This is a genomic window from Pseudomonas sp. AF03-9 (genome assembly GCF_020515815.1).
In the GTDB taxonomy this organism is placed as follows: Bacteria; Pseudomonadota; Gammaproteobacteria; order Pseudomonadales; family Pseudomonadaceae; genus Aquipseudomonas.
Genome location: NZ_JAHPJF010000031.1, coordinates 1 through 53,700, shown reverse-complemented (window position 1 = coordinate 53,700; position 53,700 = coordinate 1). Strand labels below are relative to the sequence as shown.

Genomic DNA, 53,700 nt, shown 5'->3' with positions numbered 1-53,700 from the left:
GGGTGAATCAGTCAACTCATGTATTCACTGACTCACCGCACTCGCGAGCAAGCTCGCTCCCACATAAGCCCGGTCGGCATAGCATCAGCGCCAAGCGCTACGTCGCATCCGCATGACTGACCATGCCTTTGATCACCACCGCAGCCGTGGCCAGCGCAGCCGGAATCACCAGTGCCGTCAGCACTTGCTCGAAATTCCAGCCCAGCCCCAGCAACGTCGCGCCCATCCACGCGCCGAGGATCGCGCCGAAGCGACCGATGCCGAGCATCCACGACACGCCCGTGGCACGGCCCTGGGTCGGGTAGAAACGTGCGGCCAGCGATGGCATCGCCGATTGCGCACCGTTGACGCACATCCCGGCGATCAACACCAAGGTTGCCAGCAGCGTGATGTTGCCCAGGCTCTGGCCGACCGCGTAGGCAAACACCCCGGCCAACAGATAGAAAGTGCCGATGACCTTGTGCGGATTGAACCGGTCCATCGCCCACCCCACACCGACCGCACTGAGCACGCCACCAAACTGGAACAGTGCACCGATAAACGCGGCCTGTTCCATGCTGGCGCCGCTGTCGCGCATCAGGGTCGGCAACCAACTGGTCAGCAGGTACACGATCACCAGGCCCATGAAGTAGGTCAGCCACAACAGCAAGGTGCCGGCGCTGTAGGTGCCGGAGAAGATCACCGCGAAGACGTTGCGCGCCTTGACGGTTTTTTGCTCGGGCACGCTGAACGCAGTGGCTTGGGCGACGATATTCGGTTCGATGGGCGCCAGGGTCTTGCGCACCTTGTCGGTGCCACGATTGCGCACCACCAGGTAACGCGCCGACTCCGGCAGCCAGAGCATCAGCACCACCACCAGGATCAAGGGCAGAATGCCGCCGATCATCAACAGGGCATGCCAGCCGAACGCCGGGATCAGCTTGGCCGAGATAAACCCGCCACCGGCCATGCCCAGGTTGAAACCGCAGAACATGCTGGTCACCAGCAGCGACTTGTGGCGCTCGGGGGTGTATTCGGAGAGCAGCGTGGTGGCATTCGGCATGCCCGCCCCCAGGCCGAGCCCGGTGAGAAAGCGCAGCACCAGCAACTGGTCGACGTTACTGCTGTAGGCCGACGCCAGGCTGAACGCACCAAACACCAGCACCGCGCCGACCAACACCACTTTGCGCCCGAAGCGGTCGGCCAGCGGGCCCGAGCCGAGGGCGCCGAAGACCATGCCGATCAACGCGGCGCTCATCACCGGGCCGAGGCTGGCGCGGTCGATGCCCCAGTCCTGGGACAAGGCCGGCGCGATAAAGCCCATGGCCGCCGTGTCGAGGCCATCGAGGAAGACAATCAGGAAACACAGGATCACCACACGCCACTGGTAGCGTGACAGCGGCTGGGCGTTGATGAAGGACTGGACGTCCAGGGTAGTACCGACAGAAGGCTGATTCATTATTGTTATTTCCACACCGATGGGCGGGCTGACAACCTTTGGTCGTCATTATTATTGGGGCGCGCCCTAGAGCGCTGCCGCACATTAATAAGCCAGGGGAAACATCGTCAATTGACCGAGCCGGGATCTGTGCGGTCACCGAACACCTTAGGTAAACAGCTGCGCGCTCAGTTCGCGACTGGCGCTGAGCATACTCGGCAGGAAACGCTGCTCCAGCTCGTTGCGGCTGACGCGTCCGGCGTGGGTGCTGACGTTGAGCGCGGCCAACACCTGGCCAGACGCGTCATACACCGGCACGGCGATGGAACGCAGGCCCTGCTCCAGTTCCTGATCGACGATGCACCAGCCTTGCTGACGTACTTGTTGCAGGCAGTCGAGCAAGGCCGTCGGCGTGGTCAGGGTGCGGCTGGTCTTGGTTTGCAGGTCGGCGTGGTCGAGGTAGTCCTGTAAAGAGGCGTCGTCCAGTGCGGCAAGGAGGATGCGGCCCATCGAGGTGCAATACGCCGGCAGGCGCCCGCCTACCGACAGGTCGACCGAGATCAGGCGCTGGGTCGTGGCGGAGCGGGCGATGTAGAGGATGTCATCACCCTCGAGGGTGGCCATGTTGCAGGCTTCGTGGAGTTGCTCGCTCATGCGGTCCAGATAAGGCTGCGCCGACACTGCCAGCGGCGTGGACGATAAGTACGCATGGCCGAGGGTCAGCACTTTGGGCAGCAGCGAATAGGTGCGCCCATCGGTGGTGGCGTAGCCGAGCTTGATCAGCGTGTAGAGGCAACGGCGCACGGCGGCACGGGGGATTTCGGTGCGGTGGCTGATTTGCGCAATGGTCAGGTGCCGCTTGCGCTCCTGGAACGCCTGCACCACGGCCAGGCCACGGGCCAGGGAGGTCATGAAATCCGGATCGCCGGTAAACGCCTGAATCCGCTTGGCCGGTGAAGCCACGATCGGTGGCGCCACTGATGCGAAAGAGTTGCGCAGTTGATCGTTCATCTCAGGGATCCTTTTTCTTGTTTTCAACCACAAAAGGTTTGGCCTCTATTACAAGCCGCGCGGGTCGCCAGACACAATGTCCGCCCCGCAACGCTGGGCGATTATCGAACACATATCCGATTATCGCAATTCACCCCGCCCGGATCATAAAGCTGGGTGGCGCCTCGCAACAGCATGAAGAGGAGATATTTCTTGACGCCAGATTTTCAGCAATTACGCACGCGTTCAAGTAACAGAACGCTCACACAAAGTTGTCGATTTTTAACTTTATGGTGATAGTGTTATTCAAATGCGCCGCTATACTGCAAGCTGTGCAGAGGTCAGCCCGGTTTGATAATCGGGACCAGAGCTCGCCAGGCGGCACACTCAGTGTGTGACGTCGGTCACAAGTACCGGTTTATTGAATGGACTCCAGGCACGACTTTCAAACTTGAAGGGTTCAACTTGGAATTGCCTGAGCACGACTGTCCAATACACCCCTGTACGGCAATTAAACTCAACTCACTTCAATCAGGTATTCAATAAAGTGACAAAAGATGAACTGCGCGCGGAACTTGAGCGCCAGGAACAACGTTACAAGGACGTTTACGGCGGGGAAGTCACCACCTACGCCGCCCAGCCAGAACCTGAACGCAAACCTTGGCGTAAACGCGCCAGCCTGCTTGACCAGGCCTTTGCCCAGGAAATCCAAAAGATTGAACAGGAACTCAAAGCCGAAGAGCCATAAGCACTTCGGCCCGAGCGCCAGGATTTGCCACCTCGGCTGGCTTATTGCCAGCTGAGGGCAGCCACTGCTCTAACAAGCGACCTACAGTCGCAGACGAAATTTCATACAAATGTTTCAGGCATGCCATTTTCATGGCAATTCCCTGCCCTGCAAGCCTTGTGCTTTATAAATCAAAGACTTGTCAAAGCCCCGAAAACCCTGGGATAGGCGCCTTTCCCCCAGGCTTTTTCAATGAAGATTGTTACCGATGAGCAGCTAATGCATCGATTACTGAGGTTTTCTGGCATAATCGCGCCCCCTTACGACCGGGTCAGAAAACCTTCATGATCGATTTATTCAGCGGACTGGATGCTTGGGTTCTAGTGAGCCTGTTGCTCGCCCTGGCCTTTGTCCTCGCCTTCGAGTTCATCAATGGCTTTCATGACACCGCAAACGCGGTGGCCACAGTCATCTATACCAAAGCCATGCCGCCACACCTGGCCGTGTTCTTCTCCGGGGTGTTCAACTTCCTCGGCGTTTTGCTCGGTGGTGTCGGTGTCGCCTACGCCATCGTGCACTTGCTGCCGGTGGAGTTGCTGATCAATGTGAACACCGGCCACGGCTTGGCCATGGTCTTCTCCTTGTTGGCGGCGGCGATCACCTGGAACCTGGGCACTTGGTACTTCGGTATCCCGGCGTCCAGCTCCCACACCCTGATCGGCTCGATCCTCGGTGTCGGCCTGGCCAACGCCCTGATCAACGACATCCCGTTGGCCGATGGCGTGAACTGGCAGAAAGCGATCGATATCGGCGCCTCCCTGGTGTTCTCGCCGATGGCCGGCTTCCTGGTCGCAGCCCTGGTGCTGATCGGCCTGAAGTGGTGGCGCCCGCTGTCGAAGATGCACAAGACGCCGGACCAGCGCCGCAAGCTCGACGACAAAAAGCACCCGCCCTTCTGGAACCGCCTGGTCCTGGTGATCTCCGCCATGGCCGTGAGCTTCGTGCACGGTTCCAACGATGGCCAGAAAGGTATCGGCCTGATCATGCTGGTACTCATCGGTATCGTGCCGGCGCAGTTCGTACTCGACCTGGGCAGCACCACCTACCAGATCGAACGCACCCGCGACGCCACGGTGCATTTGAGCCAGTTCTACCAGCGCAACAGTGCCACCCTTGGCGAGTTCCTGGCCCTGGGCAAAAGCGTGAAGGATGACCTGCCGGGCAAGTTCCAGTGCAACCCGCAGCAGACCGAACCCACTATCAGTGCGCTGATGGAGACATTGAAAGGTGTGTCCGACTACCACTCGTTGACCGCTGATCACCGTATCGAAGTACGTCGCTACCTGCTCTGCCTGGACGATACCGCGAAGAAAGTCGGCAAGCTGCCGGGCCTGGAAGCCCGTGAGAAGGCCGACCTGGACAAGCTGCGCAAAGACCTGACCGCCACCACCGAGTACGCACCGTTCTGGGTGATCCTCGCGGTTGCACTGGCCCTGGGCCTGGGCACCATGGTGGGCTGGAAGCGTGTGGTACTGACCATCGGTGAGAAAATCGGCAAGCAGGGCATGACCTATGCCCAGGGCATGTCGGCACAGATCACCACGGCGAGCATGATTGGCCTGGCCAACATCTTCAGCCTGCCGGTGTCGACCACCCACGTGCTGTCGTCGGGCGTCGCCGGCACCATGGTCGCCAATAAGAGCGGCCTGCAAGGCGGTACGGTCAAGACCATCCTGATGGCGTGGGTATTGACCCTGCCGGCAACCGTGGGCCTGTCGGCCGGGCTGTTCTGGCTGGCGTCCAAGGCGCTGGGCAACTGATAGTCTGCTTGCAATAAAAAAGGTGCGATCCGCGAGGGTCGCACCTTTTTTTATGCCTGTAGCCAAGCTCAATAAAAATGTCTTGTTGATTAAATTACAGGCAAAAAAAAGGGCGACCGAAGTCGCCCAAAATGCCTTGCGTGCTCATGTAACCTGGAAAGCCCTATGGTTTTTTACGCTTGTTCGCGTCTTTCCAGATAAAAATTCCAAACCCTACAAAAAACAACACCATGAGGCTGACGGTCAGCACTCCGGCAAATACCACATTGTCGATAAACATGACCGGCCTCCTGCACTTGCCCTGTTGCGATAGGGCTAAGTTAATCGAGAAGGTGGATTGGAAAATTGACGGGGATCAATGTCGCCCACGACGGGGCGTAAAGAAGGGCAATAACTGACCTGCATCAACAGATGCAGGTTGTTTCAACGCTTTTTCGGTTTGTTCTTTGGTTTTTTCTTAACTTTGCCCAACGGCATCGCTTGCTCGAATGCCTGGCGCACTTCATTCAGGCGTTTGTCATTGAGGTCATGCACACGCTTGGCACGTTCGGCATTCAGGTCAATCAGCTTGTCGTCATCACTCATGGCTTGGCTTACGTCGTGGCGGAAATACCTCAATAATGCGGCCTGCCCCACCCGACGGCAAATCAGCGGGCGACAAAAGGCAGGTCATCGCCCAAAATCGGCACTTCCCATTAGTACTGGAGCGCACGCGAGTGGCACTGCACAAGGACCTTCCGCCGTTGCTGGCCCTGCGCGCCTTCGAAGCCGTGGCGCGGCACTTGAGCTTTATCAAGGCGGCGCAAGAGCTGTCGGTGACCCAGAGTGCGTTGAGCCATCAAGTACAGAAACTTGAACAGCATCTGGGCAAACCGCTGTTTATCCGACGCACCCGTGCGATCGATCTGACTGCCGACGGCCAACGCTACTACGATGAAATCCGCCCTGCCCTCGACGCAATTGCCACCGCCACCCGCACCCAGCGGGCAACACCCAGTGCCACGGTGTTGCGCATCGGCCTGCTCGCCTCCTTCGCTACCCTGTGGCTGGCGCCGCGCCTGGCCGGGTTTCTCAACCGTTACCCGCATATCCAGGTCGAGCTGCTACCAGCCATCCAACTGGCCGACGTCGCCGGTGCCGAAGTCGACCTGGCGATCCGCTACGGCAAGGGCGATTGGCCCGACGTGCAGGCCACCCGACTGATGGCGGAAGTGATCTCCCCCGTATGCAGCCCGGCATTCAAGGCCCGTCATGACGGCCCGTTGCTGATGGCTACATCGCACAAACCCTTCGAATGGACGGATTGGTCTGCGCATTACCAGGTCGACCTCAGCCGTCACCCCCGCGTGATGCTGCACGACTACAACATCGTGGTCGAAGCCGCCGTAGCCGGCCAAGGCATCGCCATGGGCCGCCATCGCCTTATCGAGCGTCGGCTCCAAGACGGCAGCCTGGTGCAAGCCTTCGACTGGCCGCCCTACCACAGTGACATCGGCTACTGGCTGATCGCCCCCCAAGGCCGCCTCAGCGCAGCGGCCGAGTGTTTCAGCCAGTGGTTGAAGGAAGCCTGCAGCGACGCGTGAGTTATTTTGATACGTCGTGTGAGATCTATCCGTTTGTCGCCAATCCGACCGAGCAACATGATCAGTCCTCCCTAACCCTTGAGGATGGATCATGAGCGACTCCCTGCGCCAACGCGTACACACCCTCGGCCTCACGCTGCCAACGCCCAGCCTGCCGGCGGCCAACTACATCAGCCATGTCATCAGCGGCAACCAGCTGTTGATCTCCGGGCAAATTCCCCTGATCGATGGCCAACCTGCCTATGTCGGCCGCCTCGGGGAATCCCTCAGCGATGAAGAAGGCGCCCACGCCGCAGAACTGGCGGCGTTGAGCCTGCTCGCGCAATTGGGCGATGCACTGGAGGATGACCTGTCACAGCTGGTTCGTACGCTGCGCCTGGGCGTTTACATCGCCAGCAGCGGCGACTTCCAGCGCCAGAGCCTGGTCGCCAACGGCGCGTCGAACCTGTTGGTCAACGCCCTCGGTGAAAAAGGCCGCCATGTGCGCACCGCCGTGGGTGTCTCCAGCCTGCCCGCCGGTGTGGCGGTGGAGATTGACGCCATTTTCGAGCTACGCCCGTGAGCCCGCTCAACATCCAGGCGCTGCGCGACGCCACCCCCGGCTGCCAGTCCGGCATCGCGCACTTCAATCACGCAGGGGCATCGCTACCGAGCCAGGCCACCCTCGATGCCATCATCGAACAACTGCACCGCGAGGCTCGCGACGGGCCGATGGAGGCTGGCGAGTACGGCGCGCAACTGCTGGATAACGCCCGTCACGCCGCCGGGCAATTGCTCAATGCGCCCACCGCATCCATCGCCTTCGCCGGCAGCGGCTCGGCCGCCTGGAACATGGCGTTCCAGGCGCTGGCCCCATGGCAGACGGGCGACCGTATCCTGGTGGGGCGTCATGAATGGGGCGGCAACCTGGCGAGCATGCAACTGGCAGTGCAAGCCGGTGCCCGCATAGAAGTCATCCCCTGCGACGCAACCGGCGCGGTCTGTCCGCGGGCGCTGGAAGCAATGATCGATGCCAAGGTCAGGCTGATCGACCTCACCTGGCTGCCCGCCAACGGCGGCCTGATCAACCCCGCCCAGGCCATCGGCGAAGTGGCCAGAAGGCACGGTATCCCTTACTTCATCGATGCCGGCCAAGCCGTCGGCCAAGTGCCGGTGGATGTGCAGGCGCTGCACTGCGACGTGCTCAAGTCGGCCGGGCGCAAACACCTGCGCGGGCCACGCGGCACGGCACTGTTGTATGTGCGACCAGACTTTCTCAAGCAACTGAACCCGGCCCAGCGCGATGTATTTTCTGCACCGTGGACAACCGAAGGGTTCGACTTGCGCAACGACGCCCGCCGCTTTGAAACCAGCGAAGCGTCCTACGCCTTATTGGCGGGATTGGGCAATGCGTTGCAGGAAATCAATCAGTTGGGGATTGCGCGGGTATGGGAAACGGTCTCACAGGTCAGCGAGCGAATCCGCGAAGGGCTGCGTCAGATTCCAGGAATTACCCTGCACGACCTGGGCACCTGCCAATCCGGGCTGATCGCCTTCAACCTCGCCGGCTGGGACGCCTTCGAACTCAAGCGGCAATTGGGCCTCAAGCGCATCAATATCGGCGCCAATGACGTGGCGTACACCCCGCTGGACATGCAGGCGCGCGGCCTGGCCAGCATTGCGCGGGTTTCCGTCAGCCCGCTCAATAACACACACGACGTCGAACGGTTGCTGGTAGCCCTGGAGCAATTGCGCGGCTAAACCTCGACGTCCACCCACAAACCCTGGCGCGGCGCGTCTTCGATCAGCGGCACCACCGGCACGGTGTTGTCGGCGTTGAGCAGGTCGCCCGGAATGGCCAGGTGCTGCTCCGGGTCTTCATCGGCTTCGCGGCGGCGTTTTTGCTGCTCTTGCTGGCGGCGTTGTTCTTCGCGCAGCAGAAAGGTCGACTGCTCGGCATCGCCCTTCTTCAGGTCGATGGTGCTTTCGTTGGAGCCCGCCTGAACTGGCACCACGGGCGGAATATCCGGTTTCTGGCGTACCGGATCGAGTTGTGACGTGACCGGCACAACGCTGACGGGCAGCATGGGTGGCAGCATAAGGTTTGTTCTCCTGATCAACAGGCTGTCGGCGCGCCTGCGGGCGACTTGAGCCTACACTCGCCAAGCTGTGACCCAGTCGACACTCCCAAGTGCCCGCCACCCGTCGATCCGACTTCCGGGCAGCCACTCAAACGGAGTAGTTTTTGTCAGGAGTTCTTTGGCTGAGGGCCGTGTTCCGTTAAGATAGTCGGCTTTTTCACGGCGGGAGTCAGGCAGCATGGCGCAGCAGTATCAACCGGGGCAACGCTGGATTAGTGACAGCGAAGCAGAGCTGGGGTTAGGCACCGTTCTGGCACAGGACGGCCGCTTGTTGACCGTGCTCTATCCGGCCACTGGCGACACCCGCCAGTATGCGCTACGGAATGCGCCCCTCACTCGCGTGCGGTTCTCGCCGGGTGACACCATCACCCATTTCGAAGGCTGGAAAATGACCGTGCAGGAAGTCGACGACGTCGACGGCTTGCTGGTGTACCACGGCCTCAATGGGCAGAACGAGCAGGTCACCCTGCCGGAAACCCAACTCTCCAATTTCATCCAGTTCCGCCTGGCCAGCGACCGTCTGTTCGCCGGGCAGATCGACCCGCTGGCCTGGTTCTCGCTGCGCTACCACACCCTGGAACACACCAGCCGCCAATTGCAGTCTTCGCTGTGGGGCCTGGGTGGCGTGCGTGCGCAACCGATTGCCCACCAATTGCATATCGCCCGTGAAGTCGCCGACCGTATCGCGCCGCGGGTATTGCTGGCCGACGAAGTAGGCCTGGGCAAGACCATCGAAGCCGGCCTGGTGATCCATCGCCAACTGCTGTCGGGCCGCGCCAACCGCGTGCTGATCCTGGTCCCGGAAAACCTGCAACACCAATGGCTGGTGGAAATGCGCCGCCGCTTCAACCTGCAGGTTGCGCTGTTTGACGAAGAACGCTTCATTGAAAGCGATGCCGCCAACCCATTCGAAGACACCCAGCTTGCCCTGGTGGCACTGGAATGGCTGGTGGACGACGAGAAGGCCCAGGACGCGCTGTTCGCCGCCGGCTGGGACCTGCTGGTGGTCGACGAAGCTCACCACCTGGTCTGGCACGAAGAAAAGGCCAGCGCCGAATACGCCCTGGTCGAGCAACTGGCCGAAGTGATTCCTGGCGTGCTGCTGCTGACCGCCACCCCGGAACAATTGGGCCAGGACAGCCACTTCGCCCGCCTGCGCCTGCTGGACCCGAACCGCTTCCACGACCTGGCCGCCTTCCGCGCCGAGAGCGAGAACTATCGCCCGGTGGCCGAAGCCGTGCAGGAACTGATGGACAAGGGCCGCCTGTCGCCAGCCGCCCACAAGACCATCCAGGGTTTCCTCGGTGACGAAGGCGAAGCCCTGCTCACCGCCGTCAACGATGGTGACACCGAAGCCAGCGCACGCCTGGTGCGCGAGTTGCTCGACCGCCACGGCACCGGCCGCGTGCTGTTCCGCAACACCCGCGCCGCCGTGCAGGGTTTCCCGGAGCGCAAGCTGCACGCCTACCCGCTGGCGAACCCGGACGAATACCTCGAATTGCCGCTGGGCGAGCACGCCGAGTTGTACCCGGAAGTCAGCTTCCAGGCGCAACCGGACATTGAGGAAGAAAACCGCTGGTGGCGCTTCGACCCACGGGTCGAATGGCTGATCGACCAGCTGAAAATGCTCAAGCGCACCAAGGTCCTGGTGATCTGCGCCCACGCCGAAACCGCCATGGACCTGGAAGACGCCCTGCGCGTGCGCTCCGGCATTCCGGCCACGGTATTCCACGAGGGCATGAACATCCTCGAGCGTGACCGCGCCGCCGCCTACTTCGCCGATGAAGAGTTCGGCGCCCAGGTGCTGATCTGCTCCGAGATCGGCAGCGAAGGCCGCAACTTCCAGTTCTCCCACCACTTGGTGCTGTTCGACCTGCCGTCTCACCCGGACCTGCTGGAACAGCGGATCGGCCGTCTGGACCGGATCGGCCAGAAACACGTGATCGAACTGCACGTGCCATACCTGGAGACCAGCCCGCAAGAGCGCCTGTTCCAGTGGTACAACGAGGCGCTGAATGCATTCCTCAACACCTGCCCGACCGGCAACGCCTTGCAGCATCAGTTCGGCCCACGCCTGCTGCCGCTGCTGGAAGCAGCCGACGACGGCGAGTGGCAAGCCCTGATCGACGAAGCCCGCACCGAGCGCGAGCACCTGGAGCAAGAGCTGCACACCGGTCGCGACCGCTTGCTGGAACTCAACTCCGGCGGTGCCGGGGAAGGCGACGCGCTGGTCGAGGACATCCTGGAGCAAGACGATCAGTTCGCCCTGCCGATCTACATGGAAACCCTGTTCGATGCGTTCGGCATCGACAGCGAAGACCATTCGGAAAACGCCCTGATCCTGAAGCCGAGCGAAAAAATGCTCGACGCCAGCTTCCCCCTCGGCGACGACGAAGGCGTGACCATCACCTACGACCGCAACCAGGCACTGTCACGTGAAGACATGCAGTTCATCACCTGGGAACACCCGATGGTGCAGGGCGGCATGGACTTGGTGCTGTCCGGTTCGATGGGCAACACCGCCGTGGCCCTGATCAAGAACAAGGCGCTGAAACCGGGCACCGTGTTGCTGGAACTGCTCTACGTCAGCGAAGTGGTCGCACCGCGCGCCCTGCAACTGGGCCGCTACCTGCCGCCGGCCGCCTTGCGCTGCTTGCTGGATGCCAATGGCAATGACCTGTCGAGCCGTGTGTCGTTCGTGACGCTCAACGACCAGTTGGAAAGCGTGCCACGGGCCAGCGCCAACAAGTTTATCCAGGCCCAGCGCGACCAGCTGACGCCACGGATCAACGCCGGCGAAGAGAAGATCACCCCGCAGCACGCCGAGCGTGTGGCCGAGGCCAAGCGTCGCCTGGCAGCGGACACCGACGAAGAACTGGCACGCCTGACCGCGTTGCAAGCGGTCAACCCAACCGTGCGTGACAGTGAATTGGTGGCGTTGCGCAACCAGCGCGAGCAAGGTTTGGCGATGCTGGACAAAGCCGCGCTGCGGTTGGAAGCGATTCGAGTCCTGGTCGCAGGCTAGTAATAAAGAAGGCCCGCGCAATGCGGGCCTTCTTTATATGCCTTGAGGGCCTCATCGCGGGCAAACCCGCTCCCACAGTTGACCGAGTTCCAATGTTGGAATGCAGCCAAATGTGGGAGCTGGCTTGCCTGCGATGAAGTCACCGCGGTCTCAAGCTGTAACCGCCGAAGCCGGCACCTCAATAACCCCCAGCCCCTCCTTCATCTTCTTGGCATCACGCACAAAACACCGCGACGCCTGGAACAGAAACAGCATGGTCAGCAACAGCGCCACCGGGATCAGATACATGGCGTCATGCAACCCCACTGCCTTGTACGCCTCGGTCATCTGCTCCGCCCCCGCCGCATACATCGCCGAATGGGCGAAATGATCGGACAAGCCCCCCACCACGATCGGCCCCATGCCGCCGCCCAGCAAGTACAACCCGGCAAAAAACAGCGCCATCGCCGTGGCCCGCAGACGCGGCTCGACCACGTCTTGAATCGCCGTGTACACGCAGGTGTAGAAGTTATAGGCAAACAGCCAGCCCACACTGAACAACGCCACGAACACCCCGATCTCGATACGCCCGGCGTGCAACGCCCAGGCCGTGGTGACGGTGGAAATGATCAGGCTGAACGCCGCGAACAGCAGGCGGCCGTTGGCAACCCGCTGATGAATCTTGTCGGCCACCCAACCGCCCAGGGTCAGGCCCACCAAGCCGGTCAGGCCGACGATCACGCCCGTGGCGACCGCTGCATCCTGCAATGGCATCAGGAAGTAGCGCTGTAGCATCGGCACCAGGAACGAGTTGCAGGCATAGGTAGCGAAGTTGAAACACAGCCCGGCCAGCACCAGCCAAAGGAACGTCGGCACCGCCAGCACGCGACGGATCGGGCGGTCGACGCGCGCCTGGGAGACTTGCACGGTTTCAGCGGCGCCGCGCTTGGGCTCCTTGATATAGAACATGAACACCGCAAGGATCATCCCCGGCACGGCGGCGATAAAGAACGGCGCGCGCCAGCTGTCGAACGCCTTGACCATCCAACCGATAGTGAAGAAGGCCAACAACAGGCCCAGGGGCAAGCCGAGCATGAAAATGCCCATCGCCCGGGCACGGCGATGGGCAGGAAACAGGTCGCCGATCAGCGAGTTGGCCGCCGGGGCGTAGCTGGCTTCGCCGATACCGATGCCCATGCGCACCAGCAAAAAGCTCCAGAAACTGCCGACCAGGCCATTGACCGCCGTCAGCCCACTCCAGGCGAACAGGCCCCAGCCCATCAATTTGCTGCGCGAACCGGTATCGGCCAGGCGCCCGAGGGGCAGGCCGGCGATGGCATAGACGATGGTGAAGGCGGTACCGATGATGCCGAGCTGGAAGTCGCTCAGGTGCCATTCCATGCGGATCGGCTCGATGATGATCGCGGGAATGGTGCGATCGAAGAAGTTGAACAAATTGGCGAGGAACAGCAGGAACAGAATGCGCCAGGCATTCGCCGCTTGGGTCGAGTTCTGCATGGGTCCGTCTCTTTTATTGTTATGAGAGCTGCGATGCCCGATGCATCCTGCCCGGTCCCTGCAACATAGTGGGGCTGGCAGCGCTTGTCTGTAATGATTCGTAAAGCTGATAGGGCATGATTTCCCCCGGTTTCATGGGACTTTCCCTACGAAAATATATATCTGCTCCCCTCTTCCCAACGGCCATGGCGCAGATAGAATGGCAAGCCTTCCTGTAGTCCCCCTCTTACTTTCTTATCGATGACGCCCATGTCCGAAGCCAGTCCGTGCCTGAGTTGCGGTGCCTGCTGTTCACACTTTCGCGTGTCTTTTTTCTGGGGTGAGTGCGCCTCGTCCGGAGGGACGGTACCCGACGATCTGGTGGTACAGATCAACCCGACCCGCGTGGCGATGATCGGCACCGACCAGAAACCCGTACGCTGCTGCAGCCTTGAAGGTGAAGTGGGCAAGGGCACCAGTTGCTCGATCTACACGCAACGCTCGAGTACCTGCCGCGAATTTGAAGCGTCCTGGCACGAGGGCGTGCACAACGCCGATTGCGATGCAGCCCGCGCCGCCTTCGGCCTGCCGCCCCTGGAATCGCCCTTCGAGCTGGATCTGCCCATCAGCGCTTAGCATCAAACGCTATGGCCGGCATGCCAAAATCATTCAGAGCAAAGTGCCATTATTCATGGCGAATCCTGCGAGGCTTCTATACTCGACTGCATAGGTCATCGCCGTAGGCAGTGACGAGACTCTATGATGGGGCACGCTATGGAATGGCTTGGTCTGAATTTTTTTACCGAGCTTCCAGCGAACGGGCATTTATTACTCAATTGCAGTCATAACCCCTTCCTGGTGCTACTGGCCTACCTGGTCGCCTGTGCGGCCGGTTTCGGTACGCTCGATATGGCCGAGCGCGTCGGCCACGTCGAAGACCCTACTGCACGTCGCCGCTGGCGCTGGCTCGGTGCCGGTTGCCTGGCCGGTGGTATCTGGTCCACACACTTCATCAGCATGCTGGCCTTCCAGGCGCCCATCGCGATTCACCACGAATTGTTCATGACCTTCATTTCGCTGCTGATCGCCATGATCGCCTCGCTGTTCGCCATGCAAACCCTCAGTCATCCCCGGCTGCGCTTGCACCAGTATCTGCTGGCGTCGGTATGGATGGGCCTGGGCATCGCCCTGATGCACTACGTCGGCATATCCGCCATGCGCTCCCAGGCCCAGGCGTACTTCGAGTCAGCACTGTTCATGGCCTCGATTGGCATCGCCATCGGTGCCAGCCTTGCGGCGCTGCTGCTGTCGAGCTACCTGCGCAACGGCGCCGGGGTGTTTCACCAACTGCTCAAATACGCGGCCAGCCTGGTGCTGGGCGCCGGCATCCTCAGCATGCACTTCACCGGCATGGCGGCCATGCGCCTGATCGTGCCCACCGGCGCAGACCTCTCACTGCCGCTGAACAACAACCCCATCCAACTCGGCCTGTCGGTCGCCGTCATCACCTTGCTGGTGATCGGCAGCAGCGTCAGCGCGGCGCTGGCGGACAAGAAGCTGCAACACAAGGAGCGCGACCTGCGCCGAGTCAACGCCCTGCTCAGCGAGTTGGACCAGGCCCGTGCCTCGCTGCAGCAAGTAGCGCATTTTGACGCCCTGACCAGCCTGCTCAACCGGCGCGGATTCAACCAGATCTTTGCGGAAAAAGTCGCTGAAAAAACCGCATCAAACGGCATGTTGGCGGTTATTTTCCTTGATATCGACCATTTCAAGCGCATCAACGACAGCCTCGGCCACGACGCCGGCGACCAATTGCTCAGCGTCCTCGCCGGGCATATCAAAGGGTCGGTGCGCAGCCATGAAGACGTGGTTGCGCGGTTTGGCGGCGACGAGTTCTGCATCCTGATCAACATCCACCACCGTGACGAAGCGCGGCACATGGCCCAGCGCATCATGCAGAAGATGAAAGACCCGATAGAGTTGGCCGGGCGGCGCATGGTGATGACCACCAGCATCGGCATCAGCCTGTTCCCGGACGATGGCCAGACCTGCGAAGAGCTGCTGAAAACCGCTGACCTGGCGCTGTACCAATCCAAAGACAGCGGCCGCAATACCCTGAACTTCTTCAGCTCCAACCTGAAAACCCGCGCCTTTCTCGAACTGCAACTGGAAGAAGAGCTGCGTGGCGCACTGCGGGCCAGAAACCAGCTGGTGTTGTTCTACCAACCGATCTTCGACATGAAACTGGGCAAAGTCTCGCGCCTGGAGGCCTTGGTGCGCTGGCAACACCCGACACACGGCCTGTTGGCTCCGGACCGGTTTATCGGGATCGCCGAAAGCAACGGCCTGATTGCCGAACTGGACCACTGGGTGTTGCGCCAGGCCTGTCACGATCTGAGCCTGTTGTCTGACCGGGGCTACTACGAACTGACCATGGCGGTGAACTGCTCGGCCTTGAACATGGCCCGCGACGAACTGGCCGATGAAATCGAAGACGCACTGCGTTTCGCCGGTGTGGCGGCCCACCGCCTGGAACTGGAAGTCACCGAAAACGCGCTGATGGGCAATATCAGCAGCACCCTGGCGTTGCTGCGCCAGATCCGTGCACTGGGTGTTTCACTGGCCATCGATGATTTCGGCACCGGCTATTCCTCCCTCGCCTACCTTAAGCGTCTGCCGCTCAATACCTTGAAGATTGATCGCTCGTTTATCCAGGACATCCCCAAATCCACTGCCGACATCGAGATCGTCCAGGCGATTATCGGCATGGCCCACACCCTGCACCTGCAGGTGGTCACCGAAGGCGTGGAAACCCAGGCGCAGTTCGAGTTGCTGCTCAAGCATGGCTGCGATTTCGTCCAGGGCTACCTGCTCAGCCCGGCGGTGTGCGCCGCCGACATCATCGGCGTGATCCAAGGCATTGAAAGGCACAACCCGCTGCATGCGTTGAGCGCGGCGGGCGCGACGGACATTTGCGCCCCCAAGGCGCCCTCCCCCGGCCGTGCCGGTTCCACCTCGGTGGTGCGGCCAATCCGCTGACGTCGAAACTTTGGCATTTCGCCATCATTTGCTTAAAGAAACCCGACCAACGGCCGATTCATCAGAGTCCGGCTACGTTTTCCCTTGAGAACGCAGGGTTAATTTTCACATCCCGGACGAAGACGCGCTGCAAAGTCGCGAACTCCCATTCAGTGATGGCTCCTTGAAATTCTCCAGCCATCCGTCCAGGTACATGGCGCCCAATGACTTCCAAAAATAACTCTGCCACCGTGGTCCCCGACGTGTTGCCGACAGCACCTGTGGAAAAATCCCCAGGTTCAAAGTCATTGAGCAGCGCCCGCCCGCTGGCCACCCAGCAATACCTGTACTTCACCGAAACCAACACCGACCGCATCCTCGACAACCTCGACGGCCTGCGCGACATGGTGTTCCCACGCCTGCCCCAGCAGGAAGGCGACGGCGACCCGCGCAACGAGCAGGAATTTCCTTCGGTCTGCCTGATCGGTCTGGGGCGCTGCGGTTCGAACATCGCGCTGGACGTGGCCGAGCTGGTGTACAACGCGCGCAAGTTCTACCTGAATGAGTTCAGTAACGAAGACAAATCGGCGGACAAGGGCTACAGCCCGGCGCAGTGGATCCGCAACAACCTGCGCCTGGGCGGCGGCAAGGCCAGCAAGCCGGTGTTCCTGGTGGAACCGCTGGTGATGCTCGGCGACCTGGACAAGGACATCGCCGGGCGCATCCGCTTCTCGCGCAAGGGTGAAAAAAGCGGGTTCCTGCGCGACTACAGCAAAATGAAAATCATGGACCTGTCGGAGGTGCATGCCGGTGGCGCGGGTAACGCGCCGATCCTCGGCCAGTACCTGGCCAAGATCATCCTCAACAAAGATACCCAGCGCTTTTCCAGCCCCGACTGGAAAATGATCCACTCGTACCTGATCGACTCCTGCGGCATCAAGGCCAACCAGTCGCGCCTGTACTTCTCGATCTTCAGCGCCGGCGGCGGCACAGGTTCAGGCATGGCCTCGGAATTCGGCCTGGCCCAGCAACACTCGTACATGAACAAGACCTTCGACACCAAGCCCGCCGACGAGCATGACAGCAAGAGCGGCCACGCGTTTGTGTTCGAGCCGATCTTCACCAGCGGCATCTGCGTGCTGCCGAACATCTCCGACCACCGCAGCGAAATGTCCGAGGCACTGCATATCAACGCCGGGCGTTTGCTCTGCAAGTATCTGTCGGAAGAATGGGATTTCTCATACAACTTCGCCAATGAAGACAGCAGCGAGGCCAGCGTGAAGGGGCGAATCCGCCCATGGAACGCGATGATGCTGATCTCCAACGACATCATGCGCTACGCCGAAGAGAGCGATGACGGCAACATCCAGAACATTGACGTCAATGCCATGGAAAAACACGCCAATCAGTATATTTCCCAGCAGATCTTCAACATCCTCACCGCCCAGGCGGTGACCACCGACTACGACCAGAACTACTTCCGCCGCGCCGGTATCGACATCGGCGAGACCATCCGCCTGGATGCCAACGACCTGTTTATGAGTCTGGCCGGGCCGGTGGCGATTGCCTACGCCGAGTCGGTGGTGCCGGAAACCCCGGCGCCGTCCAACGACAAGTTCAAGGTGTTCGACAAAGAACCGCAGCGCCTGAACATCGACGACCTGTTCTTCCGCTCCATCGACCTGCCGCACTTCAACAAGGTCACCCAGGCCATCGAAGGCATCAGCTTGCTGCCGATTGAATCCAAGCGCTACAGAGCGTCCCTGGAGCAGTACAAGAACTCCGGCTACGACGCTGCGGCGTTGCACGACCTGCACTTCTTCAAGAACTGCTCGTCGGTGGTGTCGATCGTCTCGCTGCCCAAGGACTACAAACTGTCCTACATGGACCTCAACCGGCTCAAGACCCACCTCAACAGCCTGTTCCCCAATACCACGCTCAAGCGCTATGCCCTGGTGATCGGCGCCTCGGCCAACCTGTCGCTGACCACCTTGATCGCCAAGAGCCCATGCCTGTCGGACGACTTCCTGACCTTGATCGTGGCGTTTATCAAACGCTGCTTTGCGCGCAACCCATACCGCTTCGACGAGACGCTGGACAACTCGATCCTGGACTTCATCATCCACGAGGACTTCGACGAAGACCGCATCGACGAGTTGCTCAACGAGTTTGAAAACCCGGCGAAGATCCTCGATACCAACTGGTACGCGATCAAGCCGATGTATGAGAAGAAGTACCGCGAACTGATCAACGACAAAGAGAAATTCGTGTCGATCAATGACATCCGTCTGTCGCGGGACTGTGTGAAGAAGGCGATCAAGTACCTGCGCGAGATCTACCGTCACCGCATCGGCAAGACCAAGGTTATTTCGTTGAATAACCACACAGGTAAAACGGCCTGAGACCTTGAGACGGCGCCCATCGGCGCCGTCGTTGTTTCAGAGTGCCATGCGCTGGCGCAGGAAGGCCAGGATGGTTTGCTCATCAGCGGCGTTGGCAGGCCGGGGCAACTGCTGCGGCCAGACGACGTCCTTCGCGCTGAAGAACGTCTTCTGCTCGGCCTCGTCCCAGCGTCGTATCTCTTTATAGGCAGATTCCCACCAGCCATGTCGGCACACGTCGTAATACGGATGCTCCGGTGCGGAGCTGCCGTAGAGTAAATCGCGACCAACCCGTTTCATGTGTTTGCACTGATTGCGCAGTTGCCACTTGATGCGCAGGCGCTGCCAGGCCGATGGAATGGGTTTGACGCGCGGCACATCCAAGCAACGGGCGACCAAATCAGGGCTGAACGCTTCACCGTGCAGGCTGAAAAAGTACGCCTGCATGGCGTGGAAGAAACGTTTGTCGGCGTAGAAGTGGTGCACAAATTTCGTTGCCTCGCACACCTTGCTGCCGCGCATTGCAAAAGAAATCGCGATTTGCTCGATGGTGTGGATATCGAACGAGCCTTGGGTCCACTCGTCGATCAAGCCGATGGCAGTTTCGAGTAGCGGCACGTCACTCGCTCGAACACCACACAGGCCACTGTTGTAGAGCTTGAAGCTGTTGCCGGCGCAAATGCCATGTGCACGCAGGTGCTCGCCCAGCTTGAGGTAGTCGGGGCGTTTGCAGACGTAGCTCCAGTCGTATTCAAACTCGTCCATCACATACTGGCCGGGCGTGATCAACTCGAACACACGATGGGGCGACTTGAGGAACAGTGTGTCTGTGTCGACAAACAGGGTATGGTCCGCCAGCGTCACCCCATGGGCAATCGCGCAAGCCTTGCGGCGGTGGATGTAGCCGTTTTCACCCTGCCAGCGGGTCAGGGTCTGCTGATCCAGCTCAACAGTCTCAACCGGCCAGCCGGCGTAGTCCTGTGGGCGGTCGGTCATGACTCGGATACACAGCGATTCTCCACGCTTGAGCTGCGATAAGGCGGTGAGGATGCTGAACTTGGCCTCGCGCCGATAAACATCCTGTTCACCGTAGACAAGGTAGAGCAACTGTTAGGGCGTTTTCTCTAAGGGGGGCAGCGCTGACAGCATGACAAGCTCCATGTAACAAGCGGCGAACTTTACCGGAATCCATCGGCAATTCACCGTTTCACACAGATTTATCTGACAGGCACCCGCCGTTTATTCACACCAAGAAACAATTCACCCGCGCTTTTGGCCGCGAGAAAACTGTTCCCATGACGCGCACGTCACCCTGCGCTGTGACCTTTCTCTACGGCAACATGCCATCACGGCGCCAGCGGTTACTCCGCTACACACTTCCTTCGGCGAAAAACACGCACCTTTTTGGTGCCTAGCCTTCTTGTGCTGCCCTTTCCTGGATCAGAATCCACGGCGAAACCACCACCGCCCATAGGCTTGGATCACGTTCCACCAGGTCCAATGCCCGCGTCGCAGACACTTCGCCCAGGCTCCCCGAGGCCAGCCAGGAGGCGACTTTGTCACGGTTGTCCTCGGCCATTCCTTCGGCGGCCTCGATCAAATCCAGGCCGGCGTCGACCCACAATAGGGCACCCTTGGCAAAGAACGGTTCAAGCTCCTTCCAGGAAATTTCGGCGGTTTCACCGAGCAGCTTGGCATAGAGGGTGCTAGGTTCTTGCGTCATGGGAATTCACCTGAGTAAAAAATCGGCGCAATCATAACGTCGAGGCTTTCGCATAAAAAGCCAGGCAGAAAAACCCAGTTGCAAATGAGTCATCGATAGAAAGTGTCAGAAAAGCCAAGGATTGCCCGAAACTTTGGCATCAGCCCGCCGCGATTCTGTCTTTTTCTTTCATTTAAGCGACATGCCCGGGTTTTGCCCCCAGCAGCCAGCTTTTCAAGCGATCAACCGGCGCTCTACACTGTACCGGTACAGTTGCCAGGCCGCTGCCGGGGGGATGTCCGAGATATCCGATCCGGTTCTGCAGCTCACAAGGCCGCTAGAACTATAAAAAATACAACAGCAAGAGTGGAGCACTATGAATAAGGCTACTAAGCAGATTTCCAAACTGTTTGCCGCTATGGTCCTGGCTGGGGTTGCCGGCCATTCGTTTGCAGCCGACACCATCAAGATCGGCATCGCCGGCCCGAAGACCGGCCCGGTTACGCAATACGGCGACATGCAGTTCGTAGGCGCAAAACAAGCGATCAAAGACATCAATGCCAAGGGCGGCGTCGATGGCAAGATGCTTGAAGCCAAGGAATACGATGACGCTTGCGATCCAAAACAAGCCGTTGCCGTAGCCAACAAAGTGGTCAACGATGGCGTCAAGTTCGTGGTCGGTCACCTCTGCTCCAGCTCCACTCAGCCAGCGTCGGACATCTATGAAGACGAAGGCGTCATCATGATCACCCCGGCCGCTACCAGCCCGGACATCACCGCCCGTGGCTACAAGCTGGTCTTCCGCACCATCGGCCTGGACAGCGCCCAGGGCCCAGCGGCCGGCAACTACATCGCCGACCACGTGAAGCCGAAAGTCGTTGCCGTACTGCACGACAAACAGCAATACGGTGAAGGCATCGCCACCGCCGTCAAACAGACCCTTGAGAAGAAAGGCACCAAGGTTGCCGTCTTCGAAGGCCTGAACGCCGGCGACAAAGACTTCTCCTCGATCATCCAGAAGCTCAAGCAAGCCAACGTCGACTTCGTCTACTACGGCGGCTACCACCCAGAGCTGGGCCTGATCCTGCGCCAAGCCCAGGAAAAAGGCCTGAAAGCCAAGTTCATGGGTCCGGAAGGCGTCGGCAACGACTCCATCTCGCAAATCGCCCAAGGCGCTTCCGAAGGCCTGCTGGTCACCCTGCCGAAGTCGTTCGACGCCGAGCCTGAGAACAAGGCCATCGTTGACGCCATCAAGGCTGACGGCAAGGACCCAAGCGGCCCGTTCGTGTTCCCGGCCTACTCCGCCGTTGAGCTGATCGCCGGCGGTATCGCTGCCGCGAAGAGCGAAGACACCGCCAAAGTGGCAGCCGCCATCCACGCGGGCACGTTCAAGACCCCTACCGGCGACCTGAGCTTTGACGCCAAGGGCGACCTGAAGGACTTCAAGTTCGTGGTCTACGAATGGCACTTCGGCAAACCAAAAACCGAAGTTTCCCCTCAGTAAGCCAGGCGTTACTGGTCCAACAAGCCCACTGTGAAAGCAGTGGGCTTTGTTTTACGAGGTTTATGGGCCTGTCACCCGCGATCCGGGCGCTGGCTCACCTGAAAATCTTAAAACCGTCACCAGCGGTTCGCTGGCAAACGCTTCGTGCAAATGTGCTCATAGAACACAGCGCGGGGCCGGAACATGACTCCACCAGTGAAATGCGTATCGGGTTTTTAGGAGCGCTGTAATGCCTGAGATCTATCATTTTTTCCAACAGCTGGTTAATGGCCTGACCATTGGCAGCACCTATGCCTTGATAGCCATTGGCTACACAATGGTTTACGGCATCATTGGAATGATCAACTTCGCCCATGGCGAGGTGTACATGATTGGTTCCTACGTGGCCTTTATCGCCCTTGCCGGGCTGGCCATGATGGGGATCCACTCCCTGCCGCTGTTGATGACCGCCGCGTTTATCGCGTCAATCGTTGTAACCAGTGCCTACGGCTACAGTATCGAGCGTGTTGCCTATCGTCCCTTGCGTGGCAGCAACCGTTTGATCCCGTTGATTTCCGCCATCGGCATGTCGATTTTCCTACAGAACACCGTATTGCTGTCCCAGGATTCCAAGGATAAATCCATCCCCAACCTGATCCCTGGGAGCTTCTCCTTCGGCCCGGGCGGCGCGGAGGAAGTGCTGATTTCCTACATGCAGATCCTGGTCTTCGTCGTCACCCTGGTGGCCATGCTGGGCCTGACCCTGTTCATCTCCCGCTCCCGTCTGGGGCGCGCCTGCCGGGCCTGCGCCGAAGACATCAAGATGGCCAACCTGCTGGGCATCAATACCAACAACATCATCGCCCTGACCTTCGTGATCGGTGCCGCGCTGGCAGCGGTCGCGGCGGTGCTGCTGAGCATGCAGTACGGCGTGATCAACCCCAACGCCGGTTTCCTGGTAGGCCTCAAGGCCTTTACCGCAGCGGTATTGGGCGGCATCGGCAGTATCCCGGGCGCGATGCTCGGTGGCCTGGTGCTGGGTGTGGCCGAAGCCTTTGGCGCCGACATCTTCGGCGACCAGTACAAGGACGTCGTGGCGTTCGGCCTGTTGGTTCTGGTGCTGTTGTTCCGTCCGACCGGCATTCTGGGCCGTCCGGAGGTTGAGAAAGTATGAGCAGATATCTTAAATCGGCGTTCTTCAGCGCCCTGCTGGTGTGGGCCGTGGCCTTTCCGGTACTCGGCCTCAAGCTGAGCATTGTCGGCATCAACCTGGAAGTGCATGGCACCGGTCCCGTGACCCTGACCATCATCGCCTTGTGTTCGGTGCTGATGTTCCTGCGCGTGTTGTTCACCCAACAGGTCGGTGCCTTGTTCAAGGGCAACCGTGGGCCGTTGGTATCGCCCAAGGTCAGCCAATTCCTGACCCTGCCGCGTACCCAGCGCTACATCATCATCGCGTTGATCATCGCCGCATTGATCTGGCCGTTCTTCGGCTCGCGCGGCGCCGTCGACATCGCCACCCTGATCCTGATCTACGTGTTGCTGGGCCTGGGCCTGAACATCGTGGTGGGCCTGGCCGGTCTGCTCGACCTCGGTTATGTGGGTTTCTATGCGGTGGGTGCCTACACCTACGCGCTGCTCTCGCACTACCTGGGCTGGAGCTTCTGGATCTGCCTGCCACTGGCGGGCATGGCGGCGGCGACGTTCGGCTTCCTGCTGGGCTTCCCGGTATTGCGCTTGCGCGGTGACTACCTGGCGATCGTGACCTTGGGCTTCGGGGAAATCATCCGACTGTTCCTGCGTAACCTGACCGACATCACCGGTGGCCCGAACGGCATCAGCAGCATCCCCAAGCCGACCTTCTTCGGGCTGTCGTTCGACCGCAGCGCCGCAGAAGGCATGCAGACCTTCCACGAGTATTTCGGGATCGACTACAACCCGGTAAGCAAAGTGGTGTTCCTGTACCTGGTGGCGCTGTTGCTGGCGTTGGCGGCCTTGTTCGTGATCAACCGTTTGCTACGCATGCCGATCGGCCGTGCGTGGGAAGCGTTGCGCGAAGATGAGATCGCCTGCCGTGCCCTGGGCCTGAACCCGACCATCATCAAGCTCTCCGCCTTCACCCTGGGTGCTGCGTTCGCCGGTTTCGCCGGCAGCTTCTTCGCCGCGCGCCAAGGCCTGGTCACCCCGGAGTCGTTCACCTTTATCGAGTCGGCGATCATCCTCGCCATCGTGGTACTGGGTGGCATGGGCTCGCAGTTGGGCGTCATTCTGGCGGCAATCGTGATGATCCTGCTGCCGGAAATGATGCGTGAGTTCAGCGAATACCGCATGTTGATGTTCGGCGCCATGATGGTGCTGATGATGATCTGGCGTCCTCAAGGCCTGCTCCCTATGCAACGTCCACACATGGAGCTGCGCAAATGAGCCGCGAGATCCTGAAGGTTGAAAACTTGAGCATGCGCTTCGGCGGCTTGCTGGCGGTCAACGGCGTGGCCCTGACCGTGAAAGAGAAACAGGTGGTCGCATTGATCGGCCCCAACGGCGCCGGCAAGACCACGGTGTTCAACTGCCTCACCGGTTTCTACAAGCCGAGCGGTGGCAGCATCCTGCTGGACGGCCAGCCGATCCAGGGCCTGGCCGGTCACGAGATCGCCCGCAAGGGCGTGGTGCGGACCTTCCAGAACGTGCGCCTGTTCAAGGACATGACAGCGGTCGAGAACCTGCTGATCGCCCAGCACCGTCACTTGAACACCAACTTCCTGGCGGGCCTGTTCAAGACCCCGGCGTTCCGCAAGAGCGAGCGCGAGGCCATGGAATTTGCCGCGTACTGGCTGGACAAGGTCAACCTGACCGAGTTCGCCAACCGCCCTGCCGGCACCCTGGCCTATGGTCAGCAACGTCGCCTGGAAATCGCCCGTTGCATGATGACCCGTCCGCGCATCCTCATGCTCGACGAACCGGCTGCCGGCCTGAACCCCAAGGAAACCGAAGACCTCAAGGCGCTGATCAGTGTGCTGCGTGAGGAACACAACGTCACCGTGCTGTTGATCGAACACGACATGAAACTGGTCATGAGCATTTCCGATCACATCGTGGTGATCAACCAGGGCACGCCGCTGGCCGACGGGACGCCGGAGCAGATCCGCGACAACCCGGAAGTGATCAAAGCCTATTTGGGGGAAGCGTAAAATGCTGCAATTCGAAAACGTTTCCACTTTCTACGGCAAGATCCAGGCCCTGCACAGCGTCAACGTGGAAGTGCGCCAAGGTGAGATCGTCACGCTGATCGGCGCCAACGGTGCCGGCAAGTCGACCTTGCTGATGACCCTGTGCGGTTCGCCGCAAGCCCACAGCGGCAGCATCCGCTACATGGGTGAGGAACTGGTGGGCCTGCAATCGTCGCAGATCATGCGCAAAAGCATCGCGGTGGTGCCGGAAGGTCGTCGGGTATTTTCCCGCCTGACCGTGGAAGAGAACCTGGCCATGGGCGGGTTCTTTACCGACAAGGGCGACTTCCAGGAACAGATGGACAAGGTGCTGCACCTTTTCCCTCGGCTCAAGGAGCGCTTCAGCCAGCGCGGCGGCACCATGTCCGGCGGCGAGCAGCAAATGCTCGCCATCGGTCGGGCGCTGATGAGCAAGCCCAAGTTGCTGCTGCTCGACGAACCGTCCCTGGGCCTGGCACCGATCATCATCCAGCAGATCTTCGACATCATCGAACAGCTGCGCAAGGACGGTGTAACGGTGTTCCTGGTGGAGCAGAACGCCAACCAGGCCCTGAAAATCGCCGACCGTGCCTATGTGCTGGAGAACGGCCGGGTGGTGATGGAAGGTTCGGGTGAGCAATTGCTGACCGATCCCAAGGTGCGTGAGGCGTACCTGGGCGGTTAACCACCGGTTGCAGCACGAACCGGGTCAAAAAATGTGGGAGCGGGCTTGCTCGCGAATGCGGTGGATCAGCCAAGTATCTGTTGGCTGGCACGCCGCTTTCGCGAGCAAGCCCGCTCCCACATTTGCGTTGTGTGTTTCTTTGAATCCGATGAGACCCGAAATTATTTTTGGTGGGTTTGTAACGGATCCCCCCCTCCTGTCTCTAGTGGTGCAAGCAGGCAATCAAGCCCGCCAACTCAACCCACTGCTGGAGATTCACCATGACCACCAAACTGTCCGCTGCCACCCTCGTCCTGGCCCTCGGTTCCGCCCTGAGCCTGTCCGCGCTGACCACCACCGCCCACGCCGCTGACGATATGCAGAAATGTTTCGGCGTCGCTGAAGCCGGTAAAAACGACTGTGCCGCAGGCGCTGGCACGTCCTGCGCTGGCACCTCGAAAACCAAGGACCAGGCCAACGCCTGGAAGCTGGTTCCCGCTGGCACCTGCACCCAAACCCCAAGCTCCACCTCGCCGACCGGTTTCGGCCAGGAAGCGGCCTTCACCGCCAAGTCCTGAAACCCTGGGCCGCCTGAGTACTGATGATGATTCTTTCATCCCTGCACCCCGCCTCCCAGGCTCAGGCGCCCGGCCTTCCGCGCCGGGCCGGGCTGGGGCTCAAGCACGAGCACTTGAGCGAAGTGCTTGAGACCACCCCCGACATCGGTTTTTTTGAAGTGCACGCCGAAAACTACATGGTCGCCGGCGGGCCCTTTCATCACTACCTGGGATTGATCCGCGCGCAGTACCCGCTGTCGTTGCACGGCGTGGGCCTATCCATCGGCGGCGAAGGCCCCCTGGACCCTGCGCACCTGGCACGCCTGGCCACGCTGATCGAGCGCTATCAACCCCAGTCCTTTTCCGAACACCTGGCCTGGTCGAGCCATGGCCCGGTGTTTCTCCATGACCTGCTGCCCCTGGCCTACGACGCCGCCACCCTCAAGCGTGTGTGCGAACATGTTGACCAGGTCCAAAGCGCGCTCAAGCGCCCGATGCTGCTGGAGAATCCGTCGACCTACCTGCAATTCCAGCGCTCGACCCTGGACGAGACCGACTTCATCAGCGAAATCGTCCGCCGCACCGGCTGTGGTTTGTTGCTGGACGTCAACAACGTCTACGTGTCGTGCATCAATCACCAGCGCGAGCCACTGGCCTACATAGACGCGTTACCGCTGCACGCCGTCGGTGAGATTCATCTGGCCGGTTTTGCCGAAGACACTGACAGCCTCGGCGAACGCCTACTGATCGATGATCACGGCGCGCCCATCGATAACGCCGTATGGCAGTTGTACGAAAGTGTACTGACACGCACCGGACCGGTCGCCACATTGATCGAACGCGACAATCAGGTACCGGCCTTCAGCGTGCTGCAAGCCGAAGCCCGGCACGCGGACTGGCACCTGTCGCAGGTCAGCCCATGAGCCTGCACGCCGATTTTGCCGCCGCCTTGCTGGCCCCCGAAGCGACCTGCCCCGACGGCCTGTTCAGCCGTAACGGCGCCGACCCCGCCAGCCGCTTCGCGGTGTATCGCAACAATGTACACAGCGCGTTGATCAACGCGCTGGCCACCGCGTACCCCGTGACCCTGCAACTGGTGGGCGACAGGTTTTTCCGCGCCATGGCCGGCCTCTACCTACAGAGCTGCCCACCCACCAGCCCGTTGATGTGCGAGTACGGCAGTACGCTCGCCGACTTCATCCAGGGTTTCGAACCGGCGGCCAGCGTGCCCTACCTGGCGGATATGGCACGGCTGGAACGCTTGCGGGTCTGCGCGTATCACGCGGCCGACCATGCGCCGCTGGCCCCTCAAGCGCTACTCCAGGCCCTGCAAGGCCAAGCCGACCTGGGGGCGCTGCGCGTGCAACTGCATCCGTCCGTGACCACGCTGGCTAGCGCGTATGCGCTGGTGGCGATGTGGGCCGCGCATCAGGCAGAGGGTGGCGTAGGCACCCTGGACCCCTGGCATGCCCAGAGTGCCCTTGTATTGCGCCAAGGCCTGGAGGTCAAGGTGTTCGCCATCGACCCTGGATCGCTGGCCTTTATCGACCGCCTGGGCCACGGCTTGCCTTTGCAGAGGGCCGTGGAGTGCGCCCTGGAGGCCAACGCTGAATTCGACCTGCACCAATGCCTGACGCTGCTGATCAGCCACCAGGCCATCATTCATTTGCATCTGGACCAAAAGGTATCGCCATGAACACCTCCGCACCGTGCCTGGTAAGACGGGTCATTCAACTATTCGAAAAAATCCCCTACAGCCTGATCGCCTTCATCGCACGGTTTTCCATCGCCGCGGTGTTCTGGAAATCCGGGCAAACCAAGGTCGAGGGCTTTGCCGTGGACCTGATCGGCGGCACCTTCGAGCTGGGTGAGCCACGCCTGGCCGCGTCGACCTTGCCGCTGTTTCGCAGCGAATACCACGTGCCGTTGCTGTCGCCGGAGGTGGCCGCACATATGGCGGCGTTTGCCGAGCATTTTTTCCCGGTGCTGATTCTAGTCGGGTTCGCCACGCGATTCTCGGCCCTGGCGCTGATCGGCATGACCCTGGTCATTCAGCTCTTCGTCTACCCGGACGCCTACCCGACCCACGGCACCTGGATCGCCGTGCTGTTGCTGCTGGTGGCCAAGGGACCGGGGCGCTTGTCCATCGACCAGTTGATCGCCCGCCGCTACCACTAAAGCCGGTCGAGGGCCTCGCCGCTGCGCTTGAACCAGTCCACCAGGTAATCGGCCAACACTTGAGTGCGACGCGGCAGGCCGCCTTGATAGGGATGCACCAAGTACATCGGCATGCTCCGCGTCTGAAAGTCGCGCAGGAGCAAGCGCAAGCGCCCGTCAGCCAATTCCGCGGGTAAGACGTAGGACGGCAGACGGGCAATACCAGCCCCGACCAGCGCAGCCTTTTTCAACAGGTTGTAATGATTGGAGGCGAAGGTGCCACTGACCCGCACCCGCAATAACTCGTGCTGCTGGTGGTACAGCCACTCTTCGCGGCCGCTGTAGTGACTGTTGAGCAGGCAGGTGTGGCGGGCCAGATCCGCCGGGGTCTGCGGCTCGCCATGCTGCTCCAGGTAAGCCGGGCTGGCGCAGGTCATCTCATGCCAGGCCAGCAATGGCTTGGCCACCAGGCGCGCGTTTTCGATGGCACCGGAACGCACCCCCAAATCGAAGCCATCCCGCGCCAGATCGCGATAGTTGTTGTTCAGCTCCAGCTCGAGCTGAACTTGCGGGTAGTGCTTGGAAAACTCCAGTAACAAGCCATCAAAGAAGGTTTCGCCCAACGACACCGGAACCGTCATACGCACCGGTCCGACAAGATCGTCTTTGAGCCGCGCCAATGCCTGACGGGCGCGGTCGACCTGGACCACCAGCGCCTGGGCTTGGGGCAGCAGCGCCGCGCCGGCCGCGGTGAGGCTGAGCTTGCGCGTGGTGCGATGCAGCAACACGACCGAGTACTGCGTTTCCAACTGGCTGATGCGCTTGGACAGTTGCCCCTTGCTACAGCCCAACTGCTCCGCCGCCACGGTGAAACTGCCGGCTTCGATCAACACGGCAAAGGCCGCCAGGTCATCCATCTCGCTCATGGATTGTTTCCAAAATAAAACCAAAGGTTGCCTATTAGCACGTTTATCCAGGGAAAAAGCCACTCTAGACTGAACCCTCACTTACCCCCACTGGAGGAACAGCACCATGAAAATCCTATTGATTGGCGCCAGCGGTACCGTCGGCTCGGCAGTCAAGAGCGAACTGGCGCAGCGTCACGAAGTGATCAGCATCGGCCGCACCAGCGGTGACTTTCAGGTGGACATCAGCGACAGCGCCTCAATCCGCAAGCTGTTCGAGCAGACCGGCAAGTTCGACGCGCTGGTCTGCGCCGCCGGCAGCGTGAAGTTCGCGGCACTGGGTGAAATGAGCGACGCCGACTTTGAACTGGGCCTGCGCGACAAACTGATGGGCCAGGTCAACCTGCTGCTGATCGGCCGCGAGTACGCCAACGACGGCGCGTCGTTCACCTTTACCAGCGGCATCCTCAACCGCGACCCGATCCGCACGGGGGCATCGGCGGCGCTGGTCAACGGTGCGCTGGATGCGTTCGTCAAAGCAGCGGCAATCGAATTGCCACGGGGTCTGCGCGTCAATTCTGTAAGTCCTACGGTACTGGTGGAAGCGATGGGCAGCTACGCGCCTTACTTCCGCGGCTTCAAACCGGCGGCGGGGGCAGATGTGGCGTTGGCCTACGCCAAAAGCGTCGAGGGCTTGCAGACCGGTCAGACCTTTATCGTGGGCTGACCTTAACGTCTGTCAGAATCGCCTGAAGCTGGCAGGCGGGCTTGTGATGCGGCGCCAGCCTGCGTAACGTGGCGGCACTTGTCTGGAGACCCTCTATGCGTGCCGCTCGTACCCTTGCCCTGTTTGCCCTGCTCCCCCTGTTCGCCGCCTGCCAGATGTTCGAAGGCGAGCCGGCCAAGCCGTCGACTGCCGGCCTGACCCGCATGCAGGGCGAACTCACGGCGGTCAACGGCAAGCTGCTGTTCCAGCCGTGCAACGACCAACGCAACTACGTGGTCAACGACACCGGCGGCACCAGCGTCCTGCAGGAAGCCGCCTCCCTGGCCGGCCAGCAAGGCACCTTGTTCGCCGACCTGCGTGGCAAGTTCTCCGGCGTGGCCAGCGGCACCCAGGGCAGCGTCGACCTGCAACAGCTCTACCGCGTGGAGCGTTCGACCTCGGCCTGCAACGACCCGGACTTCAAGCGCATGATCCTGCGCGCCAACGGCCACAAGCCGGCCTGGGCGATGAATGTCACGGCCAAGGGCATGGTGCTGGAGCGCGAAGGCCAGCCGCCACTGGCGGTGCCGTATGTGGAAGAACAGATCGGCGATGGCCGTTTCAACCTGATGACCGAAGCCAACAACCAGCACGTCGAACTGTGGGTAGCCCCGCAACGTTGCGTGGACAGCGTCAGCGGCAGCCTGCAACACATGACCGCCGAATTGCGCGTCAACGGCCAGGTGCAACGCGGTTGCGCGGCGTTTGGCGGCTCGCGCGACGACTGACGCCGCCCTGGGCTGTTTTAACATGACGGAAAATGTCCATTGGGGCTTATAATCGCCGGTTTGCAAAACAGCCGGCCTCTTTGCCCGCCGCCTACCGGATCCCGTCATGCTACGAATCACCGAACTCAAGCTGCCCATCGACCATCCCGAAGAAGACCTGCGCCCTGCCATCGTACAGCGCCTGGGCATCGCCAGTGATGACCTGCTCGATTTCACCCTGTTCAAACGCAGCTACGATGCGCGCAAGAAGTCATCGGAGCTGTGCTTCATCTACACCATCGACCTGGATGTCAAAGGCGAAGCCGCCCTGCTGCTCAAGTTCGCCGATGACCGCAACGTCAACCAGGCGCCGGACGTCAGCTACAAAGTGGTCGGCCAGGCGCCTGAAGGCCTGACGGAACGCCCGATCGTGGTCGGCTTTGGCCCGTGCGGTATCTTCGCCGGGCTGCTGCTGGCACAAATGGGCTTCAAGCCGATTATTCTTGAGCGCGGTCGCGAAGTGCGCCAGCGCACCAAGGACACCTGGGGCCTGTGGCGTAAGAATGTGCTGAACCCCGAGTCCAACGTGCAGTTCGGCGAAGGCGGCGCCGGGACCTTTTCCGACGGCAAGCTGTACAGCCAGATCAAGGACCCGAAATTCCACGGGCGTAAAGTCCTGCACGAATTCGTCAAGGCCGGTGCGCCGGAAGAGATCCTTTACGTCAGCAAGCCGCACATCGGTACATTCCGCCTGACTGGCGTGGTGGAAAACATGCGCGAGCAGATCATCGCCCTCGGCGGTGAAGTGCGTTTCGAGCAACGCGTCACCGATGTGCTGATCGAAGATGGCCAGCTGCACGGCGTCGTCGTCGACGGCGGTGAGCAGATCCTTTCCAGGCACGTGATCCTGGCGCTCGGCCACAGTGCCCGCGACACCTTCCGCATGCTCCACGGCCGCGGTGTGTACATGGAAGCCAAGCCGTTCTCGGTGGGTTTCCGTATCGAACACCCGCAGTCGCTGATCGACGCGGCACGCCTGGGCAAATACGCTGGCCATCCAAAACTCGGCGCCGCGGACTACAAACTGGTGCACCACGCCAAGAACGGCCGCTCGGTCTACAGCTTCTGCATGTGCCCAGGCGGTACGGTGGTCGCTGCCACCTCCGAGCCGGGCCGCGTGGTGACCAACGGCATGAGCCAATACTCGCGTAACGAGCGCAATGCCAACTCCGGCATCGTGGTTGGCATTACGCCTGAGGTGGATTACCCGGGTGGACCGCTGGCGGGTATCGAGTTGCAGGAGCGTCTGGAGTCCCACGCCTACATCCTCGGCGGCAGCAACTATGAGGCCCCGGCGCAATTGGTGGGCGATTTCATCGCGGGTAAGCCATCCACGGCTATCGGTAGCGTGGAACCGTCCTACAAGCCGGGGGTAGCCCTGGGTGACCTGGCCCTGGCCCTGCCGGACTTCGCCATCGAAGCGATCCGCGAAGCACTGCCGGCGTTCGAGAAGCAGATCAAGGGCTACTCGCTGCACGATGCCGTGCTGACCGGGATCGAGACGCGCACGTCGTCGCCGTTGCGGATCACTCGTAATGAGTCGATGCAGAGCTTGAACGTCAAGGGCCTGTTCCCGGCCGGTGAAGGCGCGGGCTATGCCGGTGGGATTCTGTCGGCGGGTGTGGACGGGATTCGGATCGCCGAAGCGTTGGCGCGGGATATGTTGGGCCTCGAAGCCTGATAACTCGCTTATTTATTGAATGTGAGCGGGCTTGTGTGGGAGCGGGCTTGCTCGCGAAAGCGGTGGATCAGTTGAACAGTGTGTGACTGACACACCGCATTCGCGAGCAAGCCCGCTCCCACATTGGTTTTTGTGTTGAGTCAGATATTGGCGCGCAAGACGCTGGCCGGCAGCGGCTCGCCCCGCTCCACACTCGCCGCAACAGCCGCAATCAAGCCCTCCAATTGATAACCCTGCGTTTTAAGCCACGCCTGATCATAGTAAGTGGTGGCATACCGCTCTCCCCCGTCACACAAGATCGCCACGATCGACCCCGACTTGCCGGCTGCTTTCATCTGCAGCGCAGCCATCAACGCGCCGATCAAGTTAGTCCCACTGGACCCGCCGACCCGCCGCCCCAAGCGCGCGGCCAGGTAATGCATGGCCGCCAGCGATAATGCGTCTGGCACCTTGACCATCGCATCAATCACCTTGGGCAGAAACGACGCCTCGACCCGCGGCCGGCCAATGCCTTCGATGCGCGAACCACAGTCCAGGCGCAAACTGGCGTCGCCGCTCAAGTAGTAATCAAAAAACACTGAGCGCTCCGCATCGGCACACAGCACGCGGGTGCAATGCTGGCGGTAACGCACGTAACGCCCCAGGGTTGCCGTGGTGCCGCCGGTACCGGGGCTGGAAATCAGCCAGCTCGGCTCTGGGTAATGCTCAAACCGCATCTGCTGGAAGATCGACTCGGCGATGTTGTTGTTCGCGCGCCAATCGGTGGCCCGTTCCGCGTAGGTGAACTGGTCCATGAAGTGACCACCACTTTCCTGCGCCAACCGTTCGGATTCGGCGTAGATCTGCGTCGGATCGTTCACCAGATGGCTCTTGCCACCGTAAAAGGCGATCTGCGCGATCTTTTCCTGGGAGGTGGTGGCCGGCATCACCGCGATAAACGGCAAGCCGAGCAGGCGGGCGAAGTAGGCTTCCGATATCGCCGTCGAACCGCTGGACGCCTCGATCACCGGTGCGCCCGGCTTCAACCAGCCATTGCACAGCGCATACAGGAACAGCGAACGCGCCAGACGATGCTTCAGGCTGCCGGTGGGGTGGCTGGACTCGTCCTTGAAGTACAACTCGACACCTGGCAAGCCGGGCAGCGGCAAGGGGATCAGGTGTGTGTCGGCGCTACGCTGGAAGTCCGCTTCGATGATACGAATGGCTTCGCGGGCCCAGGGACGGTGGTCGCTCATGAGGAGGTTCTCTAAGGATTTCACGCCCAATCTTAGGAGGTTTCCTACACTCCACACAGATACAGTACCGACTCAATTGGACACACAATTGCTAAGCTTTGGCGCACTGCCCTCCCAATCACTCTCTTATAACAAATAAGAATATAACTTTTGTTTTAACAACTAACGGTACGGGTTAGGGTAGCCACCTATTGAACCTGGATTGGAGAGCATCCCTTGCCTCTGCGTAGCACTTTCACCCGTTTCTTCCAGCTGGAGGCCGCCAGTGGCTTGCTGTTGATCGCCGCTGCCGCACTGGCGCTGATCATCAACAACTCGCCGTTGTCGCACCTCTACAACGCCTTTCTCGATGTGCCGGTGGTGGCACAGATCGGCGCACTGAAAATCGCCAAACCTGCACTGCTATGGATCAACGACGGCCTGATGGCGCTGTTCTTCCTGCTGATCGGCCTGGAGGTCAAGCGTGAGTTGCTTGACGGCCATCTGTCCAAGCCGTCCCAGGTGGTGCTGCCCGGCGCAGCCGCGATTGGCGGCATGGTCGTACCGGCGCTGATCTACTGGGCGATCAACAAGGACTACCCCGCCGCGCTGTCGGGCTGGGCGATCCCCATGGCCACCGACATCGCCTTCGCCCTCGGCGTACTGGCCCTGTTGGGCAAACGCGTGCCGGTGTCGCTCAAGCTGTTCCTGATGACCCTGGCGATCATCGACGACCTGGGCGCAATCATCGTGATTGCGGTGTTCTATTCCTCCGACCTGTCGGGCGCCGCACTGGCGGGCGCGGGCGCTTGCCTGATTGCATTGATCACGATGAATCGCCTCGGTGTGATCAAGCTTGGCCCGTACCTGATCATCGGGTTGATCCTGTGGGTCTGCGTGCTGAAAAGTGGTGTGCATGCCACCCTGGCCGGCGTGACATTGGCCTTCTGCATCCCGATGCGCACCAAGAATGCCGAGCCTTCGCCATTGATGACCCTGGAACACGCCCTGCACCCTTGGGTGGCCTACGGCATCCTGCCGCTGTTTGCGTTCGCCAACGCCGGTGTGTCCCTGGCCGGCGTCAGCCTGGAAAGCTTCACCCACCACGTACCGCTGGGCATTGCCGCCGGCCTGCTGATCGGCAAGACCGTCGGCGTGTTCGGCCTGACCTGGCTGGCCATCAAGACCGGCCTGGCCGCACTGCCCAGCGGCGCCAACTGGGGCCAGGTGTTTGGTGTGGCGATCCTGTGCGGCATCGGCTTTACCATGAGCCTGTTTGTCGGTTCCCTGGCGTTTGTGCCGGGTGCCAGTGAGTTTGCCGGGGAAGACCGAATGGGGATTCTGACCGGGTCGATTCTGGCTGCGTGCATTGGCTATGCAATAACGGCGATGGCGAGTCGCAAGAAAGCATAACGAATGCAATGACTGTGGCGAGGGAGCTTGCTCCCTCGCCACATTTCCCTCCTGTTCCCATTCCCCCCTCAGATAAGACCTACATCGCCCCTGCTCGGCTTGCCATAACGTCGGCCCTCGTTATGCAGCACGCCAGGAGGGCACGATGGCAAATACCAAGGATACATTCCAAGTCTGGCGGTCCTACGGAACCGGCACCGGCGGTTATCGCATGCTTGAGCCCATGAACGAGGCCGAATTGGCGGCCCGTGCAGCGCGGCAAAAAGCCCACCAAACCCTGCTCGCCCGCCAGGAAGCCTATGAAAACAGCCGCCTGGCTGATCCGCACCCCGCCCCAACGCCCTTGATAGGCTGCGTTTTTACCAAGTCCTGCAACCTGCCGGACAGCATCATCGACTATCACGACCCCACCGGTTATGTGCCGCTTGATCGCCTTGAGGACTATGGCGAGTACGCGTTGCTGGGCGGTCGCGAGACCGACGAGTCTGGTGTGCTACCTCTCAAGAAAATCAGCGGCAGTGCTTTGCCGGCAGGCCTCGGAACGCTGGCGCTGGCCGGCACTGTTACAGGCTCAGTCGCCGCAGCCGGGGCAAGCACTGCCGGGGCAGCCTTCCTGACGGGCCTGGTGGGGCTGATCTGGCCCTCCAGTCTTGGCGACAGCGCGCTCTACACCGAAGAGCAACTGCGCTCCATGGCGAGAGCACGCACGCGGGTTCGCTTGCATGTCGAGCAACGGGAGGACGGCACGCTCAAGGGATACGCGTTCTACACAGGCAAAAATCGCGACTGGGAAATGGTCGATGTGGTGCAGTTTCAGTTGCAAGAGATGCAGTACATCGCCGACCTGGGTGACGGGATTGAACTGATCTGGACGCCTGCTGCAAACCCCGGTGACACCCTCGGCATCCCAGCGTTGCAAGCCGCGCCTTCGACACCGCATATATGGGTGTACCCGGCCAACGAGAAGGCCGCCAACATTATCGTCGACCCGATATATCCGCCGGACTACAAAGATTTCATCCTGGTGTTCCCGGCGGATTCGGGTGTTAGACCGCTGTATATCGTCGTCAGTTGGAAGTACGAGGACGCGCCTTATCACAGTAAAAAGGGGAATTCGGTTAAAAGTAAAAGGCCTGAAAACGGACTTGATTCACTTGATGCGTCGATAGAGGTGAACCCACCAAATTCGCGCCGCCGTATTGCGATCGATCCGCATACCAAAGAATTCGTAGTGATAGACCGTACCGAAGAGGGTTCGTATCACGCCCATGTAAGACCTTGGAGTGGATTGCGACAAGAAATGAAAAACGCCTTGATCAGAGCTGGTAAAACCAACCGCAAGGGAAAAATACTGGGAGAGACCAAATGACTATGCGATACCACGATCCATCATTGACCCATGATGAAGCAGTACAATATTTAGCCACTTCGGATGTGAGCAAAGTGACAGAAGCGTTGATTTCAATTGGGCTTGATGAAATGGACGGTGCATGGGCACAAGAAACCTGCCTCCAGTTTATCGAACATATTGAAGGTGACATTGCTGCCGCAGCTATTGTCGCTATCGGTCACATTGCACGTCGATTCGGCGAGGTAGATATGGAAAAAATCGCTCCCGCCTTTGAGCAAGCCAGGCGAAGAAGCCCTTCTTTGTCGGCGGCAGTAAATGATGCAATGGACGACATAGAAATGTTCACCTGACCCCCACCAAAAAGCCGCCTTGACCTGAACCAAGACGGCTCCGCCTCTCAGACCTTAAAGGTCATCAAAGCTGTCCCGCAGGAACTTCCAGACGTGATAAGCACGCAGGCCGTTCACTACGAGGTTCCACGTACGTCGTGCAAACTTGGACATACTCGGCCCTCCGTGAGTTGGGCCTTACCTCCAGCACACTTACCGGAACACGTGGGCCTTTGGATGCAGGTCGATGCATCTTTGAAGCCGCAAGCCCAGCCACTAACCGGGCTTGCAACAAAAACCCCCAACCGGTCACCCGATTGGGGGTTTTTCGTTTCTGCGACTAATTCTTAGCGAGTAACCCGGCTAGTCCCATCAACGGTCATGATGCGCACGCGGTCGCCAATGCGGAAGATTTCATTCTCCTGCACGGCCTGCACGTAGGCGCGCATGCTGCCGTCGTCTTCGCGGACGGTGATTTCCACGCCCTGGGTGCGGGTCAGGCCTTCTTCGGTGGCCGAGCCCAGCAGGCCGCCGGCAACTGCGCCGATCACCGCGGTCACGATACTGCCACGGCCGCCGCCGATGGCGCTGCCGCCAACGCCGCCGATGACTGCGCCGGCAGCACCGCCGATTGGGGTCTTGGTACCTTCGATTTTCACTGGGCGCAGGGATTCGATGGTGCCCATGCGAACGCTCTGTACACGACGCGCTTCGTCACGGGAGTACGAGTCGCCGGTCAGACTCGAAGCACAGCCACCCAGCAGAAGTGACAGGGTGGTGAAGCAGGCAACTAGTAAAACGGACTTACGCATAGCATCAACTCCAAAGGACAGGTGGTCATTAAACGCGGCAGCTTGGCGCCTGTCACGGCCCGCACCGCAAAAAATTGCTTTCATTCAGCCTGAGTACAGACTGCCAGTACCAGAAAACTCGACAAACGGTAGCCCAGCTCTTGTGCCAATAGATGTCACGACTGTTTCAACATTGTAGTCACGCAGCCGGATGCGGCCGAAGTCTGTGCAATAGAGACTTCGGCGCAACGGACAATATTCAGGTGAGGTGACGAAAGGTGACGCTCAGGGCGCCAGGCGCTCGCGGGTCCAGTCGGTCCCTTGCAGGCGATAGTTCAGGCGGTCGTGCAGGCGGCTGGCGCGGCCCTGCCAGAACTCGATGCGCTCGGGCAGCAGGCGATAACCGCCCCAGTGCTCGGGGCAGTCGGGCTGGGTATCGCTGAAACGCTGCTCGGTGGCCTTGAGCAAGTCCTGCAGTTCTTCACGGTCACGAATGACCTTGCTCTGCGGCGACGCCCACGCGCCCAAGCGGCTGCCCAATGGGCGGACCTGATAATAAGCGTCCGACTCCTCAGGCGTGACCTTGACCACCCGCCCCTCGATCCGCACCTGGCGCTCCAGGGTTGGCCAGAAGAAAGTCATCGCCGCGAACGGTCGCGCCGCGAGCTGTTCACCCTTGGCGCTCTGATAGTTGGTGAAGAAGGTAAAACCCTGGGCATCCAGGCCCTTGAGCAGCAGGATGCGGCAGTGCGGGCGCCCGTCCTGGTCAACCGTGGCCAGAGTCATGGCATTGGCTTCCACCGGCGGTTGCTCGGTTTTCACCGCATCGCCAAACCACTGGTGGAACAACGCAAACGGCTCGCTCGGGGCCTGCGCCTCGCTCAAACCATCCCGTGTGTAGTCACGGCGCATATCGGCCAGTGCCTGGGTCATGCGGTTTTATCCTTCTTTCAACAGATCAGTTTTTCGCCTGGTCGTTAGCCGGTGCAGCCGCCTTGGCTTTGGCTGGGGCCGCTTTCTTGGCAGCGGGTTTGGCCGGGGCTTTCTTGGCGGCGGGCTTGGCAGCGGCTTTCTTCGCGGCAGGCGCCTTTTTCGCCGGGGTCTTGGCGGCCGGAGCAGGTGCTGGAACGTCCTGCACCGCAACCATCTCAGCCACTGGCGGGGTCTTGCCCGAGTTGTACTTGCTCAGCAAGGCCAACATAGTTGTACGCTGAGTGAACATAATTTCCATGCGACGGTTCAGCGCACGGCCCTGGGTGCTGTCGTTGGCGGCACGTGGCATCAGGTCACCCATGCCGCGCAGCATCAGGCGGTCCTGCTTCAGGCCGCTGAGGCTGAAGATCGATGCGATCGACTGTGCACGTTCCTTGCTCAACGCCTGGCTCGCCGGTGCAGTGCCGGTGGCGTCGACGTGGCCCAGGACCAGTACGGCGGTCTTTGGATCGGCTTCAACAGCCTTGGCGACGCGGGTGAACGGGCCCAGGGTGACCGGCAGCAACATCGACGGACGTTTCGGGTTGTAGGAACCGTCCACCGGGGCGATCACGACCAGTACGTTGTCACGACGTTCCAGTTGCAGGTTGCTGTCCTTGATCGCAGCACGCAGGCGCGGCTCATAGTCGTCCAACCAGGCCTGGGTGATTTTCGGGTCAGGCATTGGGATATTGGTCACGTCGACCTTGGCCAGGGGCTTTGGCTTGCTTTCGAACGGCCACCACCAATGGGTTTCGCTCTCTGCCTTGGCGACAGCTGGCGCGGCGGCAGGTGCAGGGGTAGCAGCCTTGAGGTCGGCTTTCAAGTCAGCGGCCTTGGCGTCGGCGGCAGCCTTGGCGTCCGGCTTGGCGTCGACCTTGGTCACTGCGTCCTTGGCAGCCGTTTTATCCGATCCAAATGACCACCAATGCCCACCGTCGGCATCATTTTGTGGAGTTTGTGCACAGCCGGTAATAGTGAGGCAAAGCGCGAGTGCCAAGGACTTGTTCGATAACATGAGGTATCCACAAAATGAGAAAAAACCAGGGGTCTCGAGGACCCGTTAAACAGACGCCAGGATAAGAATAAAGTTACATACTTTCCGTCAGCGTCTTCTTATAGTTGCCTTTGTAACAAAAAAACGTGAAACAGCAAGGGGTTTACAGACAACCGGCCAATATTCCGACCAACTTCTGTGCACGTGGGTCCATAAGTACATAAGGCCCCAATGTATTAGTCACGAAACCAAACGCTACATCATGCTCCGGATCGGCGAAGCCCACCGAACCACCCGCACCAGGATGCCCGAACGCACGCGGGCCAAGGCCGAAGGTGGCATTCGGCAGTTGCGGTTGATCCAACATGCAGCCCAGGCCAAAACGGGTTTGTGTCAATAATGTTTTATCCGGCCCGATACTGTGTTCACGGGTCAACTCTTCAAGCATGTCGCTTTCGAGCAAACTACCGTCCAACAAACCGCTATAAAAACCCGCCAGGCTGCGCGCATTACCGTGACCATTTGCCGCCGGCTGCTGCATGCGTCGCCATTCAGGTTTATTAGTGCTGGTCAGAATAGACGGAGGATTGGCAAATGCCCGCGTAGTCATTGCAGTCGGTTCACGCATCATTACTTGCAGTAACCGTTGCGCGGCGGCATCGCCCATATTGCCTTTGCTGCGCGCTATATGCGCAACACGATAAAACTCTTCATCCGCCAGGCCTACGTGGAAGTCCAAGCCCAGCGGCCGTGCAACCCGCGCCACGATGGACTCCCCTGGCCCGCGCCCGTCGGCACGCCGCAACAGCTCGCCGACCAGCCAGCCATAGGTGATCGCCTCGTAGCCATGTCCTTGGCCCGGTGTCCACCATGGGGCCTCGGCCGCCAGGGTGTCGACCATTAATTGCCAGTCGTACAACGCCTCGGCGGGTAGCATCTCGCGGATCGCAGGCAACCCGGCCTGATGGCAGAGCAACTGGCGCAAGGTGATGGCTTCTTTGCCCGCCGCCGAAAATTCCGGCCAGTAGTCGGCCACGGGCGCATCCAGCTTCAGCTTGCCCTCGGCCACCAATTGCAGGGCCGTGACGGCGGTGAAGGTCTTGGTGCAGGAGAACAGGTTGACGATGGTGTCGCTGTGCCACGCCTCGGCACCGTCCTTGTCGGCGGTGCCGGCCCACAGGTCGACGACGGTTTCGCCGCCGACCTGGATGCACAGCCCGGCGCCACGCTCCTGGGGGTCATCGAACAACGCGGCGAACGCTTCACGTACCGCTTCGAACTGGAGCTCGTAATGACCCTGAATCTGCACCTAAGCCCCCTCGGAAAACGCCGTAAAAAGTGGTCGACATTGTTCCAGTCATTCCAGGATTTGGGAACCCGTCAACGCTGAATCAATGACCATTTCCAGCATGCCCGCCGGCATGTCCGGCGCCTTTGCCGTCACCGCCCGAGCGACCGCTTGCATGCTCATGCGCCGCGCTGGCCGCCTTGGCTTTTTCCGCCTCCTTGCCCAACTGCTCGACGGCCGCCAGGTTGCTCTTGCGCACGCTGTCGACAAAGCCCTGGAACGGCACATCGGTGATGCCGACCAGCCCGAAGTGGCCGTTTTCAGCGTCCAGCAGACGCCCGGTCACCGGCTGATCCAGATACTGGAACCAGTGCACGCCAATAATCGACGGCTCGGCCATGGCCTGCTTGAGGAAGTTGGCGTACGCCGCGCCGCGATCTTCCTCCCTGGCCAATTGGGTCACGCCGCCCCAGAACGGCCCACGGTCCGCCGAGCCGAAGTTGAATTCGGTGATCAGCACGGGTTTGTCCAACGCGCGCAGAGCCGCGAAGTCATAACCGTCCTGGGGTTTAAGGGTGTACATGTTGAAACTCAGCACATCGCAATACTGGGCGCACGACGCCACCGCCTCCGGAGTGCTCACCGCGTAGCGGCCGCCCAGTAGCAACTGGTTCGGCGCGTGCCATTTCAGCGCATCAGAGATGGTCTTGAAGTAGGCGTCGGCGAAGGTCTTCTGGAAATATTTGAAGTCGGCCTCGATTTCCGGGTGCTCGGCATTCGGCATCGGCGCTTCGAAACCCGGGTCTTCCATCAACTCCCAACCCGCCACATGAACGCCCCAGGCTTTCGACAGGCCGTCCTCGTTACGATACTTGTCGCGCAATTGCTTGAGGAACGCGCGTTTGGCCGGCACATCGGTGGTCATGCGCAAAGTGCCGTAGGCCAGGGCGTAACGGGACTTCGGATCATCGCCAGGACCGGCCCAGGCCAATTCATTGTCGGCGAAATAGCCGATCAACCATGGGTCATCACGGTGATCGCGGGCGGCAATGGCCACGGCGCGTTCGGTGGCCATGGCGAAGCGCGGATCAAACGGGTCGGGCATGCCGCCCCACCAGTCGGTGCCGGTGCTGATACTGGCGTAGTCGCCGACAATTGATAGCGGCAAGGTGTACGGCACGCGGTCGGCGCGGGCCAGCGCTTCGTCACTCCAGTTGCCCACAGTGTTGAAACCCCAGGCTTGCAGGCGATCTAGGGTGTGGCTGACCCAACGCTTGTGGTCGAACCCCTCACCGCCATAGGTACGTTGCAGGTTGGCGCCGTAGAAGTCATACCAGCGCCCGGCACCATAGCTGCGCCCTTCGCCGGCCCCATTGCCGGTGCGGTTATCGCCGCTGCCGTAGTAGTTATCCAACGGCTCGCCGGCCTTGGGTAACGCCGCGAACATCCATTCACGACCGGATACGTAGGTCTGGCTGTTATCCGGGGCCACGGTATTGACGCCCAACGAGTAGAACGGATGGCCTTGCGGCGTCACCAGATACCAGCGACCATCGCGCTTCTCGGTGCGGAAAAAACCGCTGGCCTCGAACGCCGGGCCTTTGTTCCAGCCGCCGTACGGGTCCAGTGCGGATTTATCCCGCGAGGCCAGCCAGCCCTGGAGCTGTTGCTGCTCCCTGGCGGCAGCGGCCTTGAGTTGTTCGTCGCTGCCAACCTTCTCCGGCCAGCGCGCACGGGTGGACTGACCATACGCATCCACCAGCTCGCTGTAGGCAGCCTTGATCACCGGCTCGCTGTCCTGCACGCCAAAGCGCTCCAACAGGATGCTCTGGGCCGCGCTGGGCTTGAGCATCGACAAGGTCACCGAAACCACCTGGCTGCGGTCGACTTCGCCAAAACTGCCGCCGAGCAACACGCGTTGGCCGTCCACGGTGATCGGCATCGGCGGGCCAGCCTTCATGCCCTGGCTCAACGGTGAGTTGGCTTGCAACGGGATCAGCAAGGTCTGCGCCGGACCCGCCGGCAGGTCGATGCGGCTGCGCAAGATCTTGCCGTCCGCGCTCTGCACTTTGACGTATAGGGTCAGCGCCCAGTCCATCGCACTCTGGATGCGCAGGCTCATGGCGCCGGACTGCGACCAGTCCCAGACGCCGCTCTGCGGGCTGAGCACCAGGCTCGGTTCGGCGGCCGGGTTGAAGGTGATGCGGCGCAACACCTCGCCTTCAGGGGTTTGTTCGGCGTTGTATTGCGGCAGGCTGGCGTCCTGGGTCGCCACCTTGACCACATCGGCAGGCCGGACGAAATTGAACAGGGTCTGTTGCCCGGCAGGCGCGGCCATCAAGGGCGCGGCGAACAACAGGGCAAATAGAGCGGGCAGCGTGCGAATCATACAGACAAGGTTCTCCCAGACGGCCGATGAATGGCCTGATGAAATACAGTGAGATAGACCACGGAGTGGGCAAAATCGCCCACGGCGGCTTAAGAAATTTCGCGCCTGAATGGCGGCAAGGCATTCAGGATAGCCTTGCCATAGCGCTGGGTGACCAAACGACGGTCGAGCAAGGTGATGGTGCCCCGGTCCTGTTCGGTACGCAGCAAGCGCCCGCAGGCCTGGACCAGCTTCAAGGAAGCGTCCGGCACCGAGATTTCCATGAACGGATTACCGCCCCGCGCTTCGATCCATTCGGCCAACGCCGCCTCGACCGGATCATCCGGCACCGAGAACGGGATCTTGGCGATCACCACGTGTTCGCAGTAGGCGCCCGGCAAGTCCACGCCTTCGGCAAAGCTGGCCAGGCCGAACAGCACGCTGGAGTCGCCGCCATCCACCCGCGCCTTGTGCTTGTTCAGGGTTTCCTGCTTGGACAGGTTGCCCTGGATAAACACCTGCTTGCGCCAGTCGCGGTCGAGACCGTCGAACACGTCCTGCATCTGTTTGCGTGACGAGAACAGCACCAGGGTGCCGCGCGAACCTTCCACCAGCTCCGGCAGGTCGCGGATGATCGCCGCGGTGTGCGCTGCGGCGTCCCGCGGGTCGGCCTTGAGGTCGGGCACTCGCAGCACACCGGCGTCGGCATGATGGAACGGGCTGGGCACCACGGCGGTGACGGCCTTTTTCGGCAGGCCGGCGCGCATGCGGAAGCGGTCGAAGGTGCCCAGGGCCGTCAGCGTGGCGGAGGTCACCAGGCAGCCGTAGGCCACGTTCCACAGATTGCGACGCAGCATTTCGGCGGCGAGGATCGGGCTGGCGTTGACCTCGATGTCAAACAGCGCACCGCTTTCCGACAGGGTCAGCCAGCGGGCCATGGGCGGGTTGTCTTCCGGGTCTTCGACGGTGAAGGCGGTCCACAATTCCCAGTTGCCTTGGGCGCGGGACAGCAGGCTGCCGAACAGCGGATACCATTCCTCGGCCTGGTTGCTGGCGATGCCGATGTTGACCTCGCCGTCCATGCCTTCCTTGAGCAAATCGGTGAGACGGGTAAACAGGTCGGTCAGGCGCGAAAAGCCCTTCTTCAACTCGATGCCCATTTCGCGCATATGTTCGGGGATCAAGCCGCCGACGAAACGGTGACGTGGGCGCTCACGGCCTTCCACATCTTCGCCGGGCTTGAAGTCGGCGACCTGCTCGCAGGCGCTGAACATGAATTGCTGCTGGGTCTTGATCTCCCGCGCCAGCTCCGGCACTTGTTCGATCAGCTTGCCCAGGTCGCCGGGCAGTGGGTGCTGGGCCAGCAACTTGGTGAGGTTCTTCGCGGTGCTTTCCAGCCAATCGGCGGTGGAACGCAGGCGCGTGTAATGGGCGAAGTGACCGATGGCCTTGTCCGGCAGGTGATGGCCTTCGTCGAAGACGTAGAGCGTGTCACGCGGATCGGGCAATACGGCACCGCCGCCCAGGGCCAGGTCAGCCAGCACCATGTCGTGGTTGGTGACGATCACATCGACCTTGCCCATGCCCTCGCGGGCCTTGTAGAAGGCGCACTGGCCGAAGTTGGGGCAATGGCGGTTGGTGCATTGGCTGTGGTCGGTGGTCAGGCGCGCCCAGTCGGAGTCTTCCAGGGCGGTGGGCCAGCTGTCGCGGTCGCCGTCCCATTTGTTGCCGGCCAGTTTCTCGATCATGCTGGTGAACAGCTTCTGGCTGACCTCATCCACCTCGATCTTGAAGCCTTCTTCTTCGAACAACGACGCGGTGGCGGTTTGCGCGTGGCCTTCCTGCAACAACACGTCGAGCTTGGACAGGCACATGTAGCGGCCACGGCCCTTGGCCAGGGCGAAGGTGAAGTTCAGGCCGCTGTTGCGCATCAGGTCGGGCAGGTCTTTGTAGACGATCTGCTCTTGCAGGGCCACGGTGGCGGTGGCAATCACCAGGCGCTTGCCGGCGGCCTTGGCGGTCGGGATCGCGGCCAGGCTGTAGGCCACGGTCTTGCCCGTACCGGTGCCGGCTTCGACGGCCACGACCGCGGGCTCACCTTCGCGGCGACCTTCGTCGTCGGTGTCGATATCCCCGAGGACCTTGGCCACTTCGGCGATCATCAGGCGTTGGCCGTAGCGCGGTTTCAAGCTCTTGGCTTCGAGAAAACGCGAGTAGGCGCCCTGGATCGTGGTTTTGAGTTCAGTGCTGATCATGGATAGTCGGGCGCAAAAAAACGCTGGATAAATTTTCAGTGGTTCGGATCGGCCGCTATCATACCCCGCTAATGAATCCCGCGCAGAACGGAGTACCGCAATGACCGCGTTTAGCCTCGCCTACACCCTGCATGTATTGGCCGCCCTGATCTGGGTCGGCGGCATGTTTTTCGCCTGGATGATCCTGCGCCCCGCCGCCGGGGCGGCACTTGAGGGCCCTGCCCGGCTCACGCTGTGGGCAAATGTGTTTCAACGTTTTTTTGTGTGGGTATGGGTCGCGGTGGCGATTTTGCCGATCAGCGGCATTGGCTTGCTGCACCTGCGCTTCAGCGGGTTTGAGACTGCGCCGCGTTATGTGCAGGTGATGATGGGCCTGTATCTGGTGATGACGGCGTTGTTTATCCGGATCCAGGCGTTGAAATTCCCGCAATTGCGCGCGGCGGTGGCGGCGCAGGACTGGCCGGTGGGGGCGGCGGTGCTGGGGCAGATTCGCCGGTTGGTAGGCATCAATTTGATTGTGGGATTGGTAACAGTGGCAATCGCCTCAGCCCGACCAATGCTCTGAGCTTGTAGTGAGCGGGCTTGCCCCGCGCTGGGTGGCGAAGCCACCCCAACCGGTACGCCGCGGTGTTTCAGAAAGACCGAGGTGTCTGGATTTGGGGCGGCTTCGCCCCCCAGCGCGGGGCAAGCCCGCTCACTACAAGTTACAGGCGTTGGATGGTGACGGAACCTGCGGGACCCGCTGGTCCTGGTTGGCCTTCCAACCCAGGACGGCCCTTCTCGCCGCCATCGGCCTGATACACCAGGCACCCCTTGGACTGCCCGCCTTTGCCCGGCTTACCCGCCGTGCCCGCCAAACCACCCGCTCCACCGTCGACCCAGACCTTGATCTGCTGCGCCGGGAAGTCCTTTGGCAATTCGACCCGCACTTGCGCACCCGCCGCACCCGGCAAGCCATCACCACCGTTGTCGCCATTGGCGCCACGCCCGGCCGCGCCCCAGGTGCAGCCCGGGTCCACGCCGTTGGCACCGTCCAAACCGGCATAACCTTTGGCACCAGCACCACCACGGGCATCCACCGACAACTCATCGGCCGCCAATGATTGAATGCGCAAGGTCAGGTCGCGCCCGGCCTTGGCCGGTTTTTCATGGGTGCCGGGAGCGCCGCGCGAGGTGAACTGGCTGCCGTGGTCAAGTTGCGCATGGCGCACCTGCAATTGCAGCGCGGTATTACCCGGGACGATGGCGATACGCGCGTCACGCCCCAAGTGCAACTCATCCACCGTGACCTGGCTGATACTGGCCGGAATCAGCAACGTGCCGTAGTCCGCCACATCCAGGCGCTCCAATTGCAGCACGCTGGTGCTGTTGGGCAGGCGCATCAACGAGTTGGTTTCAACACTGACGCTCTGGGCCAGGGCAATGGGGCTGACCAACAGGGCCAACAGTAAAACCTTACGCATCTTGGGGCTCCCGAGTTTGTTCTAGTTTTTTCTTTGGACGCACAGTAACGACTTCTACCGGCGATTTGCCAGTGAAGGTTCAAAAAAGTTGGGAAAGGTCGGTTTCGGTAAAGATTGCCGGCAATGCCCCTGTGGCTCCCACAGGGGCAAGGGCTGTCAGCGGTTGATCTGGATTTCCACGCGGCGGTTCAACGCACGGCCTTCAGCGGTTTTGTTGTCGGCGACCGGATGGCTTTCGCCAGCCCCCGTTACCGAAACAAAACTGCTGCGCGGCACACCCGATTGGATGAGGTACTCGGTGACCGAATGCGCACGTTTTTCCGAGAGTTTCTGGTTGTAGGCGTCTTTGCCGACGCTGTCCGTATGACCACTGACCCGCAGTTGCGCGCCCGGTGCTTCTTTTTTCAGGCGGGTGGCGATGGTATCGAGCTTGGCTTTATCCGCCGCCGTCAACTTGGCCGAATCGAACTGGAACAACACATCGCGGATCACGATGGTTTCTTCCTTGACCACGACCACTTCCTCAACCACTGCCGCGACCGGCACCGGCGGGCAACCGTTGGCATCTACATGCACGCCCTTCGGCGTGCCCGGGCACTTGTCGCGGCTGTCCGGTACGCCATCGCCGTCCTCGTCGCCATCGCCATGCACCCAGCAATAGGCGCCGGCCATGCCGCCGACCAACAGCGCGCCATAGCCCGCGTAGGCCGAGCTTTCCGTTGCACCGATCGCCGCGCCGGTCACACCGCCAACGGCGGCGCAGGTGGGCCAATCGGTTTTTTGCAAGCCTGCGCAACCTGTCAATACGCTGGTTAGCAGAATCAAGGGCAGAGCTGTCCGCATGATGCTCATCTGATTTCTCCTGAGGGGATCGGCGGGGGCCGATGGGTGGAGTAAAGACCGCTCTTTTCATCTGCGCCAGTAGGCCGCACCCCCGGTTTCATTGAGGATCGCCGCCAGTGCCTGGCTTTTCGCAATCACCCGCTCTAGGCCAGCACGCTCAGCCGCGCTAGTCTCTATGGTCCTGATGTGAGGATCTGTGATGACCGCTGGTATTTCCGCTCGTACACCCCAACAAGCCTTGGCTGCCCTGCTCGACCTGCACCAGCCCAAGCGCCTGTTGCTGTTGGGGGCCAGCCAGTTCCCGGCGCTGGAGGCTTTTAAAGCCGAACACCCGGACACCCAGGTGTCCATCGCCCCACCCGGCCCCCTGCCCGCCGAACTGGCCGCGCAGCGTTTTGACCTGGCGCTGGTGGTCGACTGCCTGGAACACCTGTCAAAGGCACAAGGCCTGACCCTGCTCGGCGGCATCCGCAACCTCAATGCCAGCCGCATTGCGGTGCTGGTGGACCTCGGCGCGTGCCAATGGCAAGACACCGACTTCTTCTCCCTGGCCCTGCAGGCCGGCGAGCGTTTCCAGCGCGATGAGCAGGTTCTGACGCTGTTTACCTACGATCTGCTTGACTATAAACAGGTGCCGGACTGGCTCAACGCCCGGTTCTGGGCCAACCCGGAAAACTTCGGAAAGTATTGGTGGTAACCCGATGAGTACATCCATTTGCCCCTGCGGCAGTGGCAACCTGCTGGATGCCTGCTGCGGCCATTATCACGCCGGCCACCCGGCGCCCTGCGCCAGCGCGCTGATGCGTTCGCGCTACAGCGCCTATGTGCTGGGCCTGGTGGACTATCTGGTGGCAACCACCCTGCCCGCGCAACAGGCCGGCCTGGACCGTGACGCCATCGGCGCGTGGAGCGCCCAAAGCACCTGGCTGGGCCTGGAGGTGGAAAGCTCCGAGGTGTTCGGCGGCCAGCCGGAGCACGCGTTCGTGACCTTCACCGCCCGCTGGCATGACAGCACTGGCGAACACAGCCACCGCGAACAGTCTTCTTTCGTACAGAATGACGGGCGCTGGTACTTCATCGATCCGACCGTGGAGGTGAAGACCGGGCGCAACGATGCCTGTCTGTGTGGCAGCGGGCAGAAATTCAAGAAGTGTTGTTCCAGTTATCTCTAACCAACACAGGACAAACGCCATGCTTCGGATCTACAGCTTGATGCTGGCGTTAACCCTCGGCCTGAGCGGCTGCGCGTCGTGGTTCGAAGACGACGCGCCACCGCCCCACGTGTCCCTGGTGAAAGTCGAAGTGGTGCGGGCCAAGCTGTTGGAGCAGAAGTTCAAGCTGTACTTTCGCGTGGACAACCGCGACGACGCCGACCTGACCGTACGCGGCCTGGTCTACAAGGTCAGCCTGGACAACTTTGTGCTGACCGAAGGTGAATCCAACGAGTGGCTCACCGTGCCGCCCAGAGGCCATGCTTTTTTCAAGGTTTCGGTACGCACCAACCTCTGGCCACAGATCCGCGATGTGGTGCAGATGCTGAAAAACCCGAGCAAGCCAGTGCCCTATCGCCTTGAAGGCGAGCTGAAAACCGGATTATTCATCGGTTATGACGTGCAGGTGGCCCACAATGGCGAGATAATCCCCGGCGATTTTATTCCGGAGCGACATCAATGACTCAGCAACCCCATGTCCATGGTCCTGACTGCAACCACGATCACGATCACCATGATCACGACCACGGCCATGTCCACGGCCCGAACTGCGGCCACGCTCACCAGGAGCCGGTGCGCAACGCCTTGAAGGACGTGGGTCGCAACGATCCGTGCCCGTGCGGCAGCGCAAAAAAATTCAAGAAGTGCCACGGGGCGTAATACGCCACTTGAATCTGTAAGCGGGCTTGTGTGGGAGCGGGCTTGCTCGCGAAGGCGGTGTGTCAGTCACAGGTATTTCAACTGACCCACCGCCTTCGCGAGCAAGCCCGCTCCCACATTGGATTGCATCTCAAATCAGGATTTGAGCTGAAACAACAGCTCAACCTCTAGCCCGCCACCGTCTCGATTCCTCAAGCTCAACCGCCCTTCATGCGCCCAGGCTTAGCCCAGCACATCACGGGAGTTGATCACCGTGGCGTATTCGCCGTGCAGGTTGCCCAGGGACATGGCGTGCACCAACTCGGCGGGGTGCGGCGCACCGAAAAAGTCCGGTTTGTCGAAGGTGTAGCACGCGTCCTCAATCACCCAGGTATCAAACCCGAGGTTGCCGCCAGTGCGGGCGGTGGCTTCCATCGAGTTGTGGGTGGCCACGCCCACCAGCACCAATTGCACGATGCCGGCCGCGCGCAACTGCGCTTGCAGCGGCGTACCGCTGAAGGCATCCGGTACGCGTTTTTGAATCAATTGCTCGCCGGGCGCAGGCACGCAATTGTCCTGGAACTCGACGCCGGACTGCCCAGGCCAGAACACCGAGTCCGGCAGATGGGACAAATGCTGCACATGGATCACCGGGCGCCCGGTACTGCGCCAATGCCGCAACAGCGCCTGGATGCGTTCTTCGGCCTGTGGGTTATTACGCCGCCCCAGCTTGGGGTGATGAATGCCTTTTTGCTGATCAATCACGATCAGCGCCGCGTCCTGTCGAAATGCCATAACGATAGACCTAAATGTTTCATTGAATTTTCGCGCTCCCAGCATCACCTATTCCTACAGCCATTCGCGCACTTGGAGAGCGTCATGATCGACTTGTACTACTGGACTACCCCCAACGGTCACAAAGTATCACTGTTCCTGGAAGAAGCCGGCCTGCCTTATGAGGTGCATCCGATCAATATCGGCCAGGGCGACCAGTTCAAGCCGGACTTCCTGAAGATCGCTCCCAACAACCGCATTCCGGCCATCGTCGATCATCAACCGAGCGATGGTGGCGCGCCGATTTCGTTGTTCGAATCCGGCGCCATCCTGCTGTACCTCGCGGAAAAAACCGGCAAGTTCATTGCCAAGGACCTACGCGGTCGTCAGGAAACCCTGCAATGGCTGTTCTGGCAGATGGGTGGATTGGGGCCGATGGCCGGCCAGAACCATCACTTCAGCCAGTTCGCACCGGAAAAGATTCCCTACGCGATCAAGCGTTACGTGGATGAAACCGCACGCCTGTACGGCGTATTGGACCGGCGCCTGGCAGACCGCGCGTTCGTCGCAGGCGAGGACTACAGCATTGCCGACATGGCCATCTATCCGTGGATCGTTTCCCACAAGTGGCAGAGCCAGCGGTTGGAAGATTTCCCCCATGTGCAGCGTTGGTTCAACAGCATCAAGGAGCGGCCGGCGACAGTGCGGGCCTACGAACTGGTGCAGAAAGTGAATCCGCCCAAGGCCTGACCCCAAAGCATTTGATTTGAGCCCGTCTCAAGATCTGATGCTTTCCCCAAACTCCTGCTTGCGTCGTTCCACCGCGCTCACTAACGTAGCGCCTTTACTGACGCTACCCCCCGCAGGAGCTTTGCCATGGCCTCGCCAGCCCTCTCACATTTTCTTCCCCGGTTCGGCGTTGCCGCGGCAGTGGCCAGTGCATTAAGCCTGGCCGGCTGCCAACTCCAGAGCATCCAGGACACCCTGCCGCCGGTCGCCGGCGTGCAACCGATCAAAGGCCTGGCACAGAATGTGTCGGTGCGTCGCAATGCCCAGGGCATGCCGTTGATCGAAAGCAACACCTTCCATGACGCGCTGTTCAGCCTCGGTTATGTACATGCCAGTGACCGCATCACCCAGATGGTCACGTTGCGCCTGCTGGCCCAGGGCCGTCTGGCGGAGATGTCCGGTCCCGATGTGCTGGATGCCGACCGGTTCATGCGTGCGGTCAACCTGAAAAAACGCGCCGGCGAGCTGTATAACGCCTCCTCGCCACGCCTCAAGCGGTTCTTCGAGGTGTACGCACGCGGCGTCAACGCCTACCTGTTCCGCTACCGCGACAAGCTGCCGCCGGACCTCGCCCAGACCGGCTACAAGCCCGAGTACTGGAAACCGGAAGATTCGGCGCTGTTGTTCTGCCTGTTGAATTTCAGCGAGTCGGCCAACCTGCAGGAAGAAATCGCTTCCCTGGTGCTGGCGCAGAAAGTCGGCGTCGACAAACTCGCCTGGCTCACCCCGAGCGCGCCGGATGAAGCGATCCCGCTGGCCGAAGCCGAGAAACTCAAAGGGGTCAACCTGGGCCAGATCACCGGCCTCGCCGGGCTGGACACGGTCAGCCAGCAACTGAACCGCCTCAACGCCCTGGCCGTGACCACCTCGAGCAACTGGGCGATTGGCCCGCAACGCAGCCGCAGCGGCAAAAGCCTGCTGTCCAACGACCTTGCCGCCCAGCCGCAAGCGCCGTCGCCGTGGAGCTACGTGCAGATCCGCGCGCCGAAATACCAGGCGGTCGGTGCCTCGATTGCCGGTCTGCCGACCCTGTTGTCCGGCTTCAACGGCAAAGTCGCGTGGAGCATGAGCACGGTCAAGGGCGACACCCAGGACCTGTTCCTGGAGAAGGTCAAACGTCAAGGCAGCGCGTTGTACTACGAGAGCAACGGCAAATGGCTACCGGCCGCTGTGCGCAACGAAACCTTCTTCGTCAAAGGCCAACGCTCGATTCGCGAAGTGGTGTACGAAACCCGCCATGGTGCCCTGCTCAACAGCAGCCAGGCACTGACCAGCGGCCTGGGTCTGGCCTTGCAAACCGCCGACTTCAAGGACGACAAGAGTCTGGACGCGTTCTTCGACCTGTCCCGCGCACAAAACGCCGGCAAGGCCTCGGACGCGACCCGCGAGATTCGCGCCATCGCGTTGAACATGGTGTTTGCCGACGCCAGCAACATCGGCTGGCAAGTCACCGGCCGCTTCCCCAACCGCCGCGAAGGTGAAGGCCTGCTGCCCTCGCCGGGCTGGGACACGCGCTTTGACTGGGACGGTTACGCCGACGCAATGCTGCACCCTTACGACCAAGACCCGGCCCAAGGCTGGATCGGCACCGCCAACCAGCGCACCGCACCACGCGGTTATGGCATGCAGCTGTCCAACTCCTGGGACGCGCCCGAGCGCAGCGAGCGCCTGGCGCAACTGGCCAATGCGGGCAAGCATGACACCCGCAGCATGATCGCCATGCAGTACGACCAGACCACCACCTTCGCCGCCAAGCTCAAGAGCATGTTCCAGGCGCCAGGCATGGCCCAGCCGCTGAAACAGGCGATTGACGCCCTGCCGGCAGCCGAGCAGGCCAAGGCCCGCGAGGCGTTGAGCCGCTTGATGGGGTTCGATGGGCGCCTGGTGTCCACCTCCGCCGACGCGGCGCTCTACGAACTGTTCCTGCAAGAAAGCACCAAGCAGATCTTCCTCGATGAACTCGGCCCGGAAAACAGCGCCAGCTGGAAGGCGTTTGTCAGCAACGCCAGCCTGTCCTACGCCGCCCAGGCCGACCACCTGTTGGGCCGTGAAGACAGCCCGTTCTGGGACGACATCCGGCCCCCGCAGAAAGAAGACAAACCGGCAATCCTCGCCCGTAGCCTGGCCGCGGCGATCAGCGCCGGCGACAGCCAACTGGGCAGCGATCACAAGGCCTGGCAGTGGGGCAAGTTGCACAGCACCACCTGGAAAAACGCCGGGGGCCAGGTGATTCGAGGCCCATTGGCATCCGGTGGCGACCACAACACCCTGAACCCGGCACCGTACAACTGGGGGCAGGACTTCACTACCACCCAGGTGCCGGCGCTGCGCATGATCGTCGACTTCGGCCAAGTGGAACCGATGACAGGCCAGGGTGGCATCGGCCAATCCGGCAACCCCGCCAGCCCGAACTATGCCAACGGCATCGACCCATCGCTCAAGGCGCAATACCTGAGCTTCCCGATGCAGCCGCAGAACTTTGACAAGGTGTACGGGAAGACGCGGCTAACCCTGACCCCAGGCAAATAACCCCGCCCCCCTACGAAGGGCAGCCCCGC

50 protein-coding genes are annotated in these 53,700 nt (G+C 60.9%); 31 read left to right on the top strand and 19 right to left on the bottom strand.

The genetic code is table 11. The features are described from left to right. Positions 1-97: 97 nt before the first annotated feature. Together LIY36_RS26320 and pcaR are read right to left on the bottom strand one after the other, a co-directional pair. Positions 98-1,438 (bottom strand): MFS transporter, encoded by a 1,341-nt coding sequence (locus LIY36_RS26320; RefSeq protein ID WP_226457709.1) that lies wholly within the window; start codon positions 1,436-1,438, stop codon positions 98-100. Between the two features lie 147 nt (positions 1,439-1,585). Further along, positions 1,586-2,428: a pca regulon transcriptional regulator PcaR gene (gene pcaR / locus LIY36_RS26315; RefSeq protein ID WP_192299287.1), complete on the bottom strand. Its 843-nt coding sequence runs from the start codon at positions 2,426-2,428 to the stop codon at positions 1,586-1,588. A gap of 526 nt (positions 2,429-2,954) precedes the next feature. Here pcaR and LIY36_RS26310 point away from each other — a divergent pair. Both LIY36_RS26310 and LIY36_RS26305 read left to right on the top strand, forming a co-directional pair. Beyond that, positions 2,955-3,155: a hypothetical protein gene (locus LIY36_RS26310; protein WP_003172389.1), complete on the top strand. Its 201-nt coding sequence runs from the start codon at positions 2,955-2,957 to the stop codon at positions 3,153-3,155. Between the two features lie 323 nt (positions 3,156-3,478). Next, a complete protein-coding gene (locus tag LIY36_RS26305) occupies positions 3,479-4,954 on the top strand; it encodes an inorganic phosphate transporter (protein ID WP_192299288.1) in 1,476 nt (491 codons plus the stop codon). Positions 4,955-5,117: 163 nt separating this feature from the next. On the opposite strand, the gene ccoM is transcribed toward LIY36_RS26305, so the two are convergent. Together ccoM and LIY36_RS26300 are read right to left on the bottom strand one after the other, a co-directional pair. Next, the gene (ccoM, locus tag LIY36_RS27770) at positions 5,118-5,234 is read right to left on the bottom strand and encodes a cytochrome c oxidase subunit CcoM (RefSeq protein WP_003172387.1); all 117 of its coding nucleotides are present in this window, start codon (positions 5,232-5,234) and stop codon (positions 5,118-5,120) included. 143 nt (positions 5,235-5,377) lie between these two features. Beyond that, on the bottom strand, positions 5,378-5,539 hold the full coding sequence (locus tag LIY36_RS26300; protein WP_017844811.1) for a hypothetical protein: 162 nt from the start codon (positions 5,537-5,539) through the stop codon (positions 5,378-5,380). Positions 5,540-5,670: 131 nt separating this feature from the next. Between LIY36_RS26300 and LIY36_RS26295 the strand changes: the two genes are divergently transcribed. The 3 genes from LIY36_RS26295 (at position 5,671) to LIY36_RS26285 (ending at position 8,277) form a co-directional block, all read left to right on the top strand. Beyond that, positions 5,671-6,537, top strand: coding sequence for a LysR substrate-binding domain-containing protein (locus LIY36_RS26295; RefSeq protein WP_226457708.1), 867 nt, complete (start codon positions 5,671-5,673; stop codon positions 6,535-6,537). A gap of 91 nt (positions 6,538-6,628) precedes the next feature. Further along, the gene (locus LIY36_RS26290) at positions 6,629-7,099 is read left to right on the top strand and encodes a RidA family protein (RefSeq protein ID WP_226457707.1); all 471 of its coding nucleotides are present in this window, start codon (positions 6,629-6,631) and stop codon (positions 7,097-7,099) included. Continuing rightward, on the top strand, positions 7,096-8,277 hold the full coding sequence (locus LIY36_RS26285; protein ID WP_226457706.1) for an aminotransferase class V-fold PLP-dependent enzyme: 1,182 nt from the start codon (positions 7,096-7,098) through the stop codon (positions 8,275-8,277). Before LIY36_RS26290 ends, LIY36_RS26285 begins: the two co-directional genes overlap by 4 nt. Here LIY36_RS26285 and LIY36_RS26280 read toward each other — a convergent pair. Continuing rightward, complete coding sequence (locus LIY36_RS26280; RefSeq protein WP_025855310.1) at positions 8,274-8,615, bottom strand: hypothetical protein; 342 nt, start codon at positions 8,613-8,615, stop codon at positions 8,274-8,276. The genes LIY36_RS26285 and LIY36_RS26280 overlap by 4 nt on opposite strands. 220 nt (positions 8,616-8,835) lie before the next feature. On the opposite strand from LIY36_RS26280, the gene rapA reads away from it, so the two are divergent. Beyond that, the gene (gene rapA / locus LIY36_RS26275) at positions 8,836-11,682 is read left to right on the top strand and encodes an RNA polymerase-associated protein RapA (protein ID WP_226457705.1); all 2,847 of its coding nucleotides are present in this window, start codon (positions 8,836-8,838) and stop codon (positions 11,680-11,682) included. Positions 11,683-11,832: 150 nt separating this feature from the next. Here rapA and LIY36_RS26270 read toward each other — a convergent pair whose 3' ends face one another. Then, positions 11,833-13,179, bottom strand: a complete 1,347-nt coding sequence (locus tag LIY36_RS26270) for a spinster family MFS transporter (protein ID WP_226457704.1) — start codon at positions 13,177-13,179, stop codon at positions 11,833-11,835. 249 nt (positions 13,180-13,428) lie between these two features. Between LIY36_RS26270 and LIY36_RS26265 the strand changes: the two genes are divergently transcribed. The 3 genes from LIY36_RS26265 (at position 13,429) to LIY36_RS26255 (ending at position 18,578) form a co-directional block, all read left to right on the top strand. After that, positions 13,429-13,794 (top strand): YkgJ family cysteine cluster protein, encoded by a 366-nt coding sequence (locus tag LIY36_RS26265; RefSeq protein WP_226457703.1) that lies wholly within the window; start codon positions 13,429-13,431, stop codon positions 13,792-13,794. 138 nt (positions 13,795-13,932) lie between these two features. Then, positions 13,933-16,197: a putative bifunctional diguanylate cyclase/phosphodiesterase gene (locus LIY36_RS26260; protein WP_226457702.1), complete on the top strand. Its 2,265-nt coding sequence runs from the start codon at positions 13,933-13,935 to the stop codon at positions 16,195-16,197. A 203-nt stretch (positions 16,198-16,400) separates the two neighbouring features. Continuing rightward, the gene (locus LIY36_RS26255; protein ID WP_192299296.1) at positions 16,401-18,578 is read left to right on the top strand and encodes a hypothetical protein; all 2,178 of its coding nucleotides are present in this window, start codon (positions 16,401-16,403) and stop codon (positions 18,576-18,578) included. Positions 18,579-18,614: 36 nt separating this feature from the next. Here LIY36_RS26255 and LIY36_RS26250 read toward each other — a convergent pair whose 3' ends face one another. Both LIY36_RS26250 and LIY36_RS26245 read right to left on the bottom strand, forming a co-directional pair. Then, the gene (locus LIY36_RS26250) at positions 18,615-19,664 is read right to left on the bottom strand and encodes a hypothetical protein (protein WP_226457701.1); all 1,050 of its coding nucleotides are present in this window, start codon (positions 19,662-19,664) and stop codon (positions 18,615-18,617) included. Positions 19,665-19,968: 304 nt separating this feature from the next. Next, positions 19,969-20,280: a DUF2288 domain-containing protein gene (locus LIY36_RS26245; protein WP_226457700.1), complete on the bottom strand. Its 312-nt coding sequence runs from the start codon at positions 20,278-20,280 to the stop codon at positions 19,969-19,971. A gap of 355 nt (positions 20,281-20,635) precedes the next feature. On the opposite strand from LIY36_RS26245, the gene LIY36_RS26240 reads away from it, so the two are divergent. From LIY36_RS26240 to LIY36_RS26200, 9 genes are all read left to right on the top strand, one after another. Further along, the gene (locus LIY36_RS26240; protein WP_226457699.1) at positions 20,636-21,763 is read left to right on the top strand and encodes a branched-chain amino acid ABC transporter substrate-binding protein; all 1,128 of its coding nucleotides are present in this window, start codon (positions 20,636-20,638) and stop codon (positions 21,761-21,763) included. 229 nt (positions 21,764-21,992) lie between these two features. Continuing rightward, entirely contained in the window at positions 21,993-22,916 is a 924-nt protein-coding gene (gene livH, locus LIY36_RS26235) for a high-affinity branched-chain amino acid ABC transporter permease LivH (protein ID WP_060753800.1), read from the top strand. Further along, on the top strand, positions 22,913-24,166 hold the full coding sequence (locus tag LIY36_RS26230; RefSeq protein WP_192299299.1) for a high-affinity branched-chain amino acid ABC transporter permease LivM: 1,254 nt from the start codon (positions 22,913-22,915) through the stop codon (positions 24,164-24,166). Before livH ends, LIY36_RS26230 begins: the two co-directional genes overlap by 4 nt. Then, positions 24,163-24,930, top strand: a complete 768-nt coding sequence (gene livG, locus LIY36_RS26225; protein ID WP_017735934.1) for a high-affinity branched-chain amino acid ABC transporter ATP-binding protein LivG — start codon at positions 24,163-24,165, stop codon at positions 24,928-24,930. The genes LIY36_RS26230 and livG overlap by 4 nt, the downstream gene beginning before the upstream one ends. A 1-nt stretch (position 24,931) precedes the next feature. Next, on the top strand, positions 24,932-25,633 hold the full coding sequence (locus LIY36_RS26220; RefSeq protein ID WP_017735935.1) for an ABC transporter ATP-binding protein: 702 nt from the start codon (positions 24,932-24,934) through the stop codon (positions 25,631-25,633). A gap of 260 nt (positions 25,634-25,893) precedes the next feature. Further along, a complete protein-coding gene (locus LIY36_RS26215; protein ID WP_024073886.1) occupies positions 25,894-26,190 on the top strand; it encodes a BufA1 family periplasmic bufferin-type metallophore in 297 nt (98 codons plus the stop codon). Positions 26,191-26,213: 23 nt separating this feature from the next. Further along, positions 26,214-27,092 (top strand): MNIO family bufferin maturase, encoded by an 879-nt coding sequence (bufB, locus tag LIY36_RS26210; protein ID WP_192299301.1) that lies wholly within the window; start codon positions 26,214-26,216, stop codon positions 27,090-27,092. After that, positions 27,089-27,865, top strand: coding sequence for an HvfC/BufC N-terminal domain-containing protein (locus tag LIY36_RS26205; RefSeq protein WP_226457698.1), 777 nt, complete (start codon positions 27,089-27,091; stop codon positions 27,863-27,865). The genes bufB and LIY36_RS26205 overlap by 4 nt, the downstream gene beginning before the upstream one ends. Further along, positions 27,862-28,347, top strand: a complete 486-nt coding sequence (locus tag LIY36_RS26200) for a DoxX family protein (RefSeq protein WP_226457697.1) — start codon at positions 27,862-27,864, stop codon at positions 28,345-28,347. Before LIY36_RS26205 ends, LIY36_RS26200 begins: the two co-directional genes overlap by 4 nt. Here the strand turns inward: LIY36_RS26200 and LIY36_RS26195 are convergent. Further along, the gene (locus LIY36_RS26195) at positions 28,344-29,252 is read right to left on the bottom strand and encodes a LysR family transcriptional regulator (protein WP_226457696.1); all 909 of its coding nucleotides are present in this window, start codon (positions 29,250-29,252) and stop codon (positions 28,344-28,346) included. The two genes, LIY36_RS26200 and LIY36_RS26195, sit on opposite strands and share 4 nt — an antisense overlap. A gap of 106 nt (positions 29,253-29,358) precedes the next feature. Here LIY36_RS26195 and LIY36_RS26190 point away from each other — a divergent pair, with 106 nt between their 5' ends. The 3 genes from LIY36_RS26190 (at position 29,359) to LIY36_RS26180 (ending at position 32,445) form a co-directional block, all read left to right on the top strand. Further along, a complete protein-coding gene (locus LIY36_RS26190; RefSeq protein WP_226457695.1) occupies positions 29,359-29,958 on the top strand; it encodes a short chain dehydrogenase in 600 nt (199 codons plus the stop codon). 95 nt (positions 29,959-30,053) lie between these two features. After that, positions 30,054-30,725 (top strand): COG3650 family protein, encoded by a 672-nt coding sequence (locus LIY36_RS26185; RefSeq protein ID WP_226457694.1) that lies wholly within the window; start codon positions 30,054-30,056, stop codon positions 30,723-30,725. A gap of 106 nt (positions 30,726-30,831) precedes the next feature. After that, positions 30,832-32,445 (top strand): NAD(P)/FAD-dependent oxidoreductase, encoded by a 1,614-nt coding sequence (locus LIY36_RS26180; protein ID WP_226457693.1) that lies wholly within the window; start codon positions 30,832-30,834, stop codon positions 32,443-32,445. A 140-nt stretch (positions 32,446-32,585) separates the two neighbouring features. Here the strand turns inward: LIY36_RS26180 and LIY36_RS26175 are convergent, their stop codons facing one another. Next, positions 32,586-33,680 carry a PLP-dependent cysteine synthase family protein gene (locus tag LIY36_RS26175; protein WP_226457692.1) on the bottom strand — a complete coding sequence of 365 codons (1,095 nt, stop codon included), beginning with the start codon at positions 33,678-33,680 and terminating at the stop codon, positions 32,586-32,588. Between the two features lie 216 nt (positions 33,681-33,896). On the opposite strand from LIY36_RS26175, the gene nhaA reads away from it, so the two are divergent. From nhaA to LIY36_RS26160, 3 genes are all read left to right on the top strand, one after another. After that, on the top strand, positions 33,897-35,072 hold the full coding sequence (nhaA, locus tag LIY36_RS26170; RefSeq protein ID WP_226457691.1) for a Na+/H+ antiporter NhaA: 1,176 nt from the start codon (positions 33,897-33,899) through the stop codon (positions 35,070-35,072). Positions 35,073-35,217: 145 nt separating this feature from the next. Next, the gene (locus LIY36_RS26165) at positions 35,218-36,441 is read left to right on the top strand and encodes an S-type pyocin domain-containing protein (RefSeq protein WP_226457690.1); all 1,224 of its coding nucleotides are present in this window, start codon (positions 35,218-35,220) and stop codon (positions 36,439-36,441) included. Next, positions 36,438-36,773 (top strand): hypothetical protein, encoded by a 336-nt coding sequence (locus LIY36_RS26160; protein WP_226457689.1) that lies wholly within the window; start codon positions 36,438-36,440, stop codon positions 36,771-36,773. The genes LIY36_RS26165 and LIY36_RS26160 overlap by 4 nt, the downstream gene beginning before the upstream one ends. Before the next feature lie 326 nt (positions 36,774-37,099). On the opposite strand, the gene LIY36_RS26155 is transcribed toward LIY36_RS26160, so the two are convergent. The 6 genes from LIY36_RS26155 to dinG all read right to left on the bottom strand — a co-directional run bounded on the left by LIY36_RS26155 (position 37,100) and on the right by dinG (position 45,423). After that, a complete protein-coding gene (locus tag LIY36_RS26155) occupies positions 37,100-37,564 on the bottom strand; it encodes a glycine zipper 2TM domain-containing protein (RefSeq protein ID WP_026136695.1) in 465 nt (154 codons plus the stop codon). 264 nt (positions 37,565-37,828) lie between these two features. Next, complete coding sequence (gene pdxH, locus LIY36_RS26150) at positions 37,829-38,476, bottom strand: pyridoxamine 5'-phosphate oxidase (RefSeq protein WP_226457688.1); 648 nt, start codon at positions 38,474-38,476, stop codon at positions 37,829-37,831. A 25-nt stretch (positions 38,477-38,501) separates the two neighbouring features. Beyond that, positions 38,502-39,533, bottom strand: coding sequence for an OmpA family protein (locus tag LIY36_RS26145; protein WP_226457687.1), 1,032 nt, complete (start codon positions 39,531-39,533; stop codon positions 38,502-38,504). 142 nt (positions 39,534-39,675) lie between these two features. Next, a complete protein-coding gene (locus LIY36_RS26140) occupies positions 39,676-40,821 on the bottom strand; it encodes a serine hydrolase domain-containing protein (RefSeq protein ID WP_226457686.1) in 1,146 nt (381 codons plus the stop codon). An 82-nt stretch (positions 40,822-40,903) separates the two neighbouring features. After that, positions 40,904-43,189, bottom strand: coding sequence for a beta-galactosidase (locus LIY36_RS26135; RefSeq protein ID WP_226457685.1), 2,286 nt, complete (start codon positions 43,187-43,189; stop codon positions 40,904-40,906). An 89-nt stretch (positions 43,190-43,278) separates the two neighbouring features. Further along, the gene (gene dinG, locus LIY36_RS26130) at positions 43,279-45,423 is read right to left on the bottom strand and encodes an ATP-dependent DNA helicase DinG (RefSeq protein ID WP_135288038.1); all 2,145 of its coding nucleotides are present in this window, start codon (positions 45,421-45,423) and stop codon (positions 43,279-43,281) included. 100 nt (positions 45,424-45,523) lie between these two features. On the opposite strand from dinG, the gene LIY36_RS26125 reads away from it, so the two are divergent. Then, a complete protein-coding gene (locus LIY36_RS26125) occupies positions 45,524-45,988 on the top strand; it encodes a CopD family protein (RefSeq protein ID WP_226457684.1) in 465 nt (154 codons plus the stop codon). Between the two features lie 139 nt (positions 45,989-46,127). On the opposite strand, the gene LIY36_RS26120 is transcribed toward LIY36_RS26125, so the two are convergent. Further along, on the bottom strand, positions 46,128-46,886 hold the full coding sequence (locus tag LIY36_RS26120) for a collagen-like protein (protein WP_192299317.1): 759 nt from the start codon (positions 46,884-46,886) through the stop codon (positions 46,128-46,130). Positions 46,887-47,042: 156 nt separating this feature from the next. Further along, on the bottom strand, positions 47,043-47,738 hold the full coding sequence (locus LIY36_RS26115; RefSeq protein WP_226457683.1) for an OmpA family protein: 696 nt from the start codon (positions 47,736-47,738) through the stop codon (positions 47,043-47,045). Positions 47,739-47,928: 190 nt separating this feature from the next. Here LIY36_RS26115 and LIY36_RS26110 point away from each other — a divergent pair, with 190 nt between their 5' ends. The 4 genes from LIY36_RS26110 to LIY36_RS26095 are packed head-to-tail and all read left to right on the top strand — an operon-like array spanning position 47,929 to position 49,600. Next, positions 47,929-48,426 (top strand): DUF6231 family protein, encoded by a 498-nt coding sequence (locus tag LIY36_RS26110; RefSeq protein WP_226457682.1) that lies wholly within the window; start codon positions 47,929-47,931, stop codon positions 48,424-48,426. Positions 48,427-48,430: 4 nt separating this feature from the next. After that, positions 48,431-48,901 carry a YchJ family protein gene (locus LIY36_RS26105; protein ID WP_192299320.1) on the top strand — a complete coding sequence of 157 codons (471 nt, stop codon included), beginning with the start codon at positions 48,431-48,433 and terminating at the stop codon, positions 48,899-48,901. A 19-nt stretch (positions 48,902-48,920) separates the two neighbouring features. Beyond that, a complete protein-coding gene (locus tag LIY36_RS26100) occupies positions 48,921-49,403 on the top strand; it encodes an LEA type 2 family protein (RefSeq protein ID WP_192299321.1) in 483 nt (160 codons plus the stop codon). Beyond that, positions 49,400-49,600: an SEC-C metal-binding domain-containing protein gene (locus LIY36_RS26095; protein WP_026136698.1), complete on the top strand. Its 201-nt coding sequence runs from the start codon at positions 49,400-49,402 to the stop codon at positions 49,598-49,600. Before LIY36_RS26100 ends, LIY36_RS26095 begins: the two co-directional genes overlap by 4 nt. 222 nt (positions 49,601-49,822) lie before the next feature. Here LIY36_RS26095 and LIY36_RS26090 read toward each other — a convergent pair whose 3' ends face one another. Then, positions 49,823-50,374 carry a cysteine hydrolase family protein gene (locus LIY36_RS26090; protein WP_226457681.1) on the bottom strand — a complete coding sequence of 184 codons (552 nt, stop codon included), beginning with the start codon at positions 50,372-50,374 and terminating at the stop codon, positions 49,823-49,825. An 84-nt stretch (positions 50,375-50,458) separates the two neighbouring features. Here LIY36_RS26090 and LIY36_RS26085 point away from each other — a divergent pair, with 84 nt between their 5' ends. Then, positions 50,459-51,103 (top strand): glutathione S-transferase N-terminal domain-containing protein, encoded by a 645-nt coding sequence (locus LIY36_RS26085; protein ID WP_226457680.1) that lies wholly within the window; start codon positions 50,459-50,461, stop codon positions 51,101-51,103. 126 nt (positions 51,104-51,229) lie between these two features. Next, entirely contained in the window at positions 51,230-53,671 is a 2,442-nt protein-coding gene (locus LIY36_RS26080) for a penicillin acylase family protein (RefSeq protein ID WP_226457679.1), read from the top strand. Positions 53,672-53,700 lie beyond the last annotated feature (29 nt).

Coding starts and splice junctions, on each gene's coding strand:
- LIY36_RS26320 (WP_226457709.1), bottom strand. CDS start 1,438: ATGAATCAGCCTTCTGTCGGTACTACCCTGGACGTCCAGTCCTTCATC.
- pcaR (WP_192299287.1), bottom strand. CDS start 2,428: ATGAACGATCAACTGCGCAACTCTTTCGCATCAGTGGCGCCACCGATC.
- LIY36_RS26305 (WP_192299288.1), top strand. CDS start 3,479: ATGATCGATTTATTCAGCGGACTGGATGCTTGGGTTCTAGTGAGCCTG.
- ccoM (WP_003172387.1), bottom strand. CDS start 5,234: ATGTTTATCGACAATGTGGTATTTGCCGGAGTGCTGACCGTCAGCCTC.
- LIY36_RS26300 (WP_017844811.1), bottom strand. CDS start 5,539: ATGAGTGATGACGACAAGCTGATTGACCTGAATGCCGAACGTGCCAAG.
- LIY36_RS26290 (WP_226457707.1), top strand. CDS start 6,629: ATGAGCGACTCCCTGCGCCAACGCGTACACACCCTCGGCCTCACGCTG.
- LIY36_RS26280 (WP_025855310.1), bottom strand. CDS start 8,615: ATGCTGCCACCCATGCTGCCCGTCAGCGTTGTGCCGGTCACGTCACAA.
- rapA (WP_226457705.1), top strand. CDS start 8,836: ATGGCGCAGCAGTATCAACCGGGGCAACGCTGGATTAGTGACAGCGAA.
- LIY36_RS26270 (WP_226457704.1), bottom strand. CDS start 13,179: ATGCAGAACTCGACCCAAGCGGCGAATGCCTGGCGCATTCTGTTCCTG.
- LIY36_RS26265 (WP_226457703.1), top strand. CDS start 13,429: ATGTCCGAAGCCAGTCCGTGCCTGAGTTGCGGTGCCTGCTGTTCACAC.
- LIY36_RS26260 (WP_226457702.1), top strand. CDS start 13,933: ATGGAATGGCTTGGTCTGAATTTTTTTACCGAGCTTCCAGCGAACGGG.
- LIY36_RS26255 (WP_192299296.1), top strand. CDS start 16,401: ATGACTTCCAAAAATAACTCTGCCACCGTGGTCCCCGACGTGTTGCCG.
- LIY36_RS26245 (WP_226457700.1), bottom strand. CDS start 20,280: ATGACGCAAGAACCTAGCACCCTCTATGCCAAGCTGCTCGGTGAAACC.
- LIY36_RS26240 (WP_226457699.1), top strand. CDS start 20,636: ATGAATAAGGCTACTAAGCAGATTTCCAAACTGTTTGCCGCTATGGTC.
- livH (WP_060753800.1), top strand. CDS start 21,993: ATGCCTGAGATCTATCATTTTTTCCAACAGCTGGTTAATGGCCTGACC.
- LIY36_RS26230 (WP_192299299.1), top strand. CDS start 22,913: ATGAGCAGATATCTTAAATCGGCGTTCTTCAGCGCCCTGCTGGTGTGG.
- livG (WP_017735934.1), top strand. CDS start 24,163: ATGAGCCGCGAGATCCTGAAGGTTGAAAACTTGAGCATGCGCTTCGGC.
- LIY36_RS26220 (WP_017735935.1), top strand. CDS start 24,932: ATGCTGCAATTCGAAAACGTTTCCACTTTCTACGGCAAGATCCAGGCC.
- LIY36_RS26215 (WP_024073886.1), top strand. CDS start 25,894: ATGACCACCAAACTGTCCGCTGCCACCCTCGTCCTGGCCCTCGGTTCC.
- bufB (WP_192299301.1), top strand. CDS start 26,214: ATGATGATTCTTTCATCCCTGCACCCCGCCTCCCAGGCTCAGGCGCCC.
- LIY36_RS26205 (WP_226457698.1), top strand. CDS start 27,089: ATGAGCCTGCACGCCGATTTTGCCGCCGCCTTGCTGGCCCCCGAAGCG.
- LIY36_RS26200 (WP_226457697.1), top strand. CDS start 27,862: ATGAACACCTCCGCACCGTGCCTGGTAAGACGGGTCATTCAACTATTC.
- LIY36_RS26195 (WP_226457696.1), bottom strand. CDS start 29,252: ATGAGCGAGATGGATGACCTGGCGGCCTTTGCCGTGTTGATCGAAGCC.
- LIY36_RS26190 (WP_226457695.1), top strand. CDS start 29,359: ATGAAAATCCTATTGATTGGCGCCAGCGGTACCGTCGGCTCGGCAGTC.
- LIY36_RS26185 (WP_226457694.1), top strand. CDS start 30,054: ATGCGTGCCGCTCGTACCCTTGCCCTGTTTGCCCTGCTCCCCCTGTTC.
- LIY36_RS26180 (WP_226457693.1), top strand. CDS start 30,832: ATGCTACGAATCACCGAACTCAAGCTGCCCATCGACCATCCCGAAGAA.
- LIY36_RS26175 (WP_226457692.1), bottom strand. CDS start 33,680: ATGAGCGACCACCGTCCCTGGGCCCGCGAAGCCATTCGTATCATCGAA.
- LIY36_RS26165 (WP_226457690.1), top strand. CDS start 35,218: ATGGCAAATACCAAGGATACATTCCAAGTCTGGCGGTCCTACGGAACC.
- LIY36_RS26160 (WP_226457689.1), top strand. CDS start 36,438: ATGACTATGCGATACCACGATCCATCATTGACCCATGATGAAGCAGTA.
- LIY36_RS26155 (WP_026136695.1), bottom strand. CDS start 37,564: ATGCGTAAGTCCGTTTTACTAGTTGCCTGCTTCACCACCCTGTCACTT.
- pdxH (WP_226457688.1), bottom strand. CDS start 38,476: ATGACCCAGGCACTGGCCGATATGCGCCGTGACTACACACGGGATGGT.
- LIY36_RS26145 (WP_226457687.1), bottom strand. CDS start 39,533: ATGTTATCGAACAAGTCCTTGGCACTCGCGCTTTGCCTCACTATTACC.
- LIY36_RS26135 (WP_226457685.1), bottom strand. CDS start 43,189: ATGATTCGCACGCTGCCCGCTCTATTTGCCCTGTTGTTCGCCGCGCCC.
- dinG (WP_135288038.1), bottom strand. CDS start 45,423: ATGATCAGCACTGAACTCAAAACCACGATCCAGGGCGCCTACTCGCGT.
- LIY36_RS26125 (WP_226457684.1), top strand. CDS start 45,524: ATGACCGCGTTTAGCCTCGCCTACACCCTGCATGTATTGGCCGCCCTG.
- LIY36_RS26120 (WP_192299317.1), bottom strand. CDS start 46,886: ATGCGTAAGGTTTTACTGTTGGCCCTGTTGGTCAGCCCCATTGCCCTG.
- LIY36_RS26115 (WP_226457683.1), bottom strand. CDS start 47,738: ATGAGCATCATGCGGACAGCTCTGCCCTTGATTCTGCTAACCAGCGTA.
- LIY36_RS26110 (WP_226457682.1), top strand. CDS start 47,929: ATGACCGCTGGTATTTCCGCTCGTACACCCCAACAAGCCTTGGCTGCC.
- LIY36_RS26105 (WP_192299320.1), top strand. CDS start 48,431: ATGAGTACATCCATTTGCCCCTGCGGCAGTGGCAACCTGCTGGATGCC.
- LIY36_RS26100 (WP_192299321.1), top strand. CDS start 48,921: ATGCTTCGGATCTACAGCTTGATGCTGGCGTTAACCCTCGGCCTGAGC.
- LIY36_RS26095 (WP_026136698.1), top strand. CDS start 49,400: ATGACTCAGCAACCCCATGTCCATGGTCCTGACTGCAACCACGATCAC.
- LIY36_RS26090 (WP_226457681.1), bottom strand. CDS start 50,374: ATGGCATTTCGACAGGACGCGGCGCTGATCGTGATTGATCAGCAAAAA.
- LIY36_RS26085 (WP_226457680.1), top strand. CDS start 50,459: ATGATCGACTTGTACTACTGGACTACCCCCAACGGTCACAAAGTATCA.
- LIY36_RS26080 (WP_226457679.1), top strand. CDS start 51,230: ATGGCCTCGCCAGCCCTCTCACATTTTCTTCCCCGGTTCGGCGTTGCC.